The organism is Streptomyces chisholmiae, from assembly GCF_031845445.1.
Lineage (GTDB): Bacteria > Actinomycetota > Actinomycetes > Streptomycetales > Streptomycetaceae > Streptomyces > Streptomyces chisholmiae.
On sequence record NZ_JAVREO010000023.1, the window covers coordinates 57,372 to 99,818 of the forward strand.

Below are 42,447 nucleotides of genomic sequence, written 5' to 3' on the forward strand. Positions count from 1 at the left end.
GCAGTGCGCCAGCAGGGCGGTGAACGCGTTGGGGTCGCCGGGGAACAACGCGGCGAGTCCGTGCGGGTGTTCCGCCACCAGCGCGAGCAACTCCTGCGCCCGGCCGGCGAACGAGCCGGCGCTGAGCGTCTCCACATGGGCGGCGAACTCGTAGTCGAACTCCCCGAGCCGGCGGGAAACCCCCAGCGGCAGCGGGGAGTTGTCCCCGGGCAGGCAGGCCACCGTCTCCGCGCACCGGCCCTGCTCGCTGTCGAGCAGCACCTGGTGTGAGGCCCCGAGAACCCGCAACTGGACAGCTGAATCCGCCAGTTCGAGGTCTAGAGTGGCCAGCGCCGGCTGTGGTCCGCACTCCAGCGACCAGGTCAGGTCGCCCGCCCGAGTGTCGGTGAAGGTGGTGTTAATGGTCGTCAGCATGATCCGCCCCCCGCTGTGACACGCAGTCGAGGGTGGTCCTGTGCGCCCTACCCTCCTCAGAGCAACACAACCACCGAACCACGGAACTCCCCACCTCCACAGGCGTTTTGCGCAAGTGCACAGTTTTTCCCCCGTCAGGGGACAGGGTAGGTCAGGTGTCCACTTTTCGGCCGCCCGGATATCGGACACTCGATGGTTGTCAACGCGCGGAGATCGGGGCGAATCGCCCCCGTTGGCCCCCGAATACTCCAACTCCTCGGTCACGAGCCGGCGTTCTTCACATCTCGGCTGCACAACGGTCACTCTGCGGCACTTGTTAGGACCTCCAACTGTGAGGAGGCTCTCGACAACTTCATCCCGATGTCATTCACCCGTGGAAGGCCAGACGATGACCCGATTCGGCAGAATGTCGAAGATCGTGGCCGCCGCCCTGGGAGGGACCCTCGTCCTTTCCGCATGTGGCGGTGGTGGCGACGACGACGACAACGACGACTCCAACGCCTCCGGCGGTGGCAACACGGTCACCTACGGCATGGCACAGCCCTGGGACAGCTACAACCAGACCACGGCCGGCGCCAACTCGGTGGCCAACGGCCAGGTCATGCACCAGGTCGTCGGCGGGTTCTGGCGCTTCGGCAACGAGGACGGTCAGCCGATACCCAACGAGGACTTCGGCACCTTCGAGCAGACCTCGGAGGACCCGCTGACCGTCGAGTACAACATCCACGAGGAAGCGGTCTGGTCGGACGGCACGCCGATCGACTGCGACGACATCATGATGTGGTGGACGTCGAACAGCGGCAACTTCGACGGGCTGTTCTCGTCGCCCGGCACCCAGGGCATCGAGGACACCGCGATGCCCGACTGCGCCCCCGGCGAGAAGTCCTTCACCCTGGTCTACGACCAGCCCTACGCCGACTGGCTGACCGCCGGCCCCGGCGGCGGCAACACCGCGATGATGCCGGCCCACGTGGTCGCCGAGCAGGGCGGCTTCGCCTCGCCCGAGGAGTTCCTCACCGCGCTCCAGGGCGACGACCCGGCGCCGCTCGAGGAGGCCGCCGCCTTCTTCAACGAGGGCTGGCTGATCAACAACGAGCTGCCCGACCCGGCCCTGATCCCGGCCTCCGGCCCGTACGTGATCACCGACTACACCGCCAACCAGTCGGTCACCCTCAGCCGGAACGAGGCGTACTGGGGCGAGCCGGCCGCGGCCGACTCCATCGTGATCCGGTTCGTCGCCGAGCCGGAGCAGGTGCAGGCGCTGCAGAACGGCGAGGTGGACATCATCGAGCCGCAGCCGACCGTCGACATGGCGGAGCAGATCGCCGCGGCCAGCGGCCTGGAGTCCGAGGTGGCCGAGGAGTACACCTACGAGCACCTGGACTTCAACTTCAACGACGGTCCGTTCGCCGACTCGCTGGAGCTGCGGCAGGCGTTCGCGCTCTGCGTGCCCTACCAGACCCTGATCGACAACCTGATCGCGCCGGTGGTGCCGGACGCCACCGTCAAGCAGGTCCGCAACGTGGCGCCCTGGGACGCGGGCTACCAGGAGGCCGTCGACGCCTCCGCCGAGACGCTGGAGACCTACGGCGTCACCGACATCGAGCGCTCCCGGCAGATGCTGGAGGAGCTGGACGCGGTCGGCACCCCGGTGGTGCTGGGCACCCTGGAGAACCAGCGCCGTAACGACGCCGGTCTGCTGATCCAGAGCTCCTGCAACGAGGCCGGCTTCGAGGTCGACTTCCAGCCGGCGGCCGACTTCTTCGACACCACGGGCGCGCTCTCCGAGGGCCGCTTCGACGTGGCCATGTACGCCTGGTCCGGGTCGCCCGACCGCTCCGGCTGGAACTCCACCTACCGGACCGTGGGCGAGTGCACCGCGGACGGCAAGGGCAACAACAACGGCTGCTACTCCAACGAGGAGCTGGACCAGCTGCTGGACGACGTGCTGCGCACCGGCGTGCTGGAGGAGGCCGTCGACATCACGGCCCAGATCGAGGCGCACCTCTGGGAGAACATGGTGACCATCCCGCTGTACCAGCACCCGGGCATCACCGCCTGGAACAGCCAGGTCTCCAACGTGATCCCGAACCCGTCGCAGAACGGCATCGTCTGGAACGCCCAGACGTGGAGCAAGAGCTGACGAGGTGAGCACCGCGCGACGCGCCCCGCGTCGCGCGGCCACCGCTGAGTGACCGCCAACGGCACCATCGTCGCGCCGCGTTGAACGGGGGCGCCGCGGGGCCGGGAACGAAAGCGTCCCGGCCCCGCGTCTCGTACCCGGCAGTGCGCGGCCGTCCTTCCCGTCCCCCCTCCGAAGCTCCCCCACCCTCGTGAATCTCAGGAGTCAGCGCCATGCTCGTCTTCATCGCGCGGCGGCTCTTCATCTCGGTCTGGGTCTTCCTCGCCTCCACGGTCGTGGTGTTCTATCTCGCGACCCGCATCCGTGATCCGCTGGCCGAAGCCAGGCAGCTCCCGGACGGCGCGCGCGAGGCGGCCATGGCCGAGATATCCGAGCGCATGCATCTCGACGACCCGGTCATCGCCCGCTACTTCCGTTGGTTGGGCGACGTCCTCACCGGCGACCTCGGCGTCGACCGGCAGGGCCAGAGCGTCAACGCCATGCTGGAAACCGCGTTCTCCGCGACCCTCCAGCTGATCACCGGCGCCACCGTGCTGGCCATCGTCATCGGCATCGCGGTCGGTGTCGTCTCCGCGCTGCGGCAGTACACGGCGCTGGACCAGACCGTCACCTTCGTCGCCTTCATCTGCTTCTCGCTGCCGCTCTTCTGGGTCGGCACCCTCCTCAAGCAGTTCCTCGCCCTCGACTTCAACGACTGGCTCGCCGACCCGACCATCTCCCCGGTCTTCATCGGGGGGATCTCGCTGCTCGTTGGCCTGGCCTGCGGCTCGGTCGTGGTCGGTGACCGGCGCAGCCGGCTGGTCGCGTTCGGCGGCTCGACCGGCGCGATGGCGGTGCTGCTCGCGGTGCTGTCGGCCACCGAGTGGTTCGCCGACCCGGGGCTCGGCCCCGTGGTGATCGCGCTGACCGCCGCGGGCGCCGCGCTGGGCTTCACCACGCTGGTCAGCGGCCTGGAGTGGCTGCCGCCGCTGAAGGCCGCGCTGACCACCGCCGGCATCGGCGTGGTCGCCGCGCTGACCCTGCAACCGGTCCTGAAGGACCCGGAGTTGGTCACCATCATCGGCCTGGCCCTGCTGACCGTCGCGGTCAGCGGCGCGGTCGGCTGGTACTTCGGCGGCGAGCTGTACCGACGGTCGGCGGTGCCGGCCTCGGTGCTTACCGGCCTCTTCACCGGCGCGGTGATCTTCACCGACCGGATGCTGCAGTCGTTCGCCGACTACAGCGACTCGGTCGGCGGCCGGCCGATCTCCACGATCGGCGCCGAGACGCCCAACTACACGGGCACCTTCTGGGAGTCGGGGCTGGACTCGGCGGGCCACCTGGCGCTGCCGACGCTGGCCCTGGTGCTGATCTCGCTGGCGAGCTACACGCGTTACACCCGCGCCAGCATGCTGGAGGTGATGAACCAGGACTACGTCCGCACCGGCCGCGCCAAGGGGCTGAGCGAGCGGGCGGTCGTCACCCGGCACGTGCTGCGCAACGGCCTGATTCCGATCACCACGCTGGTCGCCTACGACATCGGCACCATCGTCGGCGGGGCGGTGCTCACCGAGGAGGTCTTCGGCTGGTCGGCGATGGGGTCCCTGTTGTTCCGGGGTATCGAGCAGGGCGACCCCATGCCCATCATGGCCTTCTTCCTCGTGGCCGGTGGGGCGATCGTGGTCTTCAACATGGTCGCCGACATCGTCTACGCGTTCCTCGACCCTCGCATCCGGTTGTCGTAAAGGAGACTGACCATGACGCGAAACGCGGAGAGCGGGGCGGCGAAGACACCGGACGCCCCACCCGGGAGCGCCGCGGCCCAGACGGCGGCGGCGCACGGGATGAACGTGGTCGCCCGCTCGCAGGGGCAGTTGGTACGGCGCCGGTTCTTCCGGCACAAGGGCGCCCTGGCCGGCATGGTGCTGTTCTTCCTGGTGGTGGTCCTCGCGGTGACCAGCATCGGCGCCGGCTTCATCCCCGGCTGGTGGGACAAGGAGCCGACCACCACCGGCTCGGTCGTCGACGGCGGCCGGCCGACCCTGTCGCTGCTGCCGGAGTTCCTCGGCGGCGGCGGGGTACACCTGGGCGAGCACCCGTTCGGCCAGGACAACGTGGGCCGCGACTACTTCGCGCTCACCATGCGCGGCGCCCAGGTGTCGCTGCTGATCGCGGTGATCGTCGGCCTGGTGGCCACCCTGGTGGGCACCGTGATCGGCGCGCTGGCCGGCTACTTCCGTGGCTGGACCGAGTCCGTGCTGATGCGGGTCACCGACGTGGTGATCGCCGTGCCGACGCTGCTGCTGGCCGGCCTGATCGGGGTGATCGTCGCGGGCAAGGGCGTGTTGCTGTTCGCGGTCTTCCTCGGCCTGTGCATGTGGACGCAGATCGCCCGGCTGGTGCGGGGCGAGGTGCTCTCGCTGCGCGAGAAGGAGTACGTGGAGGCGGCCCGTTCGGTGGGCACCTCCGCCGGCCGGATCATCTTCAAGCACGTGCTGCCCAACACCGTGGGCATCATCATCGTGTCGGCGACGCTGACCATCGCCGGCGCGGTGCTGACCGAGTCGGCGCTGTCCTTCCTCAACCTGGGCGTCCGCCCGCCGGACACCTCGCTGGGCCGGCTGATCACCGACTACCGGACGGCGTTGGGGACCCGCCCCTGGCTCTTCTACTGGCCGGGCGGCTTCATCATCGCCATCGCGCTGTCGGTGAACTTCATCGGCGACGGCCTGCGCGACGCCTTCGACCCCCGACAGACCCGGGTGCGTGACTGATGTCCCTGACTCCTCCCATCAACACTCCGGCGAGCCCCACCCCGCCAGGCGAGGCGGCGGTGACCGAGGCGGCCGAAGATGTGCACACGGCCCACACCCTGGCCGACGCCGAGCCGCCGTCCGACGAGGAGATCCTGGCCGTCGAGGATTTGACGGTCGAGTTCCCCACCGACGACGGCGCGGTGCAGGCCGTGCGCGGCCTCAGCTACCGGCTACGGGCCCGCGAGGTGCTCGGCATCGTGGGCGAGTCGGGCTCCGGCAAGTCCGTCTCCTCGATGGCGATCATGGGTCTGCTGCCCAAGTCGGCCCGGATCCGCGGCTCGATCAGGTACCGCGGCACCGAGCTGCTGGGGCTGCGGCCCAAGCAGCAGCGGGCGCTGCGCGGCCGGCGGATCGCGATGATCTTCCAGGACCCGATGACCTCGCTCAACCCGGTGCGCAGCATCGGCGACCAGCTGGCCGAGGCGGTGCTGGCGCACCATCTGGTGCCGCGCCGGCAGGCGTTGGCGCGGGCCAGGGAGATGCTGGACCTGGTCGGCATCCCGCAGGCGGAGAAGCGGTTGCGGGCCTACCCGCACGAGTTCTCCGGCGGCATGCGGCAGCGGGTGATGATCGCGATGGCGATCATCAACGACCCGGACGTGATCATCGCGGACGAGCCGACCACGGCGCTGGACGTGACCGTCCAGGCGCAGATCCTGGAGAAGCTCCTGGAGGTCAAGGACGAGGTCAACGCGGCGATCCTGATGATCACCCACGACCTCGGCGTGATCGCCGGCATGGCGCACCGGACGCTGGTGATGTACGCCGGCAAGCCGGTCGAGGTGGCCGGCACCGACCAGGTCTTCTACGAGCCCCGGATGCCGTACACCGCCGGCCTGTTGGGCTCCATACCGGCGTTGGACGGCGACCGGGACGCGCGGCTGCGGCCGATCGGCGGCAGCCCGCCGTCGCTGATCCAGCTGCCGGTCGGCTGCCCGTTCTCGCCGCGCTGCCCGCTGGCGACGGACGAGTGCCGGACCGACGAGCCGGCGCTGGCCGAGGTCGGCGACGGCCACCTGGCCGCCTGCCACCACCACGAGCGACTGGCCGAGGCCGAGGACGCGACGGCGTTCTTCCGCACCGCAGAGGAGGGCCGATGACGACGACCGAGATGGCGAAGGAGGCGCCCGGCGCCGACCGGGAACTGCTGCGGGTGACCGACCTGGTGGTCAACTTCCCGGTGCGCGGCGGTGGTCTGGTGCGCCGGGTGACCGGCCAGGTCCAGGCGGTCAGCGGGGTGTCGTTCGCGGTGTCCCAGGGCGAGACGCTGGGCGTGGTCGGCGAGTCCGGCTGCGGCAAGTCGACGACCGGGCGCGCGGTGCTCCAGCTGATCAGGCCGACCTCGGGCTCGGTCACCTTCGACGGGCAGGAGATCACCGGGCTGAAGGCGCGCGAGCTGCGCCCGGTGCAGCGCAAGGCCGGCATGGTCTTCCAGGACCCGTACGCCTCGCTCAACCCGAAGCTGCCGGTGAACGACATCATCGCCGAGCCGCTGAAGGTACAGGGGCTGTGGCGGGACGGCGGCAAGGCCCGGGTGGCCGAGCTGCTGGAGCTGGTCGGGCTCAGCCCCGAGCACGGCAACCGCTACCCGCACGAGTTCTCCGGCGGGCAGCGGCAGCGGATCGGCATCGCCCGGGCGCTGGCCCTGGAGCCGAAGCTGCTGGTGCTGGACGAGCCGGTCTCGGCGCTCGACGTCTCGGTCCAGGCCGGGGTGGTCAACCTACTGGAGGACCTGCAGGAACGGCTGGGCGTGGCCTACGTGTTCATCGCCCACGACCTGTCGGTGGTGCGCCACATCTCCGACCGGGTGGCGGTGATGTACCTGGGCAAGGTGGTGGAGACCGGCACCAGGGACGAGGTGTACGAGCGGCCCTCGCACCCGTACACCCAGGCGCTGCTGTCGGCGGCCCCGCTGGCCGACCCGCGGCGGGAGCGGGAGCGGCGGCGCACGGTGCTCACCGGCGACGTGCCCAGCCCGCTCGACCCGCCGAGCGGCTGCCGGTTCCGCACCCGCTGCTGGAAGGCGCGGGACATCTGCGCCACCGAGGAGCCGGAGCTGCGCGACCGGGGCACCGGGCACCCGGTGGCCTGTCACTTCGCCGACGAGGACGGCACGCCGGTGGCCGAGGCGGCGGCCGACGCGACGTCCGACTGAGGACCGTCCCGTTTCCGGGGTGTGGCGCCGGCCGGCGCCACACCCCGGGAACGGCCGGTCACTCCTCGCCCAGCAGCTCCTCGACCCGGCGGACCTTGGCGGTCAGCCCGTCCGTCACGCCCGGCCTGATGTCGGCCTTGAGCACCAGGCTGACCCGCCCGGCCCTGGCCTCGACGGCCGCCACGGCGTCCCTGACCACGGCCATCACCTCGTCCCAGGAGCCCTCGACCGAGGTGAACATGGCGTCGGTGCGGTAGGGCAGCCCGCTGTCGCGCACCACCCGCACCGCCTCGGCGACCTGCTCGCCGACGTCCTCGCCGACGCCGATCGGGGTCACCGAGAAGGCGACGATCACTCCGGGCTCCGGTCGTTCCCGGTGCCCTCGGCGTTCTCGGCGTTCTCGGCGTCGCCCGCGCTGTCGGCGCTGTCGGCGCTGTCGGTCCGGTCGGCGGTCCCGGCGCCGTTCGGGTCGCGCGGCTCGGCGTCGGTGTTCGCCGGCTCGCCGTCGGCCGACTCGGCGGCGTCCTCGGCCGGGCCGATCCGCTCGGTCAGCCACTTGTCGAACTCCATGCCGGCGCGCACCCAGCTGACCACGCTCGCCACGAAGTGGTCGAAGCCGACCCCGGCCCCCAGCAGCATGTGCACGTCACCGACGAGCCGGACGGTGCCGTCGTCGTTGGTGTGCGTGTAGACCTTGGGCCAGAGCGTGGTGTGGTTCCACTCGTCCACGCTCTCCAGCAGCTGGGGCTTGTCGTCCAGCGTGTGCGGGCGGGCGTAGAACGTCCGCACCGAGAGCACGCGCTGCTGCTTCTCACCGCGGAACATGAAGTAGGTGCGGAACTGCTTCCAGGGCGCGACCAGGTCGCCCTGCTTGTCCACCACGTACTTCAGCTGCATCCGGTCGAGCAGCTGCTTGACCAGCTCCTGGTTCGGCATGATCGGGCCGGTCGGCTTGGTCGCCTTCGGCTGACCATCCTGCTGGCCAGCGCCACGCTCCTGCTCCGGCTTGCTGGGCCGCCCTCCGAAGTTCGGGATGGCGGACGGGTCAACGGACACGGGGTGGTCCCTTCGTACGGATTAGCGGGCAGCCCCATCCTCCCCCACCACCGCCCCCGCCCGGCAAGCAGCAGGAAGGGGGCATGTGCACGCAAGATCCACGCCGGGCCCGCGCCGGGGCGCGCGGACCAGCCCGCGCGCCCCTCGCCGGCGGCGGCTACGCCTGCTCCACCCCGGCCGGCCCCGGCTCCGCCCCGGCGGCACCCGGCCCCGGCCCGGCCGCGCCCGGCTCCGCCGGCACCGCCTCGACCGTGAGGTCGCCGTCCAGCGCGGCGTCCACCCGGACCGTGTCGCCGTCCCGCACCTCGCCGGCGAGGATCCGGCGGGCCAGCGGGTCGCCGACGGCCGTCTGCACCAGCCGGCGCAGCGGCCGGGCGCCGTAGGCCGGGTCGTGCCCCTGGAGCGCCAGCCACTCCAGCGCCAGCTCGGTGACCTCCAGCGTCAGCCGCCGCTCGGCCAGCCGCCGTTGCAGGGCGCCCACCTGGAGCCGGGCGATCCGCCCCAGCTCGGCGCTGCTCAACGGCTGGAAGACCACCAGGTCGTCCAGGCGGTTGAGGAACTCGGGCCGGAACGCGGCGCGCACCGCCGCCAGCACCTCCTCCCGCCGCTGCTCCGGCTTGGCCAGCGGGTCGGTCAGATGCTGGCTGCCCAGGTTCGAGGTGAGCACCAGGATGGTGTTGCGGAAGTCCACCGTGCGGCCCTGACCGTCCGTCAGCCGGCCGTCGTCCAACACCTGGAGCAGTACGTCGAAGACCTCCGGGTGCGCCTTCTCCACCTCGTCCAGCAGCACCACCGTGTACGGGCGGCGGCGCACCGCCTCGGTCAGCTGGCCGCCCTCCTCGTACCCGACGTAGCCGGGCGGGGCGCCCACCAGCCGGGCCACCGAGTGCTTCTCGGCGTACTCGCTCATGTCCAGCCGGACCATGGCCCGCTCGTCGTCGAAGAGGAAGTCGGCCAACGCCTTGGCCAGCTCCGTCTTGCCGACGCCGGTCGGGCCGAGGAAGAGGAACGAGCCGGTCGGCCGGTCCGGGTCGGCCACCCCGGCCCGGGCCCTGCGCACCGCGTCGGAGACCGCGCGGACCGCCTCGTCCTGCCCGATCAGCCGGCGCCCCAGCTCCTCCTCCATCCGCAGCAGCTTCTCCGTCTCGCCCTCCAGCAGCCGGCCGGCCGGGATGCCCGTCCAGGAGGCGACCACGTCGGCGATCTCGTCCGGACCGACCTCCTCCTTGACCATGGTGTCCTGCTTGGCCGCCGCCTCGGCCGCCGAGGCGTCCGCCAACTCCCGCTCCAGCGCCGGGATCTCGCCGTAGAGCAGCTTGGAGGCCGCCTCGAAGTCGCCCTCCCGCTGCGCGCGCTCGGCGACCCCCCTGGTCTCGTCCAGCCGCTCCTTCAGCTCACCCACCCGGTTGAGGCCCTGCTTCTCCTTCTCCCAGCGGGCGGTCAGCCCGCGCAGCTCCTCCTCCCGGTCCGCCAGCTCCCGGCGGAGCCGGGCCAGCCGCTCCCGGGAGGAGACGTCCGACTCGTTGGCGAGCGCCAGCTCCTCCATCCGCAGCCGGTCCACCGCGCGCTGCAGCTCGTCGATCTCCACCGGCGAGGAGTCGATCTCCATCCGCAGCCGGGAGGCGGCCTCGTCCACCAGGTCGATCGCCTTGTCCGGCAGGAACCGCGAGGTGATGTACCGGTCCGACAGGGTGGCGGCGGCCACCAGCGCGCCGTCCGCGATCTGCACCTTGTGGTGCGCCTCGTAGCGGCCCTTGAGCCCGCGCAGGATGGCGATCGAGTCGGCCACGCCGGGCTCGGCGACCAGCACCTGCTGGAACCTCCGCTCCAGCGCCGCGTCCTTCTCGATCCGCTCCCGGTACTCGTCCAGCGTGGTGGCGCCCACCATCCGCAGCTCGCCGCGGGCCAACATCGGCTTGAGCATGTTGCCCGCGTCCATCGCGGAGTCCGCGCCGGCGCCCGCGCCGACCATGGTGTGCAGCTCGTCGATGAAGGTGATGATCTGGCCGTCGCTCGACCTGATCTCGCCCAGCACGGTCTTCAGCCGCTCCTCGAACTCCCCCCGGTACTTGGCGCCCGCCACCATGGCGCCCAGGTCGAGCGCGACCAGCCGCTTGTCCTTGAGCGACTCCGGCACGTCGCCCTTGATGATCCGCTGGGCCAGCCCCTCCACCACGGCGGTCTTGCCCACCCCGGGCTCGCCGATCAGCACCGGGTTGTTCTTGGTGCGGCGGGAGAGCACCTGCACCACCCGGCGGATCTCGTGGTCGCGCCCGATCACCGGGTCCAGCCGGCCCTCCCTGGCCGCCGCCGTGAGGTCGGTGCCGAACTTCTCCAGCGCCTTGTACGTCCCCTCCGGGTCGGCCGAGGTGACCCGGCGCTCGCCCCTGGACTTCTGGAACGCGGCGGCCAGCGCGCGGTCCCCCGCGCCCTGCGCGGTGAGCAGCTCGCCGGCCTGGCCGCCCCGGGCCGCCAGACCGATCAGCAGGTGCTCGGTGGAGACGAAGGTGTCCGCCAGCTGCTCGGCGCGCGCCTGCGCGTCGGCCAGCACGGCGAGCAGCTCCCGGTTCGGCTGCGGCCTGGCCACGGAGGCGCCGCGCACGCTCGGCAGCTGGCCGAGCAGCCGCTCGGCACCGGCCCGCAGCGCGGCCTGGTCGGCCTCGACGGCGGCCAGCAGATCCTGGATGTTCTCGTTGTCCCGGCCGGTGAGCAGGGCCAACAGCAGGTGCTCCGACGTGATGTCCGGATGCCCCTCGGTGAGCGCGCGCTGGCTGGCCGCGCTGATGGCGTCCCGACTTCTGTTGGTCAACTCGGCGTTCACTTCGCGGTACTCCTCCCGATCCCACCACTGGGCACACCCCGGGGACGGGGCGCGCCCGGCCCTGCCAGAGCCAACGTGCGATAAGTTGAGTCTATTCCACTCAAGCCCCGGAACGCCAAGCGATCCCGGGGTCAACCCCGCACCCTTTCCCCCCTCGCCCGGGTGAGCCACCCCTGATCCGCCCCGGACCGACCGTCCGCCGGCAGGACTGGCCCCCGGACAGGAGAGGAGGCACCATGACAGCCATGGTTGCCCAGCACCCCGGCCCCGCGTCGGACGACGACGCCGCCGCGGGCACCGCCGACGACCTCCTCGAAGTGGCACTACGCGGCCTGGACGTCCCCGAGGGCTTCCGGGTCGAGGTCTACGAGGAGGAGATCGTCGTGACCCCGCCGCCGGACGGCGACCACGAGTACATCGTCGCCGCGCTGACCCGTGAGGTGCTGCTGCACGCCGGCACCGCCATGCTGAGCGCGGGGAACAAGGGGCTACTGCTCCCCCGGGGCGGCCTCTTCCCGTTGAACCGCATGGTGCCCGACGCGACCTTCGCCCCTGTGGCCGCCAACCCCTTCCGCGGCGCCCCCGCCTGGATGGAGCCTGAGGGGGTCTCGATGGTGGTCGAGGTGACCAGTTCCCGTCCCGAACGGGACCGTTTCGACAAGCGGCGCGCCTACGCGCAGGGCGGCATCCCGCTCTACCTCCTGGTGGACCGGGACCGGGGCACCAGCACCCTGTTCAGCGCCCCCACCCAGCAGGACTACGCCCAACAGCACCGCGTCCCACTGGGCAAGCCGCTGCCGCTGCCCGACCCCTTCGCCTTCGACCTGGATACCGGCCGGCTCCTCTGACCCACTCCCCCGCCCCCTCCGCCCCGCGGCGGGTTCCGCCAGACCCTGCTCTCCGCTCAGCCCCCGGCCGGGGTCGGCTCAGCCCCCGGCCGGGGCGCGTTCGGCGCCCGCCGCCGTGAAGAGGGTGCGGGCCTCGTCGGGGAACGGGCGGCCGACGACCTGGCCCTCGCCGCTGCCCACCGACATCACGGCCAGCACCGTGCCGGACTCGGTCGCCTGGTCGTAGTCCTGGAGCCAGGGCCCGCCGCTCGAACCGGCCGTCAGGTCGCACTCCTCCAGCAGCAGGCCGCCCACGTTGGCCGCCTCCGCCTCGCCCTGGTCCAGCACCCGCAGGTCGCCGGCGCAGTAGTGGAGCGACTCGCCGTCGTACGGGTCGGCCGCCGGGTAGCCAAGCACCGCGACCTCGCCCTCCTCCGTCACCGGCTCGAAGGCCAACGCGTTGGCCCCCCACACCTCCTGGACCGTGCGCCCGTCCTTGGCCTCCAGGGTCAGGAAGGCGTAGTCGTGCGGCAGGATGGCGCTGGTCTCGCGCGTGGTGTCCCAGCCCTCCGGGGTGTGGAACGCGGCCACCCGCCAGCCGTCCTCCCGGTAGTGCTCCCGCCCGTGGTCGTAGGCCGGGACGAAGTAGACGTCCCCCGGTGCCCCCGGGCTCTCGTCGCCGCTGACGCAGTGCGCGGCCGTGGCGACCACGCTGCCGTTCGGGGCGTCCACGATGGCGCCCGAGCAGAGCCCGAGGCGGCCGCCGCCCGCGTCCCAGATGATCTTCCCCACCGTGCTCACCGTGCCCTGTGCCCAGGGGTCGGCCGCCACCGCCGGGGGCGCCGTGACAAACAGCGCCGCCGTGGTGGCGGCGATGGCTATGGGGAGGCGCGCTAGGTTCATACCGACACCCTGGGATCACCCAGGGGTGAAGTCCAGCCACCGTCCGCCGATCGGGTGGGTGAACCTCCCGCCTCCCGGGCGCGCCGCGTTGACATCCCCCGCACGCCGTCCGGCGCAACCGGTCTGACCGGGCGCCCCGTTGGGTATTTGCATGGTCATGCCAGCAGCGGCCGATCCGCACCGTCCGTCCCGGAGGCCACCGTTGTCCCACCCGCCAGCCCGCCCGGTCGGGCCCGCCCGCAGAGCCGTCCAGGCGGCCGTCGCGCTCGCCCTGTCCCTGCCGCTGCTCGCGGTCGGCACCACCGCGCCGCCGGCCGCCGCCGAGGCCGACCGTTCCGCCCTCCAACGGGCCTTCTCGGAGGCCGCCGCCGAGTACGGGGTGCCGGAGAGCGTGCTGCTCGGCGTCGCCTACCTCCAGTCGCGCTGGGACGGGCACCACGGCGCGGCCAGCGTCTCCGGCGGCTACGGACCGCTGCACCTGACCGACGTGGCGACCGCGCTGGCCGAGTCGGCCGACGGTGCCGGCCACCACGCCGTCGGCGCCGAGGACCCGCGCGGCGACCACGCCCGTCCGCTGCCCCGGGACCGGCCCGCCGCCAGCGATCCGCACCAGGCCCGGCCCGCCGCCGGTTTGGCCGCCGAGCCCGGCACCCTGCCGCTGGCCGCCGAACTCACCGGCCTGCCGCCCGACGAGCTGCGCGCCGAGGCCGCCGCCAACGTGCGCGGCGGCGCCGCCCTGCTGGCGCACGCCCAGCGCGAACTGGGGGCACCGGCGAGCACCGACCCGGCCGACTGGTACGGCGCGGTCGCCGCCTACCCGCGCGCCGACACCCGGGACGCGGCGGAGGGCTTCGCCGACGAGGTGTACCGGGTGATCGCCGAGGGCCCGAGCCGCACCACCGCCGAGGGCCAGCGCATGGCGCTGCCGCCCGCCGACATCACCCCCGACACCGCCACCGCCGAGCCGCTCGACCTGCCGGACCCGGCCCGCGACCCGGCCGTCGAGTGCCCGCGCCGGATCTCCTGCGCCTGGCTGCCCGCCCCCTACGAGGAGTTGCCGGACGGCGGCTACGGCAACCACGACCGCGCCGACCGGCCCGCGTCCCAGCCGATCGACTACATCGTCATCCACGACACCGAGGCCACCTGGGAGACCACGCTCGACCTGGTCCAGGACCCGGCCTACGTCTCCTGGCACTACAGCCTGCGCTCCGCCGACGGCCACGTCGCCCAGCACCTGGCCACCCGGGACGTCGGCTGGCACGCCGGCAACTGGTACGTCAACGCGGGCTCCATCGGCCTGGAGCACGAGGGCTTCCTGACCGAGCCGGACGCCTGGTACACCGAGGCGATGTACCGCTCGTCGGCCCGGCTGGTGCGCTACCTGGCCGCGCGCCACGACATCCCGCTGGACCGGCACCACATCATCGGCCACGACAACGTGCAGGGGCCGACCGGGGCGTCCGTCAGCGGGATGCACACCGACCCGGGCCCTTACTGGGACTGGGCGCACTACTTCGAGCTGCTGGGCGCGCCCTTCCAGCCGACCGGCGGCCCGCGCGCCGGGCTGGTCACCATCGCGCCCGACTACGCCGCGCACCGGCCCGAGTTCACCGACTGCGCCGGCGCGGGCAGCGCGTGCGTCCCGCACGGCTCCTCGGCCGTGCGCCTGCACACCGCGCCGGACCACGAGGCGCCGCTGGTCAGCGACTTCGGCACGCACCCGGGCGACGGCCGGTCCTCGACCGGGGTGAACGACGTCGGCGCGCGGGCCACCGCCGGGCAGCAGTTCGTCGTCGCCGACCGGCGGGGCGACTGGACCGGCATCTGGTACCTGGGCCAGCTCGCCTGGTTCCACAACCCGGCCGAGGCGCCGACCGCCCTGCCGGCGCGCGGCCTGGTGGCGACCGGCCGCGGCGACGCCCCGACCATCCCGGTCTACGGCCGCGCCTACCCGGAGGCCGCGGCCTACCCGGCGGACGTGCCGGCGCAGGACGTGGTGCCGCTGGCGTACGAGATCCCCGCCGACCAGGCGTACGTGGTGGGGCAGCGGGTGCCGAGCAGCTACTACTGGGCCGTCAGCTTCGACCCGGCGGGGCACCGGGTGATCAGCGGCGAGGAGTACTACCAGGTGCAGCTGGGCCACCGGATCGCCTACGTCCGGGCCGCCGACGTGACCCTGCGCCACCGCTGACCCCGACGCCGCTGACCACTACCTGACCACGAGCTGACCAACCGTCAGGGTGGGTCGCCTAGGATGCCGCCTCATGGTGCCCCGACGCCCGCCCGCCGGCACGCTGCCGCTGCTCGCCCTGCTGTCCGCCGCGCTCTGCGCGGCGCTGATGACGGTGGTGGTGGCCGGCGGCAACGACCCGCTGGCGGTGGACCGGGCCGCCCACGACTGGGCGTTGGCGCACCGCTCGCCCGGCTGGGCGGACGTGCTGACCGTGGTCTCCGACACCGGCACCCGGACGCCGGCGGTGCTGGTGGCGATGGTGGCCGGCGCGCTGGTGGCGCGGAACATCTGGTGGTGGGGCGCGGTGGCCGGGGCCGCCGCGCTGCTCCTGGCCCAGCTGCTGCGCTACGGGCTGGTGCGGGCGATCGACCGGCCCCGCCCGCCGGAGTCCGACTGGGTGATCCACGTCAACAACCCGTCGCTGCCCTCGGGGCACGCCACCACCACGGCGCTGGTCGCCATCGCGCTGGCCAACGCGCTCTGGCCGCACTGCCGGCGGCCGCTGACCCGCGCGCTGGCGGTGGGGCTGCCGGCGCTGTGGGCGTTGACGGTCGGCTTCAGCCGGGTCTACCTGGGGGTGCACTGGGTGAGCGACGTCCTCGCCGGCTGGCTGCTGGCGACCGCAGTCAGCTGCGTCTTCCTCCCGCTGCTCGCCCGCGCCCTCCGCCGGGCCGCCACCACCAACCCGGGCCACTGAACCCTGGCCGGGCCGGCCGAACGGCCACCGCCCCGCGGCCCGACCACGCCGGGCTTCGGCCCCGGGCGCGGAGCGCCCCTCGGGACGCCAACGCCAGCCCACCCGGTCCAGCACCGCCCGGCGGCACACCGGGACACCCCAGCCAGACGGAGCACGCCCCCCGCCCGCGGCCGACCGGCCACGGGGGGCGCAGCGCCCAGTGCCAGCCCGCCGCAGCCCGCCGCGCCGGGCGGCCGCCGGGCCGCGGCGGGGCTCAGGCCGGCGCGGCCAGCGCTCAGCGGGGGCGGTCGGGGCGCCAGACGACCAGCGCCGCCGAGTGGGTCACGTCCTGGTAGGGCACCAGGTCCCGGCGGTAGGAGGCGTGCACCTGGGCCTCGCGCTGCCGCATCTGGACCGCCGCGCCCTCCACGGCCTGCTGGAGCTCGGCCACCCGGGACTGGAGCGCGGCGACCTGGTTCTCCAGCTCGATGATGCGCTTGATCCCGGCGAGGTTGATGCCCTCGTCCTGGGAGAGCCGCTGCACCTGGCGGAGGAGCTGGATGTCGCGCGCCGAGTACCGGCGGCCGCGACCGGCGGCCCGGTCGGGTGAGACCAGGCCGAGCCGGTCGTACTGGCGCAGCGTCTGCGGGTGGAGCCCGGAGAGCTGCGCCGCCACGGAGATGACGTAGACCGGCGTGTCGTCGGTGAGTTCGTAGGGGTTACTGCTCTGTCCGTGCCGGCCGTTCATCTCGTTACTCTCCCTTCGCGGCCTCGAACAGCCCTGCCCTGGGGTCCTCCCCCTCGGCTGCCGCGCGGTATTCGGTCAGGGCCTTGCGGGCCTGGTCGCCGAGGTCGCGGGGGACCGCGATCTCGATGGTGACCAGCAGGTCGCCGAGGGTGCCGTCCTTGCGGACCGCGCCCTTGCCCCTGGCCCGCATGGTGCGTCCGCCCGGGGTGCCGGGCGGGAGCTTGAGGGTGACGGGCGGACCGCCGAGGGTCGGCACCTTGATCTCGCCGCCGAGCGCCGCCTCGGGGAAGGTCACCGGCACCGTGATGGTGAGGTTGTCACCGCGGCGGCCGAAGACCGGGTGGCTGTCCACATGGACCACCACGTACAGGTCGCCGTGCGGGCCGCCACGCTCGCCGGGCGCGCCCTTGCCGCGCAGCCTGATCCGCTGCCCGTCGTCCACGCCGGCCGGGATCCGGACCTGCATGGTGCGGGAGCTGGTGGCCCGGCCGCTGCCCCGGCAGTCGGCGCACGGGTCCTGGGCGATCAGGCCGCGGCCCCGGCAGTCGACGCAGGGGTCGGTGAGCGAGAACCCGCCGCCTCCGCCTCGGCTGACCTGGCCGGTGCCGACGCAGGTCGGGCAGACCCGCGGGGTGCCGTTCTTGTCGCCGGTGCCGGAGCAGGTCTTGCAGGCGGCGCTGGATGACATCCGCAGCGGGACGGTGGCACCGGAGACGGCCTCGGTGAAGCTGAGGGTCACCTCGGACTCGATGTCCTGGCCCCGGCGCGGCTGGGTGCGCGTGCCGGTGCCGGCGCCGGGGCCGCCGCGGTTGAACAGCCCGCCGAAGACGTCGCCGAGCCCGCCGCCGAAGCCGCCGGCCGCGCCGCCCGGGCCGCCGGGCCCGCCGGCCGGCCCGCCCTGCCCTGGGCCGCCGCCGAAGAGGTCGCCCAGGTCGAAGTTGAACTGGCCGGCGCCGCCGGGCCCGGCGCGGAACCCGCCGTTCCCGAAGAGCGCGCGGGCCTCGTCGTACTCCTTGCGGCGCTTGGCGTCGCCGAGGACGTCATAGGCCTCGGAGACGCTCTTGAAGCGCTCCTCGGCCTTGGCGTCGCCCTCGTTGGCGTCCGGGTGGTTCTCCCGGGCGAGCTTGCGGTAGGCCTTCTTGATCTCCGCCTCGGTGGCGTCCCGGGGGACGCCGAGAACCTTGTAGTAGTCCTTCTCGATGAAGTCCTTGGTACTCATCCTCGGCGTCCCTCCTTCCGGTCCACGCCGTGCGTGGTGTCAGCCACCGCGTCAGCCCTCGTCCGAGCCGCCGTCGTCGTCCTGCTCCGCCGCGCCGTCCTCGGGCTCGGCGGGCTTGCCCGGCTGGGGCTCGGCCACGCCGACCCGGGCCGGCCTGATGGTGCGTTCGCCGATGCGATACCCCGGCTGCAGGATCTGCACGCACGTGGTCTCGGTGACGTCGGGCGAGTAGCTGTGCATCAGCGCCTCGTGCACCGTCGGGTCGAAGGGCTCGCCCTCCTTGCCGAACTGGGCCAGGCCCATCTTCGCCGCGACCGTCTCCAGCGACTCGGCGACCTGCTTGAAGCCGCCGACCAGCTCGCCGTGGTCCCGGGCACGGCCGATGTCGTCGAGCACCGGCAGCAGCTCGGTCAGGAGGTTGGCGACCGCCGTCTCCTTGACCGCGACCCGGTCCCGCTCCACCCTGCGGCGGTAGTTCTGGAACTCGGCCTGCAGCCGCTGGAGGTCCTGGGTGCGCTCCCGCAACGCCGTCCTGGTCTGATCCAGCTGGGCGGTGAGGGCGGCCGCCTCGGCCGGCTGGCCCGCGGCCGACTCGGCGTCCTCGACGGTCTCCGGGGCGCCCTCGGCCGCGGCCTCGCCGCCGGCCTCGGGCGCCTTCGGCTCGGCCGCCGCCTCGGGGTTCGGCACGTCGGCGTCCGGGACCTCGGGCTCCTTGTCGAAGCCCTGCGGGTCCTGTGTCACGCCGCACCGCCCTTCGGCTTCTCGTCGTCCACGATCTCGGCGTCCACCACGTCGTCGTCGGCGCCCTGCGCGGCACCGGTGGCCCCGCCGGCCTCGGCGCCGGGGGCGGCCTGCCCGGCCTGGGCGTCGGCGTACATCGCCTGGCCCAGCTTCTGGCTGGTGGCGGCGACCCTCTCGGACGCCTCGCGGATGGCCGCGGTGTCCTCGCCCTTGAGCTTCTCCTTGAGGTCGGCGACGGCGGTCTCGACCTCGGTCTTGACCTCGGCCGGGACCTTCTCGGAGTTCTCCTTGATGAAGTTCTCCGTGGTGTAGACGAGCTGCTCGGCCTGGTTGCGGGTCTCGGCGGACTCGCGGCGCTGGGCGTCCTCGTCGGCGTACTGCTCGGCGTCCCGCATCATCCGCTCGATGTCGTCCTTGGGGAGCGCGGAACCGCCGGTGACGGTCATCCGCTGCTCCTTGCCGGTACCGAGGTCCTTGGCGGAGACGTGCATGATGCCGTTGGCGTCGATGTCGAAGGTGACCTCGACCTGCGGCACGCCGCGCGGCGCCGGCGGCAGGCCGGTCAGCTCGAACATGCCCAGCTTCTTGTTGTACGCGGCGATCTCACGCTCGCCCTGGTACACCTGGATCTGCACCGACGGCTGGTTGTCCTCGGCGGTGGTGAAGATCTCGGAGCGCTTGGTGGGGATCGTGGTGTTGCGCTCGATCAGCTTGGTCATGATGCCGCCCTTGGTCTCGATGCCGAGGGACAGCGGGGTGACGTCGAGCAGCAGGACGTCCTTGACCTCGCCCTTGAGCACACCGGCCTGGAGGCTGGCGCCGATGGCGACGACCTCGTCCGGGTTGACGCCCTTGTTGGCGTCCTTGCCGCTGGTCAGCTCGCGGACCAGGCCGGCCACGGCGGGCATCCGGGTGGAGCCGCCGACGAGGACCACGTGGTCGATCTCGGACAGCTGGATGCCGGCGTCCTTGATCACGTTGTGGAACGGGACCTTGCAGCGCTCCAACAGGTCGGCCGTGAGCTGCTGGAACTGCGCCCGGGTGAGCTTCTCGTCCATGTGCAGCGGGCCCTCGGCGGAGGCCGTGATGTAGGGCAGGTTGATCGTGGTCTCGGTGGACGAGGACAGCTCGATCTTGGCCTTCTCCGCGGACTCCCGGAGCCGCTGGAGGGCCATCTTGTCCTTGCCCAGGTCCACGCCGTGCGCGTTGGCGAACTGCTTGACCAGGTGGTCGACGACGCGCTGGTCCCAGTCGTCGCCGCCGAGGTTGTTGTCGCCGTTGGTGGCCTTGACCTCCACCACGCCGTCGCCGATCTCCAGCAGCGAGACGTCGAAGGTGCCGCCGCCGAGGTCGAAGACCAGGATGGTCTGGTCGTCCTTCTCCAGGCCGTAGGCGAGGGCGGCGGCGGTCGGCTCGTTGACGATGCGCAGCACGTTGAGGCCGGCGATCTCGCCCGCCTCCTTGGTGGCCTGCCGCTCGTGGTCGTTGAAGTACGCCGGGACGGTGATCACCGCGTCGGCGACCTTCTCGCCCAGGTAGGCCTCGGCGTCCCGCTTCAGCTTCTGGAGGATGAAGGCGCTGATCTGCTGCGGGTTGAAGTCCTTGCCGTCCAGGCCGATCTTCCAGTCGGTGCCCATGTGGCGCTTGACCGAGCGGATCGTGCGGTCCACGTTGGTGACCGCCTGGCGCTTGGCGACCTCGCCGACCAGCACCTCGCCGTTCTTCGCGAAGGCCACGACAGACGGCGTGGTCCTGGCGCCCTCGGCGTTGGTGATGACGGTGGGCTCACCGCCTTCGAGAACACTGACGACGGAGTTCGTCGTACCCAGGTCGATGCCGACCGCACGTGCCATTTCGGATTCCTCCAGCTGCTAGCTTGAGTGGGGCTGACTCAAGACTGCCGCAGCCGGCGCCGCCAGTCAAATGACCTGAGCGAACCCGACTCAAGCTTGTTCTCCACACCTCCATCAATGCCCCGTCAGTGGCGGCCGCCGCCCAGGTCAGAGCCGGTGCGGGCCGGCGGCTTCGAGGATCGGGCAGAGCGCCAGCAGCGCCACGTCGTCCTCCACCGCGCGGGCGAAACCGGTGACATCCGCCCAGACGAACCGCACCAGCGACTCCGGGTCGAGCGGTTGCCGCGCCGGCGCCCCGCAGCGCGCCGCCAGCCGCTCGGCCAACGGGTAGAAGGCGCCGCCCGCGTCCCGCGCCTCGGTCACCCCGTCCGTGTAGCCCAGCAGCAGGTCGCCGGCGCGCAGCGGGACGGTGACCGGCCTGGGCACCACCGGGCCCAGCCCCAGGCCCAGCGGCGGCGCCGGCTCCGCCGCCAGCTCCCGCACCCGGCCGTCCCGCAGCAGCAGCACCGGCGGGTGCCCGCAGGACGCCAGCCGCACCGAGCTCAGGTCCGGCGGGAACTCCAGCAGCACCGCCGTCGCGAAGACCTCCGACGGCTCCCCCTCGTCGCCGCCGGCGTCGATCCGCAGCCGCCGGTCCAGCCGGGTCGCCACCCCCGACAGCTCCGGCTCGTCCAGCAGCGCCTCCCGGAAGGTCCCCAGCAGCGCCGCCACCGTGCCCACCGCGGCCAGCCCGTGCCCCTGCACGTCGGCGACCAGCGCCCGCACCCCGAACGGCCCCTCCCGTACGTCGAAGAGGTCGCCGCCGACCAGCGCCGCCACCTGCGCCGCCCGGTAGAGCCCGGCGCAGCGCACCCCCCCGACCCGGTCGGCCACCGGCGGCATCACCGCGTGCTGCGCCGCCTCGGCCACGTCGCCCACCCGGACCAGCTGCCGGGTGTACCGGTTCCGCACCCAGGCGACCAGCACGCTGAACACCGCGATCGCGCCGATCGCCGCCACGTCGGGCGTCGTGATGTGGTGCGGGCTGGTCAGCGGGAAGATCATCAGCGCCAGCACCGCGGCGGCCAGCGCCCCGGTCCGCCACGGCCCGTACAGCAGCCCGGTCAACGGGGGCAGCGCGGCGAAGGCGAAGCCGAGCTGCACCCAGCCGGGCACCACCGCCTGCACCAGGGCCAGCGCCGCGAGCAGCACCCAGGGCACCACCCAGAACTGCCGCGGCAGCAGCGCGCGCAGCCCCTCGTAGGGCGCCGGCAGGCTCACTGAATCCCCTCGGCGACCCGCAGCCGGGCCGCCTCCTCCCGGATCGTGGGCAGCTGGGCGTAGAGCGCGTCCCCCGGGCAGTCGGTCGGCACGATGTCCCGGTGGCCGGAGACCACGTCCAGCTCGGCCGGATCACCCTCCGGCACCCGGCTGTTGTCGTTGGTGGAGACCATCCGCACCCGGCCGCGCGGGTCGGACCCCGGGCGCAGCTTCCACGCCGCCACCTCGGCGATCGCCTGGACCAGCGCCGGCGGCACCGCGCTCGGGTCGGTGAAGGCGCCCAGCGCCGCGATGCCGACGCTGTCCATGTTGAACCCGGTGGTGTGCGCGCCCAGCACGTACCGGTCGGCGCCGCCGCCGCGGCCCTCGTAGACGGTGCCGCACTTGTCCACCACGAAGTTGTAGCCGAGGTCGTCCCAGCCCTGCGCGCTGACGTGGTCGCTGTGCATCGAGCGGAGCATCTCGGGCGCGTCGGCGCAGTCGTAGTCGTCCGGGTGGTTGGTGTGGTGGATGAAGACCGCGCGGGCCGCCCCGGTGTAGGTGACCGGCTCGGTGCGCAGGCCCTCGTCGGCGTCCCACTCGTCCCTGCCGACCACCGCGGGCGCCGGGGTCGGCCGCTCGACGGCGGGCAGCGGGCGCTCCGGCTCGGCGGCCGGGCCCGGCGGGGCGAGCGGCGGGGCGTCCCAGGTGACCAGGGCGGCGATCGGCAGGACGGCGGCCCAGACGGCGAGCCGGTGCACGGTCATCGGCGCCGCCTTCAGGAGAGGATCTTGATGGCACTCGACCAGTTGAGCCCGAGGCGCTCCTGGGCGGCCATGTGCAGGAACTGGAACGCCTCCAGCTCCCTGGCCCGGCGCAGCGGGCCCACGTCCAGCGGGTTGAGCCCGCCGGAGGCGGCCAGCTCGGCCACCCGCCGCTTGCCCTCCTCGTCGTCCCCCGCGATCAGCACGTCCAGCGGCAGCCCGGCGACCCGGCCGCCCAGCAGGGTGCCGGCGAAGCAGGTGTTGAACGCCTTCACCACGGGCACCCCGGGCGCCGCCTCGGCGGCGATCCGCTCGGCGGCCGAGGTGCCGGCGGCGACCACCAGGCCGTCGAAGGTGGCGAAGTCCACCGGGTTGCTGATGTCCACCAGCACGGACCCGGCCAACGCCGTCCCGTACTCCGCGGCCACCGCCAGGCCCGCCGGGTAGGGCACCGCGAGGACCACCAGGTCGGCGCCCTCGACGCCGATCGCGTCCGACTGGGTCACGTCCGGGGTGGCACCGGGCGGGGCGCCGGCGCGCAGCTGTTCGGCCAGGTCGGCGGCCTTCTGCGGGGAGTGGTCGACGAGCCGGACGGTGTGTTCGCCGGCGAGCGCCCTGGTCGCTATGGAACGGGCCATGTTGCCCGCGCCAACAATGGTGATAATCACGCCTTCATGCCAGCACGGGCCCCCGGGACCCGCATCTCGACACCACCGCCCCCGCGGCCCGTCGCGGCGCCGTCAACTCCGCTCAGTCACCGTGCCCGTCGCGCATCTCGTCGAGCACCTCGACCAGCACCCCCGGGTGCATGTGGTCCGGGTCCTTCGCCGCGGTCAGCAGCGCCACGGTGCGCCCCTCGGCGTCCAGCCGGTGCAGCCGGTCCAGCGCCGCGGCCGGCTCGTCGGCGGCCAGCTCGGCGCGGTACCGCCGCCGGAACTCGCCGAAGTCCCCGTCCGGCCCGTGGTACCAGTGCCGCAGTTCGGGTGACGGGGTCAGCTCCTTGGGCCACTCGTCGAACGACAGCTCCGCCTTCTTCACCCCGCGTGGCCAGAGCCGGTCCACCAGCACCCGCAGGTCCTCGTCGCCGGCCGGCTCCTCGTACACCCGGCGCACCCGGATCACGGCCGGCCCCCGTCCACCCCGTGGCCGACGCCGGCCTGCGTGGCCGGCGGGCTGACCCAGAGCGCGGTGCCCGCGCCGACCGCGAGCACCACCCCGACCGCGAGCAACAACCACCACCGGAAACGTTGCTGGGGCGTCATCAGGCCAGCCACCACGCTCCACCCTTCGAGCCGAACGAGCGGCCGGTCCCTGCGCCGGCCGCTCGTCCATGGTGGGGGCCCCACCGGGCCACTTATCGGATTTGGGACGCCGGGCCGCGCGCTTCCTCCGATCGGACGGCGGCCCGGCCGGCATCTGGCCGAGCCGGCGGGCGGCGGGAGAGCAGCGCCGCCGGGACCGCGGCCAGCAGGATCAGCGCCACCGCCCACAGGTAGGTCCGCCGGAAGCCGTCCGCCAGCGCCGCCGGGTCGCCCTCGGCCCCCGCCAGGTTCCCGGCCAGCAGCACCGCCATCAGCGCGGAGCCGACCGCGGAGGCCAGCTGGGAGCCGATGTTGACCAGCGTGGCGGCGGCCGGCACGTCGGGCGCCGCGACCGAACGGGTCGCCGCCGTGATGCTCGGCATCATCGTCATGCCCACGCCCACGCCGAGCACCGTCAACGACAGCCGCACCTGCCACTCGGCGATCCCGGGCCCGAGCGCCAGCGCGAACCAGCCGAGGCCGGCGGCCGCCGTCAGCATCCCCGGCAGCACGATCCACCGCACCGCCACCCGGTCCACCAGCCGGCCGGCCAGCTGCATGGTCAGCCCGGCGGCCAGCCCCAGCTGGATGGTCAGCAGGCCGGACTCCAGCACGCTGTCCCCGCGCACCCGCTGGAAGAACATCGGGGTCAGCAGCATCGAACCGAAGTACCCCATCACGAACGGCAGCAGGCCGAGCAGCCCGAGCGCCAGCGGCCGGTGCCGCAGCAGCCGCAGGTCGAGCAGCGGCGCCGACACCGTCAGCGCCCGCCGCAGGAAGCCGAGCACCAGCCCGACCCCGACCGCCAGCGGCAGCCAGGCGTCCACCGAGGCAAAGCCGCCCGCGCTCTCGTTGGCCCTGGTCAGGCCGTAGATCAGGGCGGCGAACCCGGGCGAGAGCAGCAGCAGGCCCGGCACGTCGAGCCGCCGACCCGGCGTCGGCGAGTCGGCCGGGATGACCCGCGCCGCCAGCGCCACGGCCAGCGCCCCCACCGGCACGTTGACCAGGAACATCCACCGCCAGGACACCTCGTCCACCAGCCAGCCGCCGAACACCGGGCCCAGCGTGGGGGCGACCAGGATGGACAGCCCCGAGATGCTCATCAACATCCCCTGCCGACCGCCGCCGGCCGCCGCGGCGCGCAGCACCAGCGACATCCCGACCGGGGTGATCAGCCCACCGCCCAGCCCCTGGAGCGCGCGGAAGGCGATCAGCGACGGCGCGTCCCAGGCCAGCCCGGCGAGCGCCGAGCCCAGCACGAAGAGCGCGATGGCGGCCAGGTAGACCCGCTTCGCCCCGAACCGCGCCATCGCCCAGGGCGCGGCCGGGATCACCGAGGCCAGCGCGAGCACGTAGCCGGAGGTGACCCACTGGATGGTGGTCAGCGGCGCGTCGAACTCGCGGGCGAGCGAGTGCAGCGCGACGTTGACGATGGTGGTGTCCAGGACGATGGTGAACGACGCGAGCGCGGTCACCAGGGCTATGGCGACGGGCGAGCGCGGCTGGCTGCTGGCGGGCATGACCGACTCTTCTCTCCTCGGGACCGGGGCGTGCGCGCCGGGACCGTGGCTGGGGTGTGGCTGGGGGGCTTGGCTGAGCTGGGGTTCGACCGGGCTGGTCTCGTCTGGACTGGACCCGGCCTGACCTGACCTGACCTGACCGGAGTGGTGGCCGGGCCGGACCTGACCGAACTTGACCGGGCCGGCCTTGACTGGGCTGGTCTCTGACTGGGCCGAACTTGACCGGGGTGGTCGCGCGGCCGGCCCGGGCGGCCGGGCCGGACCGGCTCGGCGTCCTGGCCGCCGGCCCCCGCTGTGCGTCTTCGCGCGGGCCTCGTGGGCGGCACCGGACCGGGGAAGGGCGGGGGCTGGGCCGGGGGCGCGCGCCCCCGAGCGCTCACGCCCCGCCCGCGCCCCGGCGCTCAGGCCGCGTAGGGCGTCTCCGCGCGGGCCTGGCGCAACGCGCTGGCCCACCAGTGCAGCTGGTCGAGCATCCCGGCCGCGGCCGCCGCGCTGCCCTCCGGGTCGCTGGGCCGGCCCGCCTCGTCGAACCAGCTCCACGGGTGGTGGAAGCTGACCGACCGGCGGATGGTCACCGCGTGCAGCTCGGCGAAGACCGTGCGCAGCTGCTCCACCGCGCGCAGCCCGCCGCTGACCCCGCCGTAGGAGACGAAGCCGACCGGCTTCGCCTGCCACTCGGCGAAGTGCCAGTCGACGAGGTTCTTCAACGCGGCCGGGAAGCTGTGGTTGTACTCGGGGGTGATCACCACGAACGCGTCGGCCTCGGCCAGCCGGCGGGCCGCCGCGGCCAGCGCCGCCCCCACCTCGGGCGAGGACCCGCCGTCCGGCGCCGCCATGTCCAGCGGCAGCGGCACCTCGGCCAGGTCCAGCCGGTCCACCAGCACGTCGCCCCGGCCGGCCGCCCGTTCGGCCACCCGCTCGGTGAACCAGTCCGCCACGGTGGGCAGGAACCTGCCGTCCCGGACGCTGCCGAGGATCACCGTGATCCGGACCGGCCGGCCGGCCTCCGCCGAGCCGGCCCCGGCAGGTTCGACGCCGGTGGTGGAGTCGCCGGCGGGGGTGGAGTCGCCGACGGGATCACTCGTGGGGATGCCGCTGCCGGGGACGTCGATGGCGGTGGACATGGCTGACCTCCAGGTTCGCTGCGGTGGCGACCGCTCACCGGCCGCGCTCCGGTGTCCGGGGGCTCACCCCGGCACGCCCCACAGCCTGGAATCTCAACCCAACTTGAAGTCAAGCCCGGCGGGCCGACACCGCCCCGACAAGGACTGTTAGCCAATCGAGTTACCGCTCAGTAGGATGTTGGCTGGGCTATCGTCTAGCCCTTCCCGCCCGCCCGTCCGCAGGTACGAGGAGCCGTTATGCAACTCGCCGCGATCGTCATCTCGCTGACGCTCACCGCGGTCGCCGTCGCGCTATTCAGCCGGGCCGTCGTCGACATCGTCCGCCGCCTGCGCCTGGGCCAGCCGGTCCCCGCCGGGTCGCGCACGGACGATCCGAAGGCCCGCTCGTGGACGCTGGCCAGGGAGTTCCTCGGGCACACCCGGATGAACCGCTGGGCGGTCGTCGGCGTCGCGCACTGGTTCGTCGCGATCGGCTTCCTCACCCTCGGGCTGACCATCGTCCAGGCGTTCGGCCAGCTCTTCCAGGCCGACTGGACGCTGCCGGTCATCGGCGGCTTCCTGCCCTACGAGATGTACATCGAGTTCATCGGCACCATGACGGTGCTCGGCATCGGCACCCTGATCGTGATCCGGCTGCTCAGCCTGCCCAGCCGGCCGGGGCGCAAGTCCCGCTTCACCGGCTCCACCTCCTGGCAGGCGTACTTCGTCGAGTACGTGATCCTGGTCATCGGCCTGGCCATCATGACGCTGCGCGGCCTGGAGGGCGCGCTGCACCACGTCGACGGCTACGACCCGGCCTACTTCCTCTCCTACCCGCTGGTCGCCGCGTTCGACGGGCTCTCCACCGGCACCCTGCAGAACCTCGTCTACCTGGTCGCCCTGATCAAGCTGGGCACCACCATGACCTGGGCGATCACCGTCGCGCTCAACACCGACATGGGCGTCGCCTGGCACCGCTTCCTGGCCTTCCCCAACATCTGGCTCAAGCGGAACGCGGACGGCGCCCCGGCGCTCGGCGCCCTGCTGCCGATGACCTCGGGCGGCAAGCCGATCGACTTCGAGACCGTCTTCGACGACGCGGACGACGAGACGGCCGAGGAGCCGCAGTTCGGCGTCTCGCAGGTCGAGCACTTCTCCTGGAAGGGCCTGTTGGACTTCTCGACCTGCACCGAGTGCGGTCGCTGCCAGTCCCAGTGCCCGGCGTGGAACACGGGCAAGCCGCTCTCCCCCAAGCTGCTGATCATGTCGCTCCGCGACCACGCGCACGCCAAGGCGCCCTACCTGCTGGCCGCGTCCGCCGGCGCCGACGCCGCCGCGGTGGACGCCCCGGCGGACCCGGCCGGCGCGGTCCCGGAGCACGAGCGCCCGCTGGTCGGCACCGCCGAGCAGCACGGCGTGATCGACCCGGACGTCCTCTGGTCCTGCACCACCTGCGGCGCCTGCGTCGAGCAGTGCCCGGTGGACATCGAGCACGTCGACCACATCGTGGACATGCGCCGCTACCAGGTGATGATCGAGTCGGCGTTCCCCAGCGAGGCCGGCACCATGCTGAAGAACCTGGAGCGCAAGGGCAACCCCTGGGGCCTGGCCAAGAAGAAGCGGCTGGAGTGGACCAAGGAGGTCGACTTCGAGGTCCCGGTGGTCGGCAAGGACGTGGAGAGCCTGGCCGACGTCGAGTACCTCTACTGGGTCGGCTGCGCCGGCGCCCTGGAGGACCGCGCCAAGAAGACCACCAAGGCCTTCGCCGAGCTGCTGCACATCGCCGGCGTCCGGTTCGCCATCATGGGCGGCGACGAGGCCTGCACCGGCGACTCGGCCCGCCGGCTGGGCAACGAGTTCCTGTTCCAGCAGCTCGGCGAGCAGAACGTCGCCTCGCTGAAGGAGGCCGGCGCCCGCAGGATCGTCGCCACCTGCCCGCACTGCTTCAACACCATCGCCAACGAGTACCCGCAGCTGGGCGGCCAGTTCGAGGTCATCCACCACACCCAGCTGCTGCAACACCTCGTCGACGAGGGGCGGTTGGTCCCGGTCACCCCGGTCGAGGGGCTGATCACCTACCACGACCCGTGCTACCTGGGCCGGCACAACAAGGTCTACACCCCGCCCCGGGAGATCATCGGGCGGGTGCCGGGCCTGCGCAACGAGGAGATGCACCGGCACAAGGAGCGCGGCTTCTGCTGCGGCGCCGGCGGTGCCCGGATGTGGATGGAGGAGCGCATCGGCAAGCGGGTCAACGACGACCGGGTGGACGAGGCGCTGGCCCTCGACCCGGACATCGTCTCCACCGCCTGCCCGTTCTGCCTGGTGATGCTGAGCGACTCGGTCAACGGCAAGAAGAACGACGGCCAGGCCAAGGAGGAGCTGCGGGTGGTGGACGTGGCCCAGCTGCTGCTGGACTCGGTCCGCACCCCGGACGCCGGCCCGGCCGACGAGGTCAGCGACGAGCCGGCGCCGACGCCCGAACCGACCGGCAGCTGAGGCCCCGGTCACCCGCCGACGCCCACCACAGGCAGGCAGCCGCCGGGGTGACCGGCGGGAAACAGACGGTATGGGGGGTCGCTCCGGGAGAACCCGGAGTCCGACACCCCGAGGAGAAGGTACGTTCTACGGCGTGGCTGGAAACCGAAGGAAGCGCGACGACCAGTACCCGCAGGGCGGTTCCCCCTACCCGCACGGGCCGGGGCCCCAGCCCGGATACGGCGATCCCACCTATCCGGGCAACTCACCGCACCCGCCCGGCGGTTACCGCCACGGGGACTACGGCGACGGCGCCCACCCGGACGCCGGCTACGGCCACGACCCGCACGGCGGCTACCCGGGCGACGGGTACGGCGACGACGGCGCCCCGCCGCCCGACGACCGCCCCTACGGCGGCCCGCAGCCGCCGCCCGGGCCGCCCCGGGATCCGCTGTCCTGGCGCCCGCTGCTGACCGGGATCGTCCTGCGGCCCAGCGACACCTTCTGGACGATGCGCGACTACCAGATGTGGTGGCCGGCGCTGATCGTCAGCTTCCTCTACGGGCTGGTGGCTGTCTTCGGGCTGGACGACTCCCGGGACACCATCCTCGAAACCACCATTTCGAGCCTGATCCCGTACCTGCTCTTCACCGGCGTCGCGATGGTGCTCGGCGCGCTGGTGCTCAGCACCGTCACCCACAACCTGGCGCGGCAGCTCGGCGGCAACGGGCTGTGGGCGCCGACCGCCGGCCTGGCCATGCTGATCATGACGCTCACCGACGTGCCGCGCCTGGCGCTGGCGCTCTTCCTGGGCGGCGGGCACCCGGTGGTGCAGGTGCTCGGCTGGGCGACCTGGCTCTACGCGGGGCTGCTGTTCAGCATGATGGTCAGCCGGTCCCACGAGATCGCCTGGCCGCGGGCCCTGGCCGCCTCGGCGATCCAGCTGCTCGGCCTGCTGATGCTGATCAAGCTCGGCACCCTCTGATCCCGACGCGGCGGCCGGTGACCGTTTCGGTAACCTCTACGGGTGCTTCTGTCAGACAAGGACATCCGCGCCGAAATCGACGCCGGCCGGGTGCGGATCGACCCGTTCGAGCCCGCGATGATCCAGCCTTCCAGCATCGATGTCCGACTCGACCGCTACTTCCGGGTGTTCGAGAACCACCGCTACCCGCACATCGACCCGTCGGTCGAACAGCCGGACCTGACCCGGATGATCGAGCCCAAGGGCGACGAGCCGTTCATCCTGCACCCGGGGGAGTTCGTGCTCGCCTCCACCTACGAGGTGATCACCCTCCCGGAGAACCTCGCCTCCCGCCTGGAGGGCAAGAGCTCCCTGGGCCGGCTCGGCCTGCTCACCCACTCCACCGCGGGCTTCATCGACCCCGGCTTCTCGGGGCACGTCACCCTGGAGCTGTCCAACGTGGCGACCCTGCCGATCAAGCTCTGGCCGGGGATGAAGATCGGCCAACTCTGCGTCTTCCAACTGACCTCCCCGGCCGAGCACCCGTACGGCTCGTCCCGCACCGGCTCCCGCTACCAGGGCCAGCGCGGACCTACCCCGTCCCGGTCATACCTCAACTTCCACCGCACCAGCATCTGACCGCCCCACCGGCACGGCGCTGCGCAGCCGCGCACAGCGCGGACACCGCAACAACCGCCCGGGCCCGATCCGTTCACTCCCCAACTGCGGCATGGGAAAGCGGTCGGCACGGAAGACGTGCCCCTCAACACAACGAACGACGGTGATGGCGCCGGCACCGGACAACGTGGCCTTCTCCTCTGCGTCTTGACAACGCACGCCACCCTAAGCGACCACACCGACACTCCCCGCCCGGCACTCCGACGTACCCCAGCCCCCGGGGATGCGGTACCCTGTACCACAGGAAACGCCCCCCGGGGCGGTCCAGGCGGGCGTAGTTTAATGGTAGAACATGAGCTTCCCAAGCTCAGAGCGCGAGTTCGATTCTCGTCGCCCGCTCCATCTCAAACCCCCAGGTCAGCGACCTGGGGGTTTCTGCTGAGCGGGGCCGGCATGGGGTCACGTGCCGGATCCGTGCCAGATGGAGCCGTTGGGCGCCCGGACAGCCGCGCCTACAGCGTGTGCGTGACCGCCGGACGCCGCCGGTATCCGTTTCGCATGCTGGAGTGGGAGCCCTCCGGCTGGTGAGCGTTGTGCGGCCCGTGCTCCGTCGGCGTACGAGTCGTGACGTTGTCGCGCGACCCGGCGGGCTCGGCGGAAGGCCGAGCCCGCCACGTCGGCTCCATGCCGGAGCCGGAGTCGTGTCACGCCGTCAGCGCTGCAGGGTCAGCAGGCCCGGTCGGTAGGGGAGAAGACCGTAGTCGCCGCCGGAGTTGGGGCTGCGCCCCTGGTAGAGGAGCTGCAGATTGCAGGGGTCAACGGTCATGGTCTGATCGGGGCTCGTGCGCAGCAGTTCGCCGTGGCTGATGTCGTTGGTCCAGGTGGCGCCGCTGTTGGCCCTGCCGGCGAAGGGGTTGTTCTCGGTCACGGCCTGGGGTGTCCACGATCCGTTCAGACTGGTGGCTGTGAACGAGCGGAAGTAGCGGCCCTGCGCGCCGATCGCCTCGACGATCATGAGGTAGCGGTTCTCGCCCTGCAGCTTGTAGACCTGCGGGGCTTCGAACAGGTTGTTCGTCGTGTCGCTCATGACCACGGTCGAGGTCGAGCCGAAGCTCCTCGGGAAGTCCCCGATCGGCATACTGGCCCGGTAGATCCTGCCGTTGTCACCGGCGAAGAACAGGTACATGTTCGTGTCGTCAGCGATGAGCGTCTGGTCGATGGGACCGGTCGGGGAGTCGGAGATGCTTCCGGAGAAGAGCTCCTGCTCGGCTGACCAGCCGTTCGGGTTGGTGGGGTCGCTTGAGGTCCGGTAGGAGAAGGAGGTCCTGCCCCACTGGTAGGCGAGCACCCAGATGTCCTTCGGCGCGAAGTAGAAGAGCGTGGGCGCCACGGTGGAAGCTGACATCGGGTTCTGGCTGGCCGAGGCCATCTGCGACCAGTTGCCGAACAGGCTGAAGTTCATCGAACCCCAGCGCGTCCCGGTGTCGTGCGTCGTCGCGTAGACGAGGTGCTGGCCGTTGTGGGGGACGACGGTGAAGTCCTTGAGCGAGACCCACCCCGGCCTGGGCTCCGCCAGCGCGCCCGTTGATGTCCAGCGGTATGTCGATGGCAGAGCGCACGGGCCGGGGTTGTCCTCGCCGACCTTGACGAGCTGCCACTGCTGGTTGGCGCCGCCCCAGTCGTCGTACTGGACGATGTTCGCGCTGTCGGCGGTGGAGGCGCCCTGTACTTCGAGGGCCTTGTCGCTGTGGCGCGAAATGAGCCTCACGTAGCCGTCAGAGCTGTCGGCCAGCCGCCACTGCTGGTTGGTGCCGTTCAGGTCGGCCCACTGGACGATCGAGCCGCCGTTCTCGGTGGACCAGTTGTGGACGTCCAGGACCTTGCCGGAGTGGCGGGACTTGATGCGGTAGTAGCCGTTGCCGGAGTCGACGAACTGCCACTGCTGCTGGGCCTGATCGTTCCTGGTCCACTGGGTGATGCGGGCGCCGTCGCCGGTCGCCTGGTTGTAGACGTCCAGGGCCTTGCCGCTGTTGCGGTTGACCAGCACATACGAGGCGTTGGGGTCGATGGTCGCCGCGCTGGCGGGCTGGGCACCGAGGAAGGTGGCCACGAGCAGCAAGGGCGCGAGGATGACGAGCAGGCGTCTGAGACGGAGCGGGGAAGGACGGCGAAGCCACATGAGAGGCATCCCTTTCTGGGGTCGGGGGTGTGGTGACCCCGATGAACCGGAACGGCCGCCCCGGGGGTCAGGGACGGGGTAGGTGCGAAAGCGGCCGCGTGTGCCGCGGAGTTGGTGCGCTGGGCGCTCAGCCGGAGCGCTTCGCCGTGGACGGAGACGAGAGACACCTCCGGCCTTCGGCCGTCCCGGTTGTCGACCGGTTGTGACGGCTACCGCCAAGGGGCCGTCACGCCAGCGGATCCACTGGGCGTCCGGTGGGCGTTGGCCAGGGAGACCTCCGGGGCGGGAAGCATCAAGCATCGAAAACTTACGAAACTTCACGGACTCCTTGGCGCCACAAGCTAGGAAGGCGGGGCCTCTCGGTCAAGGCCTGTCACCCATCTGTCCATAAACAGCGCCTGTTCTTCGGGCTTGAGGGAGCACGTCCGACCCTGACCGGTACTCGACCTCGCGCGACCGGCCGGCACCTGGACCTGTCACCTCAGGGGCCGCTGGAGCTCGCCGACCTGCTGTTTCGACCCTTTCCTCGGGGCCAGCGCCAACAGCGCCCACCGACGGCGGCGCTGGGGCGGCCAGCGGTCCCCGTCGCACTCGCCAGGCTTCCGGAAATTTTCGGTCGAGGCGCGGAAGTTTTTTCGCGAGCAGGATTGACGATCCCCCGTCATTCCCGCAATCTCGCTGACTGAGAGGACAGTTGCCGTTCGCACGTCGAACGGTCTGCCCCGAGCACTCTGTGGTGCACGACAGAGCCGCGCACCCCAGCACCCGCGCCACCCTGTTTCCGATCCGGTGAGGTTCACGCCAGCGCATCCTGGCTCTTCGCCCAGTTGAGAGAGGTACGCGACGCCGCGTGGTGGTCCGCCGGGTGAGCCGCCATGCACTTCAGCCCTTCCGTGACGTCTACCCTGGAGGCACAGTCATGGGCTCCTATGCCATATCTCCACCCACCGCCCGCCGGAAGTTCCGCGGTCTGCTGACAGCGCTGGTCGTCGGCGTCCTCGGCGTGGTCGGTGTACTGGCCACCCCGCCGAGCGCACACGCCGCCGAGAGCACGCTCGGCGCCGCGGCGGCCCAGAGCGATCGTTACTTCGGTGTCGCCATCGCCTCGGGCAGATTGGGCGACTCGGTGTACACGAATATCGCGAACCGCGAGTTCAACTCGGTGACGGCCGAGAACGAGATGAAGATCGATGCCACCCAACCCCAGCGGGGACAGTTCAACTTCACCGCCGGTGACCGCGTCTACAACTGGGCGGTGCAGAACGGCAAGCAGGTGCGCGGCCACACCCTGGCCTGGCACTCCCAGCAGCCCGGCTGGATGCAGAGCCTCAGCGGCGGCGAGCTGCGCCAGGCGATGATCGACCACATCAACGGCGTGATGACCCACTACCGCGGCAGGATCGTCGAGTGGGACGTCGTGAACGAGGCCTTCGCCGACGGCGGTTCGGGAGCCCGGCGCGACTCCAACCTGCAGCGCACCGGCAACGACTGGATCGAGGTCGCCTTCCGCACCGCGCGCGCCGCCGACCCGGCCGCCAAGCTCTGCTACAACGACTACAACGTCGAGAACTGGAACGCGGCCAAGACCCAGGCCATGTACGCCATGGTCCGGGACTTCAAGCAGCGCGGCGTGCCGATCGACTGTGTCGGCTTCCAGGCGCACTTCAACGAGGGCAACCCCTACAACAGCAACTTCCGCACCACCCTGGAGAGTTTCGCCGCGCTCGGCGTCGACGTGTCCGTCACCGAGCTCGACATCCAGGGCGCCTCGCCCACGACCTACGCCAACGTGACCAACGACTGCCTGGCGGTCGCGCGCTGCGTCGGCATCACCGTCTGGGGGGTGCGCGACAGCGACTCCTGGCGATCGCACCACACGCCGCTGCTGTTCAACAACGACGGCAGCAAGAAGCCCGCCTACGACGCCGTCCTCAACGCGCTCAACGGCGGCTCGTCCACGCCCACTCCGGGTGGGCAGATCAGGGGCGTCGGTTCGGCGCGGTGTCTGGACGTGGCCGACTCCAGCACCACCGACGGCACCCAGGTCCGTCTGTGGGACTGCCACGGCGGCACCAACCAGCAGTGGACGCGCACCGCCGACGGCGAGTTCAGGATCTACGGCAACAAGTGCCTGGACGCCGGCGGCACCGGCAACGGCACCAGGGTCCAGATCTACAGCTGCTGGGGCGGCGACAACCAGAAGTGGCGCGTGAACTCCGACGGCTCCATCGTCGGCGTCCAGTCCGGCCTCTGCCTCGACGCCGCAGGCTCCGGCAACGGCGCCCCGCTCCAGCTCTACTCCTGCTGGGACGGCAGCAACCAGCGCTGGACCGTCACCTGACGGGGCCGGTCGCTGACCGAGGAGTGCGTCGATGAAGATGTGTGGTGCGGCTCGCTCCGGCCGCCCACACGGATCTCGATCGTAGTCGAGCTGGGTGCCGGGTACCTGGTCGAGTGGGCCGCGCTCGACGGAGGCCACCTCCCCGGTCCGGTCGACGGCTCCCCCGGCGAGAGCGGCGTCGCCACCTGGACCAAGGGAGAGATCTGGAGGTTCTTCGCCCACTTCGAGTGACACACCGGCGTAAGGTTCGGCGGGCCGCGGGGGCCCTTGTGGCCCGGTGAGCCGTTGCCCGATGCGTGCCCGTCGGGGCGGTCGGGCACGCTCAACGGCGGTTCTCCGTGGCCTGCCGGACCGTCGCCGTCGGCGGCAGTCCGGCAGGCCAGCGACCACGGGCCCGCCAAGAGCTCAGCGCTTCCCAGGCTGGGAGCGCGCGTTCGCTTCTCGTCGCCCGCTCCAACGGTCGAGGCCGGCAGAGCCGCAAGGCCCGCGGCGGGCCCGCTCCCCGTGGGCGGCGACCGTCCCGCCGCGGGGCCGTTCATCGTGCGGAACGGTGACAGAACAGGGGCCCGGACGGGAACACAAGGCTGGCTAGAATCGGCCCGTCGCCGCGGCTGGCGGCGACGGGACCCGTGCGCGGGACGGGCTGAGGACCAGTGGGGGAAACGTGAGCGGGGACAGCGATCTCTACATAGACGGTGAAGTGCTCTCCCGGGTGCGGAGCAACCTGACCCACATCACCGACATCCTGGATGATCCGTCCGAGGCCATCGATTCCGTCGGCACCGCCTCGGCGGGGGTGCGGGCGCTCTCCGACCGGTTGGGCGAGTTCGGGGACGAGTGGAGCTACGGCATCGGCCAGATCGGCGAGTTCGCCCGGGGTGCGGCGGACACGCTGACCCAGATCGAGCAGGAGTTCGACAACCTGGACCTGAGCCTGGCACAGGCGCTCAACGAGGCGAACTCCGGCTCCTGACCGGTCCACGGGCACGGCCCCGCAGGCACGGCCCCCCGGGCCCGGCCCGGGGGCATCGTGCGGCCAGGACAAGACCAACGGCAGCAACGGGGGAAACGTAGATGTCCTTTCCGAGGGAACCACATATATCCGACTTCCCGGCGCTCGGCTTCGTGCCGTGCGCCGGCGACCAGAGCGCGATGGACACCGTCTCGTCGGAGTTCGGCGACACCGCCGAGGTGCTCGGCGAGGTGGTCGCGGTGCTCTCCGGGGCCGACGAGGGCGAGTGGCGGGGGCGCACCGCGCGGGAGTTCCGGCGGATGCTGCGCGACGACTTCCGGCCAAAGGTGGAGGAGGCCTACCAGTCGTTCAACGGCGCGCACCGGGCGATGGTCGACTGGCTGGTCGAGATGGGCGACTTCCAGCGGCGGGCCGACCACCTGGAGCGGGACGCGGCGGCCGCGCTGGCCGCGCTGGACAGCGCCCAGGCCGGCCTGGACGGCATGCCGCCCCGCCCCGGGATCTTCGACCCCGAGCCGGAGACCGACGAGGAACGCGAGGAGGCCGAGCGCACCGAGGAGGAGCGGGGCCGGCGGGAGCACGCCGTCCAGGCCGCCGAGGCGGCGCTCCAGCAGTTCAGGGAGCGGGCGGCTCGGCTCCAGCAGGACTACGACCAGTCCGGCCAGAACATCGCCGGTCGGCTGCGGAACGCCATGGAGCTGGCGCCGAACGAGCCCGGTTTCTGGTCCTCGCTCGGGGACGCGATCGGCGATCTGGCGGAGGGTTTCGTCGATCTGATCGACGACATCGGCGCCGCGTTGATCGACATTCTGGCCGAATGGGCGCCGATCCTGTCCAAGATCGGCTCCATCGCCGGTCTGCTCAGCTCCATCACCGGCCTGCTGGCGATGATCCCCATCCCCGGCTTCCAGGTGCTCGGCGTGGTCTCGCTGGCTCTGGCGGCGGTCTCGGTGGTGGCCAACTACGGTGCGGCGGTGGGCGAGACCGGCAGTTTCACGTCGGCCCTCGCCGACCCGAACTTCCTGCTGTCGACGGCGGCCCTGGCGTTCGGCGCCGGTTCGTTCGCCGGCATGAAGGCCCTGACGAGCCTGCAGGTGGGGGGCGTGAGCGCGGTCGACGACGTGTTCGGCTTCGCGATGCGCAACGGGAGCGCCGCGAGTTCGCTGCCGGGCGTGATGGGGCTCACCGTCGCCACCAATGTCAACGCCGGCGGGGCCCGGTTCATGGACAGCTTCGGCAACATGGGCACGATCACCGACCTCGGGGGCACGTTCAGCGGCTGGTCGCGGAACAACTCGCCGGTCCGGACAGGGAGTTGAGCCACGGTGGCGGGACGCGTCGGTGACGAGCACGAACTGAGGACTGGGTGATGGAGACGACCGGCGCCGGGGGACCGGCCCAACTGGCCATGTCGGAGCGTCCCGTGGACCCGAGGGTGCCCAGCCAGCCCGGTGGCACGGGCGGCGCCAGCGGCGCGGGCGGAGGGAACGGCGCGGGAGGGCCGGGCGGGCCGGGCGGTGAGGGCGGGCCGGGCGGGCCCGAGGAGCACATCTTCGGCGGGGGGCCGCCGGCGCGGCTCTACCTGCCGAACGACTGGCTCAACTTCCTGGTGGACGGCGACGACCAGGTCGCCGCCCGCCGGCGCTACGAGCAGCTGATGACGCAGATCTTCCCCAACATGCCGCTGGACGGCCACCGGGAGATCGTCGACGGCCTGATGCTCTGGCGCGAACAGCTGTGGACCGGTGGGTTCCTGGCCCACGGGGTGATCACCGTGCCGGCCCGGGACGGGGACCGGGCCGCGTTCTGGCAGATCCTGGTCGCGGTGATGAAACTGCCCGCCACCACGGCCGAGTTGGACACCTCGGCGCTGATGGAGCGGATGGTCGGCGGCTCGGGGATGGACTACCTCACCCATGTGGAGAAGTACCAGACCGACATGGGGCTTGGCCTGGGTCTGATCGGTCGCCCGCCGTTGACGGTGCCGGGCGGCGAGGTGGTGCGGGACAGCGACGGCGACCCGCGCCGGTGCGGCATGGCCGCCGCGCTCTCCTATGCGCCGGGGGCCGAGTTCGGCATCATGGCAGCCGGCGTCAGCCTGGTCCCGGAGCAGGACAGGCAACTCGCCACCATGGTGGCGTTGATCGCCGGCAAGTCCACGCTGGTCACCGGCGACGAGGGGGGCGGTCAGGAGAACGCCGCCGCCCCGGTGCCGGCCGCCGGCTGATCCGCGCGCCCTCCCGCGTTACCGACCAGAGAGGCGGACCCGTGGTCCAAGGCCCACTCCCCCACACACCACGCCATGAGTTCCCGCCGGACCTGCGGCGGCAGCTCACGCTTGGCCACATCCAGGAATGCGGCATCGAGCGGGTCGCCCAGTATCCGGTGTCCTACCGCAGGTGGGGGGGTGCCGGCGTGTCGATCGGGGTCACCCTCGGGGTGTTCCTGGCCCTGGGGATCGCGGCGGCGGTCGGCGTGGCGAACAGCGACGACGTCGATGTCCCGTTCGTGGTCCCGCTGTTGGCGGCGGTGATCGCCTGGGCGGTGCTCTACGGGCTGCCGGTCCTGCTGCCGCACGCCCTGCGGGCCCGCCGCCGTCGGCGCCGGCTGGCCGCCGCCGCGCCCGCCGCCCAGGGGCACTCCCAGACGCTGCCGGGGTTCGCCGGCGAGACGGCGGGCCAGGTCGGCTACGGCGACCGCCGGCTGCGGCTGCTCACCGCCCAGGGCACCGCGTGGGAGGTGCCGTTCTCCGCGATCTACGTGGTGGAGGAGCTGCCGCCCAAGGGCCTCTTCGGCCTGCCGGGGATCGACGTGCTGACCAACGACGGAACCTGGACGGAGATCCGCGCCACCAGCAACCAGGAGCTGCTCGGCACCCTGGAACAGGCCGGCACGCCGGTGCTGCGGGCCGTCAACCGCTACTGAACCCGGCGGTGTTCGCGCCCGGCCGACCGCGGCCCCGGGACGGGCCCGAGCTCCCGGCCTCCTGGGGGTCAGGGGAGGCGGCGGCGGAGGATCCAGAACGTGGTGGCGACCGTGGCCGCGGTCAGGGCCAGGACGAGGCCGGTCTCGACCAGTTGGATCGGCCAGTAGTGCGAGGTCGGGTGGAACGTCGCGTAGAAGTCGACCGCCCCGTGGTCCGCGAGGCAGCCGGCGAGGTCGCCGGGCACGGCCTGGTCTCCGCAGTCGAGGCCGCTGGCGCGTTCCCCGGACTCCAGGACCATCCCGAACTCCAGCTGGTCGACGTGGTTGAGCGAGGGGCCCCACGGGCCGCGCACCTCGCTCACCGGCCAGAGCGAGGACCGGACCCGGTCGCCCAGGTGGTAGGCCAGCGCGATACCGGCCAGGCCCAGGCCGACGGCGGGCAGGGTGCGCCGGGTGAGCAGCGCGGCCAGCGCGCCGAGGGCCAGGCCGAGCAGCACGTACGCCGGGCCCACCGGTCCAGCGGCGTGGAAGTACTCACTGTTCCACCGGTTGACGCCGTCGTCCGGGCCGGACAGCCACGCCCATCGGTACAGCCAGGTCAACGCCGTCATGCCGGCGAGCAACGCGACTGCGGGGACGGCGAGTTGCGCGGCAAGCCAGCGGGTCGGGGAGACGGACTGGGTCCACCCCAGGGTGGCGGTGCCGCGTTCCAGTTCCCGGCCGATCAGCGTGGCGCCCGCGCAGGCGGCAATGGCGCACGGCAGCCAGGCGAGGAGTTGCGGGGACCGCGACCCCGGGGCGCCGTCCAGCACGCTGGCGCCGGCGGCGACCAGCACCGCCCAGCTCCACAGCGACACCCGGTGCAGCCGCAGCACCGCCCGGGTCAGGCCGTGGCGCGGGGCGTACGAGAGCGTGGTCATGCGGCGGCCTCCTGGCTCGGGGTGGGCGTGGCGTGCTCCGTGCGCAGGGCGGGAGCGTCGGGGTTGCGCAGGTGGGCCAGCACCAGCTCCTCCAGGGATGGCCGCTCGACCAGCCACCCGGCGCCGTCGACCGGCCCCCGCGAGCGCACCAGCGCCGTGTGGCCGCGACCGGTCGGACCGGACTCCACGACGGTGTGCGGCGCGAAGTCGGAGGCGGTACCGGTGAGTCGGGCGTGCGCGGCCCTGAGGTCGTCGGTCGCGCCGGCGAGCCTGATCCGGCCGCCGTCGAGCAGCAGCAGGTGGTCGCAGGTGCCCTCCAGTTCGGCCAGCACGTGGGAGGACATGACGACGGTGGTGCCGTGCTCGGCGACTGCGGCCAGCAGGGCGCCCATCAGCTGGTGGCGGGCGACCGGGTCCAGGTCGGCCATCGGCTCGTCCAACAGCAGCAGTTCGGCGCGTTTACCGAGGGCCAGCGCGAGGGCGACCCGGGTGCGCTGGCCGCCGGAGAGGGCGCGGACCCGGCTCCTCGGGTCGAGGCCGGCGGCGTACGCGGCGCGTTCCGCGGCGTCCTGGTCCCAGCGGCCCCGGTTGAGTTCGGCGCCCAGCCGAAGCGTGTCGGCCACGGTGAGCCGCGGGTACAGCGGCCGGGTCTGCGCCACGTACCCGATCCGCGGCCGGGACTCGGCCGGGCCGGCGCCGAGCACCCGCAGCGTCCCCGCGGTCGGCCGGCGCAGCCCCGCCGCCAGGGTCAACAGGGTGGACTTACCAGCGCCGTTCGGGCCGACCAGGGCGCAGACCCGGCCGGCGGGCAGCCGGAAGGAACAGTCCCGCAGTGCCGGTGTGCGGCGACGGCCGTGGCGGATCGTGAGTTCGCGTGCCTCAAGTGCGGCTGGTTCCGCGCTCATCGCTCTCCCTCGGGAAACTCCTGCTCCAGTGCGGAGCTGAACAGTGCGGCGACGTCCTCGCGGGCGAGCCCGCCCGCGCGGGCCCGTCGCATCCAGTCGGCCAGTTCGTCGGCGAACGGCGACTGGGGCGCCGCCGCCCGCAGTGACTTCCGCACGAACGTGCCGAGCCCGCGCCGTGCTTCGACCAGGCCCTCGCGCTCCAGCTCGCGGTAGGCCTTGAGCACGGTGTTCGGGTTGATGGCGGTGGCCTCGACCACCTCTCGGGCGGTGGGCAGTTGGTCGCCTGGTTCGAGCAGGCCCAGCCGCAGGGCCTGCTTCGTCTGCTGGACGATCTGCAGATAGGTGGCTACCCCGGTGCGCCGGTCGATCCGGTAGGCGATCACCGCAACCCCCCTTTCACTAATCAAGTAGTGAAAGCATGGTGCGTCGCCGGGGCCAGGTCAAGCGTGGCCGCTGACATATCCCGGCCCAGGCGCGGGTAGAGCCTGATCCCCACCGGCCCGCACGAGCGCGTCCCGACGGAGCGGTCCATGCTGCGAATCCACTTCACCCCCCAGGACCTGGCGCGGGTCAGGGTGGCCCCCGGGCCGGACTACCTGTGGGAGATCACCAACAGCGTGCAGACGCTGCAACGGACCGACGGGGAGCGGGTGTTCGGTGCCTGGCGGCGCTGGGCGCGCCCCCGGCTCCCGCCGAGCGGCCGGCTGCTCTCGCCCCTGCTCCCGCCGTACGGCTACTCCCCGGACTTCCTCACCCCCACGTCCGGCGACCGCGGCACCCTCCAGGCGGCCGTCGACACCCTGCTCGGCACCCCGCGCCCACGGCTGCGCGCCGAGTTGTCCCGGCTGGCCGGCGCGACCCGGCTGCCCGACTGGACGCGGGCGCTCGCCGAGGGCGACGCGGAGGCACTCGCCCGGCTCGGCGACGCGCTCCACGCCTACCAGGCCCAGGCGCTCCTCCCGCACTGGCGGCAGGTCCGCGCCGACATCGAGGCGGACCGGGCCCGGCGGTTGCGGAGCCTGCTGGACGGCGGCACGGAGGGGCTGTTGACCAGCCTCGGGCCGGACACCCGCTGGCGCCCGCCGGTGCTTGAGGTGACGTACCCGGTCGACCAGCAGCTGCGGCTGGCCGGCCGCGGCCTCGTGCTCCAGCCGTCGTTCTTCTGCTGGCCGACGCCGACCACGCTGGCCGACGGGGACCTGCCACCCGTCCTGGTCCATCCGATCCAGCACACGGCCGGCTGGGCCACGCGGGCGGTCGGGCCGACGCCCGCGGACCAGGACCCGCTCGGGCAGCTCATCGGACGGACCCGCGCGGAGCTGCTGCGGGCCGCGCGTACCGGTTGCTCCACGGTGGAGGCCGCCCGGCTGCTCCAGGTGACGCACCCGGCGGTCAGCCAGCACATGAACGTGCTGCGCGCCGCCGGCCTGATCACCACGGTCCGCACCGCCGGCCGGGCGTTCCACCTCGCGACGGCCGAGGGGCGCGCGCTGCTGACCGCGGGGGACCGCGGCGCGGGGGCGGGGCTGGGGCCGGGGCCAAGGCCGGGGACGGGGACGGGGCCGGGGCCGGGGACGGGGCCGGGGCCGGGGACGGGGCCGGGGCCGGGGACGGGGCCAAGGCCGGGGGC

General features: G+C 72.4%; 37 protein-coding genes, 1 tRNA gene and 2 pseudogenes (1 of these 40 cut by a window edge). 19 read left to right on the plus strand and 21 right to left on the minus strand.

From position 1 onward, the window contains the following. On the minus strand, positions 1-414 hold the 5' portion of the coding sequence (locus RM844_RS27980; protein ID WP_311670194.1) for a DUF2617 family protein. It extends 171 nt beyond the left edge of the window; 414 of the gene's 585 nt are visible here — the first part of the coding sequence; it begins with the start codon at positions 412-414; its stop codon lies beyond the left edge, outside the window. 406 nt (positions 415-820) lie between these two features. Here RM844_RS27980 and RM844_RS27985 point away from each other — a divergent pair, with 406 nt between their 5' ends. From RM844_RS27985 to RM844_RS28005, 5 genes are all read left to right on the plus strand, one after another. Continuing rightward, positions 821-2,557 (plus strand): ABC transporter family substrate-binding protein, encoded by a 1,737-nt coding sequence (locus tag RM844_RS27985; protein ID WP_311670195.1) that lies wholly within the window; start codon positions 821-823, stop codon positions 2,555-2,557. Positions 2,558-2,769: 212 nt separating this feature from the next. Further along, positions 2,770-4,281: an ABC transporter permease gene (locus tag RM844_RS27990; protein ID WP_311670196.1), complete on the plus strand. Its 1,512-nt coding sequence runs from the start codon at positions 2,770-2,772 to the stop codon at positions 4,279-4,281. Between the two features lie 12 nt (positions 4,282-4,293). Further along, complete coding sequence (locus RM844_RS27995; protein WP_311670197.1) at positions 4,294-5,310, plus strand: ABC transporter permease; 1,017 nt, start codon at positions 4,294-4,296, stop codon at positions 5,308-5,310. Further along, on the plus strand, positions 5,310-6,452 hold the full coding sequence (locus RM844_RS28000; protein WP_311670198.1) for an ABC transporter ATP-binding protein: 1,143 nt from the start codon (positions 5,310-5,312) through the stop codon (positions 6,450-6,452). The genes RM844_RS27995 and RM844_RS28000 overlap by 1 nt, the downstream gene beginning before the upstream one ends. Then, entirely contained in the window at positions 6,449-7,507 is a 1,059-nt protein-coding gene (locus RM844_RS28005) for an ABC transporter ATP-binding protein (RefSeq protein ID WP_311670199.1), read from the plus strand. Before RM844_RS28000 ends, RM844_RS28005 begins: the two co-directional genes overlap by 4 nt. Positions 7,508-7,565: 58 nt before the next feature. Here the strand turns inward: RM844_RS28005 and RM844_RS28010 are convergent, their stop codons facing one another. The 3 genes and pseudogenes from RM844_RS28010 to clpB all read right to left on the minus strand — a co-directional run bounded on the left by RM844_RS28010 (position 7,566) and on the right by clpB (position 11,384). Further along, on the minus strand, positions 7,566-7,862 hold the full coding sequence (locus tag RM844_RS28010) for an MTH1187 family thiamine-binding protein (protein ID WP_311670200.1): 297 nt from the start codon (positions 7,860-7,862) through the stop codon (positions 7,566-7,568). 134 nt (positions 7,863-7,996) lie between these two features. Then, positions 7,997-8,563, minus strand: a pseudogene (locus RM844_RS28015) (YbjN domain-containing protein); the annotation flags it as partial. Positions 8,564-8,720: 157 nt separating this feature from the next. Next, positions 8,721-11,384, minus strand: coding sequence for an ATP-dependent chaperone ClpB (gene clpB / locus RM844_RS28020; RefSeq protein ID WP_311670201.1), 2,664 nt, complete (start codon positions 11,382-11,384; stop codon positions 8,721-8,723). Between the two features lie 245 nt (positions 11,385-11,629). Here clpB and RM844_RS28025 point away from each other — a divergent pair, with 245 nt between their 5' ends. Next, the gene (locus RM844_RS28025) at positions 11,630-12,232 is read left to right on the plus strand and encodes a Uma2 family endonuclease (RefSeq protein ID WP_311670233.1); all 603 of its coding nucleotides are present in this window, start codon (positions 11,630-11,632) and stop codon (positions 12,230-12,232) included. 78 nt (positions 12,233-12,310) lie between these two features. Here the strand turns inward: RM844_RS28025 and RM844_RS28030 are convergent, their stop codons facing one another. Continuing rightward, complete coding sequence (locus RM844_RS28030; RefSeq protein WP_311670202.1) at positions 12,311-13,114, minus strand: trypsin-like serine peptidase; 804 nt, start codon at positions 13,112-13,114, stop codon at positions 12,311-12,313. Between the two features lie 157 nt (positions 13,115-13,271). Between RM844_RS28030 and RM844_RS28035 the strand changes: the two genes are divergently transcribed. Together RM844_RS28035 and RM844_RS28040 are read left to right on the plus strand one after the other, a co-directional pair. Beyond that, on the plus strand, positions 13,272-15,308 hold the full coding sequence (locus tag RM844_RS28035; RefSeq protein ID WP_394814615.1) for an N-acetylmuramoyl-L-alanine amidase: 2,037 nt from the start codon (positions 13,272-13,274) through the stop codon (positions 15,306-15,308). A 73-nt stretch (positions 15,309-15,381) separates the two neighbouring features. Further along, positions 15,382-16,047 (plus strand): phosphatase PAP2 family protein, encoded by a 666-nt coding sequence (locus RM844_RS28040; RefSeq protein WP_311670204.1) that lies wholly within the window; start codon positions 15,382-15,384, stop codon positions 16,045-16,047. A 274-nt stretch (positions 16,048-16,321) separates the two neighbouring features. Here RM844_RS28040 and RM844_RS28045 read toward each other — a convergent pair whose 3' ends face one another. The 11 genes from RM844_RS28045 to RM844_RS28095 all read right to left on the minus strand — a co-directional run bounded on the left by RM844_RS28045 (position 16,322) and on the right by RM844_RS28095 (position 26,535). Continuing rightward, the gene (locus RM844_RS28045) at positions 16,322-16,774 is read right to left on the minus strand and encodes a heat shock protein transcriptional repressor HspR (protein ID WP_311670205.1); all 453 of its coding nucleotides are present in this window, start codon (positions 16,772-16,774) and stop codon (positions 16,322-16,324) included. 4 nt (positions 16,775-16,778) lie between these two features. Continuing rightward, a complete protein-coding gene (gene dnaJ, locus RM844_RS28050; RefSeq protein ID WP_311670206.1) occupies positions 16,779-17,993 on the minus strand; it encodes a molecular chaperone DnaJ in 1,215 nt (404 codons plus the stop codon). 51 nt (positions 17,994-18,044) lie between these two features. Next, positions 18,045-18,734, minus strand: a complete 690-nt coding sequence (grpE, locus tag RM844_RS28055) for a nucleotide exchange factor GrpE (RefSeq protein WP_311670207.1) — start codon at positions 18,732-18,734, stop codon at positions 18,045-18,047. After that, a complete protein-coding gene (dnaK, locus tag RM844_RS28060) occupies positions 18,731-20,587 on the minus strand; it encodes a molecular chaperone DnaK (RefSeq protein ID WP_311670208.1) in 1,857 nt (618 codons plus the stop codon). Before dnaK ends, grpE begins: the two co-directional genes overlap by 4 nt. Positions 20,588-20,734: 147 nt before the next feature. Further along, positions 20,735-21,847 carry a PP2C family protein-serine/threonine phosphatase gene (locus RM844_RS28065; protein ID WP_311670209.1) on the minus strand — a complete coding sequence of 371 codons (1,113 nt, stop codon included), beginning with the start codon at positions 21,845-21,847 and terminating at the stop codon, positions 20,735-20,737. Further along, positions 21,844-22,593 carry a peptidoglycan recognition protein family protein gene (locus RM844_RS28070; protein ID WP_311670210.1) on the minus strand — a complete coding sequence of 250 codons (750 nt, stop codon included), beginning with the start codon at positions 22,591-22,593 and terminating at the stop codon, positions 21,844-21,846. The genes RM844_RS28065 and RM844_RS28070 overlap by 4 nt, the downstream gene beginning before the upstream one ends. Before the next feature lie 11 nt (positions 22,594-22,604). Then, on the minus strand, positions 22,605-23,258 hold the full coding sequence (locus RM844_RS28075) for an NADPH-dependent F420 reductase (protein WP_311670211.1): 654 nt from the start codon (positions 23,256-23,258) through the stop codon (positions 22,605-22,607). Between the two features lie 82 nt (positions 23,259-23,340). Next, on the minus strand, positions 23,341-23,712 hold the full coding sequence (locus tag RM844_RS28080) for a DUF488 domain-containing protein (protein ID WP_311670212.1): 372 nt from the start codon (positions 23,710-23,712) through the stop codon (positions 23,341-23,343). Next, a complete protein-coding gene (locus RM844_RS28085) occupies positions 23,709-23,852 on the minus strand; it encodes a hypothetical protein (RefSeq protein ID WP_311670213.1) in 144 nt (47 codons plus the stop codon). The genes RM844_RS28080 and RM844_RS28085 overlap by 4 nt, the downstream gene beginning before the upstream one ends. Positions 23,853-23,944: 92 nt before the next feature. Further along, a complete protein-coding gene (locus tag RM844_RS28090) occupies positions 23,945-25,411 on the minus strand; it encodes a DHA2 family efflux MFS transporter permease subunit (protein ID WP_311670214.1) in 1,467 nt (488 codons plus the stop codon). Between the two features lie 401 nt (positions 25,412-25,812). Further along, positions 25,813-26,535: an NADPH-dependent FMN reductase gene (locus RM844_RS28095; RefSeq protein ID WP_311670215.1), complete on the minus strand. Its 723-nt coding sequence runs from the start codon at positions 26,533-26,535 to the stop codon at positions 25,813-25,815. Between the two features lie 237 nt (positions 26,536-26,772). Here RM844_RS28095 and RM844_RS28100 point away from each other — a divergent pair, with 237 nt between their 5' ends. The 3 genes from RM844_RS28100 to dcd all read left to right on the plus strand — a co-directional run bounded on the left by RM844_RS28100 (position 26,773) and on the right by dcd (position 30,595). Then, entirely contained in the window at positions 26,773-29,013 is a 2,241-nt protein-coding gene (locus tag RM844_RS28100; protein ID WP_311670216.1) for a (Fe-S)-binding protein, read from the plus strand. 70 nt (positions 29,014-29,083) lie between these two features. After that, positions 29,084-29,977 carry a Yip1 family protein gene (locus tag RM844_RS28105; RefSeq protein ID WP_394814613.1) on the plus strand — a complete coding sequence of 298 codons (894 nt, stop codon included), beginning with the start codon at positions 29,084-29,086 and terminating at the stop codon, positions 29,975-29,977. A gap of 42 nt (positions 29,978-30,019) precedes the next feature. Beyond that, entirely contained in the window at positions 30,020-30,595 is a 576-nt protein-coding gene (dcd, locus tag RM844_RS28110) for a dCTP deaminase (protein ID WP_311670218.1), read from the plus strand. Here the strand turns inward: dcd and RM844_RS33645 are convergent. Continuing rightward, positions 30,563-30,760 (minus strand): hypothetical protein, encoded by a 198-nt coding sequence (locus RM844_RS33645; RefSeq protein ID WP_394814616.1) that lies wholly within the window; start codon positions 30,758-30,760, stop codon positions 30,563-30,565. The two genes, dcd and RM844_RS33645, sit on opposite strands and share 33 nt — an antisense overlap. Positions 30,761-30,902: 142 nt before the next feature. On the opposite strand from RM844_RS33645, the gene RM844_RS28115 reads away from it, so the two are divergent. Then, positions 30,903-30,976 (plus strand) — tRNA-Gly (locus RM844_RS28115). A 310-nt stretch (positions 30,977-31,286) separates the two neighbouring features. Here the strand turns inward: RM844_RS28115 and RM844_RS28120 are convergent. Continuing rightward, complete coding sequence (locus tag RM844_RS28120) at positions 31,287-32,753, minus strand: non-reducing end alpha-L-arabinofuranosidase family hydrolase (protein ID WP_311670219.1); 1,467 nt, start codon at positions 32,751-32,753, stop codon at positions 31,287-31,289. Positions 32,754-33,672: 919 nt separating this feature from the next. On the opposite strand from RM844_RS28120, the gene RM844_RS28125 reads away from it, so the two are divergent. The 6 genes and pseudogenes from RM844_RS28125 to RM844_RS28145 all read left to right on the plus strand — a co-directional run bounded on the left by RM844_RS28125 (position 33,673) and on the right by RM844_RS28145 (position 38,992). After that, complete coding sequence (locus tag RM844_RS28125) at positions 33,673-35,094, plus strand: endo-1,4-beta-xylanase (protein WP_311670220.1); 1,422 nt, start codon at positions 33,673-33,675, stop codon at positions 35,092-35,094. 96 nt (positions 35,095-35,190) lie between these two features. Beyond that, positions 35,191-35,325, plus strand: a pseudogene (locus RM844_RS33650) (RICIN domain-containing protein); the annotation flags it as partial. A 433-nt stretch (positions 35,326-35,758) separates the two neighbouring features. Beyond that, a complete protein-coding gene (locus tag RM844_RS28130) occupies positions 35,759-36,067 on the plus strand; it encodes a hypothetical protein (protein ID WP_311670221.1) in 309 nt (102 codons plus the stop codon). 101 nt (positions 36,068-36,168) lie between these two features. Further along, positions 36,169-37,386 carry a hypothetical protein gene (locus RM844_RS28135; protein WP_311670222.1) on the plus strand — a complete coding sequence of 406 codons (1,218 nt, stop codon included), beginning with the start codon at positions 36,169-36,171 and terminating at the stop codon, positions 37,384-37,386. 50 nt (positions 37,387-37,436) lie between these two features. Then, the gene (locus tag RM844_RS28140) at positions 37,437-38,294 is read left to right on the plus strand and encodes a hypothetical protein (protein WP_311670223.1); all 858 of its coding nucleotides are present in this window, start codon (positions 37,437-37,439) and stop codon (positions 38,292-38,294) included. A 188-nt stretch (positions 38,295-38,482) separates the two neighbouring features. Beyond that, a complete protein-coding gene (locus RM844_RS28145; RefSeq protein WP_311670224.1) occupies positions 38,483-38,992 on the plus strand; it encodes a hypothetical protein in 510 nt (169 codons plus the stop codon). Between the two features lie 68 nt (positions 38,993-39,060). Here RM844_RS28145 and RM844_RS28150 read toward each other — a convergent pair whose 3' ends face one another. Genes RM844_RS28150 through RM844_RS28160 form a run of 3 tightly spaced genes read right to left on the minus strand, consistent with a single transcriptional unit; the run spans position 39,061 to position 41,200 of the window. Beyond that, the gene (locus RM844_RS28150; RefSeq protein WP_311670225.1) at positions 39,061-39,912 is read right to left on the minus strand and encodes a hypothetical protein; all 852 of its coding nucleotides are present in this window, start codon (positions 39,910-39,912) and stop codon (positions 39,061-39,063) included. After that, a complete protein-coding gene (locus RM844_RS28155) occupies positions 39,909-40,817 on the minus strand; it encodes an ABC transporter ATP-binding protein (RefSeq protein ID WP_311670226.1) in 909 nt (302 codons plus the stop codon). The genes RM844_RS28150 and RM844_RS28155 overlap by 4 nt, the downstream gene beginning before the upstream one ends. After that, complete coding sequence (locus tag RM844_RS28160) at positions 40,814-41,200, minus strand: GntR family transcriptional regulator (RefSeq protein WP_311670227.1); 387 nt, start codon at positions 41,198-41,200, stop codon at positions 40,814-40,816. The genes RM844_RS28155 and RM844_RS28160 overlap by 4 nt, the downstream gene beginning before the upstream one ends. 147 nt (positions 41,201-41,347) lie before the next feature. Here RM844_RS28160 and RM844_RS28165 point away from each other — a divergent pair. Next, a partial coding sequence (locus RM844_RS28165; protein WP_394814614.1) for an ArsR/SmtB family transcription factor occupies positions 41,348-42,447 on the plus strand: 1,100 nt, incomplete at its 3' end.

Bases quoted from the DNA above. Each gene is read 5' to 3' on its own strand.
- RM844_RS28155 (WP_311670226.1), bottom strand. From the start codon at position 40,817: ATGAGCGCGGAACCAGCCGCACTTGAGGCACGCGAACTCACGATCCGC.
- RM844_RS28120 (WP_311670219.1), bottom strand. From the start codon at position 32,753: ATGTGGCTTCGCCGTCCTTCCCCGCTCCGTCTCAGACGCCTGCTCGTC.
- RM844_RS28045 (WP_311670205.1), bottom strand. From the start codon at position 16,774: ATGAACGGCCGGCACGGACAGAGCAGTAACCCCTACGAACTCACCGAC.
- RM844_RS28140 (WP_311670223.1), top strand. From the start codon at position 37,437: ATGGAGACGACCGGCGCCGGGGGACCGGCCCAACTGGCCATGTCGGAG.
- dnaJ (WP_311670206.1), bottom strand. From the start codon at position 17,993: ATGAGTACCAAGGACTTCATCGAGAAGGACTACTACAAGGTTCTCGGC.
- RM844_RS28095 (WP_311670215.1), bottom strand. From the start codon at position 26,535: ATGTCCACCGCCATCGACGTCCCCGGCAGCGGCATCCCCACGAGTGAT.
- RM844_RS28040 (WP_311670204.1), top strand. From the start codon at position 15,382: ATGGTGCCCCGACGCCCGCCCGCCGGCACGCTGCCGCTGCTCGCCCTG.
- RM844_RS28135 (WP_311670222.1), top strand. From the start codon at position 36,169: ATGTCCTTTCCGAGGGAACCACATATATCCGACTTCCCGGCGCTCGGC.
- RM844_RS28000 (WP_311670198.1), top strand. From the start codon at position 5,310: ATGTCCCTGACTCCTCCCATCAACACTCCGGCGAGCCCCACCCCGCCA.
- RM844_RS28090 (WP_311670214.1), bottom strand. From the start codon at position 25,411: ATGCCCGCCAGCAGCCAGCCGCGCTCGCCCGTCGCCATAGCCCTGGTG.
- RM844_RS27985 (WP_311670195.1), top strand. From the start codon at position 821: ATGTCGAAGATCGTGGCCGCCGCCCTGGGAGGGACCCTCGTCCTTTCC.
- RM844_RS28035 (WP_394814615.1), top strand. From the start codon at position 13,272: ATGCCAGCAGCGGCCGATCCGCACCGTCCGTCCCGGAGGCCACCGTTG.
- dnaK (WP_311670208.1), bottom strand. From the start codon at position 20,587: ATGGCACGTGCGGTCGGCATCGACCTGGGTACGACGAACTCCGTCGTC.
- RM844_RS28105 (WP_394814613.1), top strand. From the start codon at position 29,084: ATGGGGGGTCGCTCCGGGAGAACCCGGAGTCCGACACCCCGAGGAGAA.
- RM844_RS27995 (WP_311670197.1), top strand. From the start codon at position 4,294: ATGACGCGAAACGCGGAGAGCGGGGCGGCGAAGACACCGGACGCCCCA.
- RM844_RS28030 (WP_311670202.1), bottom strand. From the start codon at position 13,114: ATGAACCTAGCGCGCCTCCCCATAGCCATCGCCGCCACCACGGCGGCG.
- RM844_RS28100 (WP_311670216.1), top strand. From the start codon at position 26,773: ATGCAACTCGCCGCGATCGTCATCTCGCTGACGCTCACCGCGGTCGCC.
- RM844_RS28085 (WP_311670213.1), bottom strand. From the start codon at position 23,852: ATGACGCCCCAGCAACGTTTCCGGTGGTGGTTGTTGCTCGCGGTCGGG.
- RM844_RS28150 (WP_311670225.1), bottom strand. From the start codon at position 39,912: ATGACCACGCTCTCGTACGCCCCGCGCCACGGCCTGACCCGGGCGGTG.
- RM844_RS28070 (WP_311670210.1), bottom strand. From the start codon at position 22,593: ATGACCGTGCACCGGCTCGCCGTCTGGGCCGCCGTCCTGCCGATCGCC.
- RM844_RS28005 (WP_311670199.1), top strand. From the start codon at position 6,449: ATGACGACGACCGAGATGGCGAAGGAGGCGCCCGGCGCCGACCGGGAA.
- RM844_RS28025 (WP_311670233.1), top strand. From the start codon at position 11,630: ATGGTTGCCCAGCACCCCGGCCCCGCGTCGGACGACGACGCCGCCGCG.
- RM844_RS27990 (WP_311670196.1), top strand. From the start codon at position 2,770: ATGCTCGTCTTCATCGCGCGGCGGCTCTTCATCTCGGTCTGGGTCTTC.
- RM844_RS28125 (WP_311670220.1), top strand. From the start codon at position 33,673: ATGGGCTCCTATGCCATATCTCCACCCACCGCCCGCCGGAAGTTCCGC.